Origin of the sequence: Caldanaerovirga acetigignens, from assembly GCF_900142995.1 — a bacterium.
Classification (GTDB): Bacteria; Bacillota; Thermosediminibacteria; order Thermosediminibacterales; family Thermosediminibacteraceae; genus Fervidicola; species Fervidicola acetigignens.
On record NZ_FRCR01000013.1, the window covers coordinates 1 to 45,590 of the forward strand.

A 45,590-nucleotide genomic window follows, 5' to 3' on the forward strand; every position below is an offset into this window, starting at 1 on the left:
GCCGCTAAAATGCTGGATTTTGAGAGAACCGTAAGCGTAACCATCGGCCTTCCGTTTATAAGGACTTCGGTTGACCACGGCACAGCCTTCGATATCGCCGGAAAGGGAATTGCAAGTTCAGTAAGCATGGAAGAAGCCATAAAGGTTGCGGGGGACTATGCTTTTTTGGTTAAAAAACAAAGGTAAATAGTAAACAGGAGGGTGAATTTAATGAACGGCGTTTCTGGAATTCAGATGATACTGGGTCTCATTATCGGTGTCGCCGTCTTGGTTTTCCTCATATTAAAGACAAAAATCCACGCCTTCCCCGCCCTCATCATTGCAGCATCATTAACGGGTTTGATCGGCGGTATGCCGCCAGCCGTAAGTGACGTAAATGTGGCAAAATCTATAACCACCGGCTTTGGCAATACTCTAAGCAGCATAGGTATAGTCATTGGCTTTGGCGTTATGATGGGAAGACTGCTGGAAGTATCCGGTGCAGCCGAGCGCATGGCCTACACTTTTTTAAAATACCTAGGCAAAGGGAAAGAAGAATGGGCATTAGCGGCCACCGGATATATGGTTTCTATCCCTATCTTCTGTGATTCTGGCTTTGTTATTCTTTCTCCTTTGGCAAAGGCCCTTTCCATGAAAACTCGAAAGTCCGTGCTGACCCTCGGTGTGGCTCTGGCTATTGGTCTAGTGGCTACCCACCACGCGGTTCCGCCAACTCCGGGTCCTTTAGCGGTGGCGGGAATTTTTAAGGTCGATGTAGGCAAGATGATTTTGGCTGGCCTTTTATTCGCGATTCCGGTAACTGTAGCAGGAGTGCTTTATGCCCAATGGCTCGGGAAAAGAATATATCAAGTTCCCAAAGAGGATGGCAGCGGTTGGGAACGCCCCGAGTTTCAACCTTCCAAGCAGGTGGATATACCCATAGAAGAAAGGTCCGACCTTCCCTCAACCTTCATGTCATTTGCCCCGATCGTTGTGCCTGTAATACTAATAATTTTCAACACCGTCCTGTCAGCACTCAAATTAAATCAACCCTGGGCCCAGTATCTTATATTTTTAGGCAACCCGGTAATCGCAGTGGGAATCGGACTTATAATAGCAATATACGGCTTAACGCCTAAACTTACCAGAGACGAAGTGATAAAACGGATGGAAGAAGGGGTAAGTTCCGCAGGCATAATAATTCTAGTGACCGGTGCAGGAGGAGCTCTGGGGCAGGTATTGAGAGATAGCGGGGCCGGAAACTACATTGCAAATCTCATCGCGAGCACGCCCATGCCACCGGTACTGCTGCCGTTTTTTGTAGCAACACTGGTTCGTCTTATGCAAGGAAGCGGTACAGTCGCTATGATTACTTCTGCATCGATTACAGCACCCATCCTGGCAAATCTCTCTGTAAATCCTTTAATAGCAGCCCAGGCCGCCACACTCGGTGCTATGATATTTTCTTACTTTAACGACAGCTTTTTCTGGGTAGTTAATAGGCTTTTAGGGATAGAAAACGTTAAGGAACAAACACTAACATGGTCCATACCTACTACTATCGGATGGGGTGTTTCGTTAATATTAATTTTGATAGCCGAGGCTATTTTCTAGCTAAAGACAATAAGGCCCTGGGATTGCCCGTAAGGACTACCCAGGGCTTATATTTTTAAAAGTTTTGTAAAATACCACCAGCCCTCGGCAAGCTTATCTTTATACACCTCGCTTACCATTTCACCTATATAAACATAAAGCTGCCTTATTTGTTCCTCTTTTTCTCTCCTCCCTTTTACCCTTATGCATTCCTTCCTTTCCTTAATTTTTTTGACCTCTATCTCTTCAACTTTATATTTCATCGCTACCGGTTCCGCTTCTTCGATAGCCTGCGGTCCCGCCTCTATTTGTTCGCAAGTAAGCCTTTCTCCCTTTTTCATCATGGTTCGCATATATAAACTCAATTCCAACCCGCTTTTAAATATAGGCATTGAGCAATCCTTGGTTTTCAGCCATTTGCACTTTGTCATCATAACAACTGGAATTATCGCGTCTTCGGGAATCATCTTTACATCAAGATTCAGCCCTTTTAACCATTTTGTAAATGCAATCTTATGGTATTTATTTTGTTGGGTAGGGCTTTTGCACAGCACCCACTTATCCCCTTCTTTTCTTTTCCAACGGTCGTTAAAACCTATATATACCCCTTCCCAGGCTTTTGTTTCCACCAAAAATATCCCCGGCGGTCCCATCACTATATGGTCTATCTACGCGTACTCATCCACCCAAGCTTCAATTACTATGTCGTTAACAACCCTCCAGCATTCGGAAGCATTAAGAGAAAATTTAAAAATGCACCGAATTCCCCGCTGTCCCCTTTGTCACTGTTCCTGCTTTGAGTAACGTTATAATTCAGGTTAGTCAAAGGTTTGCCATGCTCGTAAATGTCTTATTGTTCAATAATACGGGCAGTTCCGTTACTTTCCCATACCTTTCATTGAGCTTATTTATCCGCTGCTTCGCTTTATATATAACCTCTTTCGGTAATTTTACAGGCCTTAATCCTTCATAACGCTGCTTGATTATTTTTTTCCCTTAATTATAATCCACTCACCTTTACTTCCCTTAACTAGGCCATATCTTGAGCCCCATCCTTGCTCCACGATGATATAGGCCCTTTTGAAAGATGTGGTAAAGAGGGCGCTGGAGTATATAGAAAACAACTGGAAAGGGATATTAAGATGTAGATAATTATAGCTCAACTTTTTCAAAAAGTTCGGGTATATGCACGCCAGTATTCATCAATTTTCCTATTTCTTTTTTAAAATTTTCCGAGGCTTTCTCTTCTCCGTGAACTATAAATATTCTTCTTGAAACGCCATTTTTTATATTTTTTACCCAGTTTATAAGTCCTTCAATATCCGCATGACCAGAGAGACCTGGGAGATTGTAAATTTTTGCTTTAACTACCATTTCCTCGCCGAATATTTTCACCTTTTTTGCATTATCCAGAATTTTTCTCCCGAGAGTTCCTTCAGCCTGGTAACCTACGAACACTATAGATGTGGCATCCTTCCAGATGTTGTGTTTTAAGTGATGTTTTATTCTACCAGCTTCGCACATACCGCTGGATGAGATAATTACAACACCATTTTTATCGTTTAATGCGATAGATTCTTCTGCACTGGAAATTGTGTATAAATTGTTGAATCTTAATAAATCAAAGTCTTTGCCCAATAGATTAATAGCTTCTTCGTCATAGCATTCTTTATGTTTTTCATAAATTTCAAGGGCTTCCTTGGCAAGAGGGCTATCCAAATAAATTTCTATATTAGAGAGTTCTTTTCTCTTTTCTATGTCTATATAATAATTCAGCAAATATAAAATCTCTTGAGCCCTTCCTACAGAAAACGCTGGAATAATTACGTTTCCTCCCTTTTTCACTGTATTAATAATAATATCATACAATTTTTTGATTTCTTCGGTCTTATTACCATGCAACCTATCACCGTAAGTTGATTCTATTATTAAATAATCGCTATAATTGACGTATTCATAGTCCCTGATTATCGGCATATTATTATTTCCTAAATCTCCGGAAAAAGTTATAAGCACTTCGTCGTTTTTTTCTCTTATCTTTATAATTACTATCGAAGAACCCAGCAAATGTCCCGCATCTTTAAACATAATACAAATATTTTCATCAATTTCTATCCACTTGCCGTAGGAGCACTTAATTATATATTCCGGTATTCTCAAGGTATCTTCAACAGTGTACAGTGGTTTTACCGGTACCAGTCCTTTTCTTTGCCTTTTTTTATTTTGCCATTTGCTTTCTAACTCCTGGATATGAGCACTATCCTTTAACATTATCTCCATTAAATCAGCGGTTGCAGAAGTGACAAATATACTGCCATTAAAACCTTTTTTAAACAGCAGAGGCAGTCTCCCTATATGATCAATATGTGAATGAGTAATTATTACGAAGTCCAAGTCAGCGGGTTCGAAAGGGAAAGGCTCAAAATTTAATTCGCTCATCTTACCTTGAAACATTCCGCAGTCCACTAAAAATTTTCTTCTATCTGTTTCAATATAATAACAGGAACCTGTCACCATTTTTGAGGCACCGCAAAAGGTTATCTTCATTTATCTCACCCATTTTTTTTAGTTTAGACTTGCTGCTTTAAAAGTCTTTTTAGTAAAATATGTTCGACAATAACTCCCTTTTTCCTCTTCGCTCATCCATTAAGTCATGTGTGTTAGCCCCCGATTATTTGGACTTAAACGACTCCCCGACTCGCAAATGGGCTTCATACGAGTAAGCTATGGAAAAAATTTTTACCTACAAACTCTTGACACGGAAATTCTTTCCATAATGCAGATCACCCTCTAATTTGTTTATCATGAAGCTGTTTTAAAATCATTCATCTAGAAAACCTCTTGCATTTCACAATTTTTATGCCTTGGCGAAATAGCGCTGAAGCCGTAATAAGCTGCGGAAGAGTAAAAGCCTGTATCACCAGCGCAGGTGCCTTAATACCTAAACTACGATATCACAAAGCCTCTTCTCCTGTCATGGCAATTTGAATAAAAGCTCTCACTACCTCCGGGTCAAACTGTGTTCCCGCATTTCTTTTTATTTCAGCTATTGCTTCCTCCCTGCTCATTGCCTTCCGGTATGGCCTGTCATTTGTCATGGCATCAAAGGCATCAGCAACCGCCAAAATTCTTGATAACAATGGGATTTCTTTACCCTTCAACCCCTGGGGATAACCTTTGCCGTCCCAGCGCTCGTGATGAGAAAGGATGTATTCGGCAATAGGGGCCAGTTCCGGCATCGTCCGGGCTATCCTGTACCCTGTTTCAGGGTGTTTTCTCATTTCCACCCATTCTTCCTCGGTTAAAGGCCCTGACTTCGTCAATATGCTTTCCTTAATCGCCACCTTACCGATGTCATGGAGTATCGCCAGAAGTTCCAGTTCGTCCAGTTGTTGGGGTTTTAGGCCCATACTCTCCCCGATTTTTCTGCACATTTCTTTCAACCGTTCTGCGTGTTCTTCCGTTTCTATGCTCTTTTCTAAAAGGGTAGTCTTCAGGGAGGATATAACGGCATTTCTGTAGCTTTTGGCATGCAAAAGCTTATTGCGGTACATCCAGTCCTCGGCTTCTTTCATTACCTGCCAGATGTTTTCTTCGGCTCTGCTTTTTGTGGCATAGCCAAGTGCGATGCTCACCTGTATAGGCCCGCCCTTCTGGGAATTGCATTTTTCTTTGATCCGCCGGGTAATTTCCTCAGCCGTTTTTATATCGGTCTTAGGCAAAAGGATAAGGAATTCGTCCCCACCCCACCGGGCAATAAGGTCCTCCTTGCGGCAGGACTCTCTAATGATTTCTGCAGCCTTTATCAGCAGTCTGTCACCCTCCTGGTGCCCAAATACGTCATTAACCAGCTTCAGGCCATCGAGGTCGCACATGATTACGGATATAGGCAACTGCCTTGGCGTGTCAAGCCTCTTTATCTCTTCTTCCAAAAACCTGCGGTTGTAAAGGCCGGTAACCTGATCGTGAAAACTCAAGTATTTCAACTGTTCTTCATAACGTTTGTGCCGTGTGATGTCTCTTGAAACAGCAACTATACCTATGCAACTGCCTTTCGCATCATAAACAGGAACCTTAATTGTTTCAAAAGGAACCAAAGTGCCATCATGACGTTTAATCAACTCTTCAAAGCGCTGAACGCTGCCTGATTCCATAACCTTATAATCAATTTCCTTGTGTTTGCTTGCTTCAGCTTCACTATAAATATCCCAGTCAGTACGCCCATTTATTTCTTCCGGTAAAAGAGATAGGAACTTTCTCGCGGCTTCATTTGCTAATTTATAAACTCCGTTTTGGTCTTTGTAAAAAATCAAATCGGGTATGGTGTCTATAATTACTCTCAGTAAATGACGTTCCTTTTTCAATTCGGCCTCTATAGCTTGGCGTTTCATAGCAGCATCAAGATTAGCAAAACAGTTTTGTGCCAGCATATTAGTAATAGGTAGAAGCTCTTTTAGAAACATTTCTTCAATAGGAACGTTCCTCCCCAATATGAGCAGTCCAAAGTTTCTCAGTGGGAACCCATAGTAATTTAAACCCTTTTTTATTACTATAATGTTTTTCTCCTCTTCTTGTAACAATTTTCTTTCAAATTCTTCAATAAGCTCATGATAAACAGGATTTTTAAGGACTATCCGCGGCACCACATAGGAAGTTTCTAAACGATTATTTTTGTATTGTAAAACACTGACATGAGTGCAGTTCAGTTTTTTCAAAAATGCAGATGCGGCCTTTTTCACCAGCTTGTCGAGTTCCTGCTCACCGCTGACAGAAAGAGCTAATTCGAGCAAAATTTGACTCCATATCGTATAATCCATTTTTAATCCTCCAACAATCCGATGACTGAAGTCTTATTATAAAATTCAAGATAATCTTTTCCCGTATTAGCAATCTCTCCTATAGTCAACGCCCCCAGAAGCGGATATCCTGCATATACCGCTTCCAGTTCTTCATTAAAATCAGACTGGAGAAAGAAAACCCTAGAAACGCAGTCCATAAAAAAGGTAGTTAGTGATTTTTCTTTTTTTTCACTGAGTGTTTTCAAATAACAGTCTTCGGCCAATAGGCGAGCTTTGACTGCAGCAGCAATCAAGGAATCTTTATCCCCTTTTAATATATACACAAAAGAATTCAATGGAACTTCTCCGACACAAATCAACCTGTTACCATCCAACGAAATAGGATCTCGAACCACCATTTCTTCTGCCATTCTTACAATCCCGATGGGAAATCCTTTCGCCAGTTGGAAGAAACCAGTATTGTCAAAAGATTTCCCGGATATTTTTTCCACCATTTCCCGATATACTTCAAATGCCGGACGCCAGTTCAGCGAAATTATTATGTTGCGGTCTGCTTCCGTTACTTTCAGTGGACCTGCCACAGGCTTCCAGCCATGGGCAACCCCTATTCCGCTTTTTATATCTGCCAGGGCCAAAACTGCCGCATCTTCTAATAATCCTTCCCCGGTAAAAACGCAGGGCTTCCTTTCAAATGACAGTGAACCAGCACCACCACCAATATAATTTGGGATAAGTCCCCAACAATTAAACATGCTGTCTATCAGTGGGGATATATATTGGCTAAGTCCGTCCACAAACACAAATATCGTTTTATTTTCAAGAGATTGCCATTCAAAAGCATTTTCTATGATTGCGTCTAGATCAATAGATATATCACCGATATCTTTAATCACCACAGTGCTTACTGGTTGACTAATACCAGCAACAATCGTTCCCTTCTCAAGTACTTCCTTATTAAATAAAATTTGAGGGAAAATCCCCCCAAATACTGGTTTTTTATACTGTTTCAAAATCTCATCAACTTTTTCAGGGGTAAAAGCATTTGCATCACAAGCCAGGATGAGGACTCCCAATGTATTCTCATCATCATCTGCCTGTTCTAACAGGTACTGCAACCCTTCTACAGTGCCTTCCCTGTCCAAATTTATAAACATAATTATCACCTCTTTTGTTCTGAACGAGTTCATTTTAAAAAGCCTCTCAATATCACATCAACAGCTTCATTTTCAGAAAGTCCTAAAGTCATAAGCTTTAACAGTTGATCCTGGGCTATCTTACCTATTGCAGCTTCATGGGTAAGCTCGGCATCCGGATTTTCTGCTGATATTGCCGGTGAAGAACTTATCTTGCCGTTTTCCATGATTATTGAGTCACATACAATATGACCTTTAGATTTGGCCTTCGCTACAATCTCCGGCTTAAAAACTTGCTTTGAATTCTCTTTGGCAACAGACCTTGAAATCACCTCAGCACTCGCACCATCACCTTCGAGAATAATATTCATTTTTGAAATTGCTTCCTGATCGCCGTGCGTCAAAAGTCTTTCAGTAACCACAAGCTTCGCTCCCTTTTTGACGACAGCATCAGTGATTCTTACCGTGCTATCTACCCCTTTAATCTGAGTTAACTCCATTTCTACAACAGAGTCTTCTTCCATTGTTAAGACCGTTTTTGGGTTTAAAACCCTTTCCCCTTTGCCTTCACCACCGCCGTAATGCTTTTCTATATACCTTATTTTCGCTCCTTTTTTTACTGTTATTTCATGGAGACCATCGTGCTGCGATTTTTTAGAACCTGGATTGTGAATCCCACAGCCTGCGATTAGCACTACATCTGAGTTTTCTCCAACTTCTATAGTGTTGTAAACCACGTCGGTAATACCCGACAATGTTAAAAGCACAGGAAAATGCACGACTTCATTTTTGGTATTAGGTGCAATAACGATATTTATACCTGATTTATCCACTTTAGGCTCTATAATTATATTTTTTGTCGATTTTCTTTCAACGCTTTTTCCGTCTTTTCTAATGTTAAAAGCTCCCATAGATATTCCATGAAAATCTGCTATAGTTTTTAAAAGTTCACGATCTAAAGCATCTAAATCCACCTTTTTCACCTCCCTCGCAGTCTTCCCAAGACTCACAGCGGAATTTATATTTTAAAAGCTCAAGCATTCTTTCCCTTTCTCCCATTTCCTTTATCTCGCCATCAGACATCAGAATAATTTCATCTGCTACGGACAACACCCTTTCATGATGTGTGATTACAATTGTTATTATATCTTGGTTATGGTGGTTTTTTATCAACTGCAAAATACCTTCAAAACTCCATAAATCAACTCCTGCTTCGGGTTCATCATATATCACAACCTTTGAGGGTTTTAAAAGGACAGAAGCCAGTTCTATCCTTTTTATTTCTCCTCCTGAAAGGCTCGAATCGCATTGCCTTTCCAAATATTCTTCAGGACAAAGTCCAACAGCTTTTAATAACCTCTTAAAATCGCTTTCATCCCCTTCCCGTGAAGCAACTTTTAAAATATCTCTTACAGAAAGCCCCTTAAACCTTGCAGGATTCTGGAAAGCATAGCTTATCCCCCTATTCGCCCTTTCGGTTATATTGAAAGGAGTAATATCTTCTCCATCTAAAATTATAGCGCCTTTGTTACTTCTATATATACCCATTATAGTCTTTGCAAGAGAAGTCTTCCCTCCTCCATTGGGACCGGTAATTGCGTAAAATTTACCTCTTTGCAGAGTTAAATTTATATCTTTCAATATTTCAACACTTTCCGTACCGTTTTGAATCTCAAGATAAAGAGATTTTATTTGTAGCAAAATGCAAAATCCCCCTTTTCCATTTAATTTCTCGTAATTTCTTAATATATTTTACCTTACTTTGCAACCTCTGGCTAGAATTATGTCCATATAATCGTAATAATCACACAAAAAAAGTTGAGCCTTCCTATCCCTCTGTCTAGAATAAAGCTGCCAAAAAACTAACATAAGGGATTGGAAAGGCTCAATTGAACGCGGATTGGCCAGTTCCGCCATTTTCTTAGGTGAAAATTCCTTCTCCTACATCTTTTAAGGCCTCCGCAGCCGGTCCAGAAGAGTATTCAACCGGCGGAACACCCTTTGATACGGCCCTTACGATTTCTTCATCAAAGGGGATTTTCCCTATCACCTCAATGCCTTCATTGATACAGTATTGCTCTATTTCTTTGCTTTTTTCTTGAGCAAGGTCGAATTTGTTTATTACCACCTTAATAGCCACTTTAAAATTTTCCGCCAGCTTCAACACCCTTTCAAGGTCGTGCAATCCCGCAGCAGTAGGTTCCGTTACAATAAGTGCCATATCTGCTCCGGAAAGAGAAGAAATTACCGGGCATCCAATGCCTGGCGGACCATCCGTAATTATATACTCATACCTTCCTCTTTCTGCTATTTCTCGGGCTGCCTTTTTTACCACCGAAACCAATTTGCCCGAATTTTCCTCCGCTATTCCCAATCTAGCATGGACTATCGGCCCGTATTTAGTATCCGAAATATACCAGTGACCCGAAAGGGTTTCCTCCATATCGATAGCCTTTTGAGGGCATAAATTATAACATACTCTACACCCTTCACATAAAATGGCGTTTACTTTAAAATTTTCAATAGCACCAAAACGGCAAGCTTCTTCACATTTGCCGCATTCTTTGCATTTATTTTTGTTTATCTTTGCCTTCTGGCTTCCCCAGAATTCGAAGGTTTCCCTTATTTCGGGTTTTAAAAGCAGGTAGAGGTCGGGAGCATCCACATCACAGTCGGCCAAAACAGCATTTTTTGCCAATGCCGCCAGTGAGGCCGTCAATGTTGTTTTCCCTGTTCCTCCCTTGCCACTTAATACAACTATTTCCTTCATACCTCTACCCGCCTTTCTATGGCCTTCCATAAGGTCTCAAATGATGACTTAAGCTTAGGAAATTCTTCCACGAGCAGTCCACCACGGGCGTAGCAGGCTGCATACCGCCGGTCAAAGGGTATCTTCATAAGCAGGGGAATGCTCTGCTCCTGCAGATATTTTTCAACTTCACAATCTCCCATATCAGCCCTATTTATCACGACACCGAAAGGAATCCCAAGTTCCCTGACAACCTCTACGGCCAGTTTCAGGTCGCTTAATCCGAAAGGTGTGGGTTCGGTTACCAGCACGCAGTAATCTGCACCGTATACCGCACTAATCATAGGGCAGGATGTACCTGGCGGCGAATCGATAATAGTTAGTTTGTCCTTTGGAATCCGGCTTTTAACCTTTCTTATGACGGGTGGGGCCAAAGCTGTTCCAATGTTCATTGTGCCTTGAATAAATTCTATGCCCCTGGCAGTCCCCCGCTTTACAAGTCCTATTTCTTTATGAATTTCCGTGATGGCTCCGGCCGGACAGAGAAGCCCGCATCCCCCGCAGCCGTGACACAGTTCTTCAAAAACCAGGACTCTTTTGCCCACCCGGGCCAGAGCGTGATAAGCGCATGCCCTGGTGCAGATTCCGCACTGAGTACATTTCTCCTGGTCTATTGCAGGAACCGGCAGGGTAACAGGCTCTTTCTCTTTGAATTCGGGCAAAAGAAAAAGGTGGGCATTGGGCTCTTCCACATCGCAATCCAGTAGCGCCACCTGCATCTTATCTTTTAATGAGAGGGCAAGATTAACGGCTATCGTGGTCTTGCCGGTACCGCCTTTGCCGCTAGCAATTGCAACTATCATAGTTTCACCGCCAAAAGAAAAAACCATTTTTGACCCTAATGGTCACAATGCCCACCGTGCCCGTCGCCGTGGTCGCACAGATTGCCACTGTCTGTAATATTCCCATTGAGATACTCCTTTATTACATCGTCCACCTTGCCGGATACACCGGTTATTGTCGCTATGTTATTTTGAGCGAATAGTTCCTTAGCCCTTGGCCCCATGCCACCGGCTATAATGCAGTTTATTCCTAACTTTGCCAAATACCCCGGCAGGAATCCGGGCTGGTGGCCAGGGTTTTCAATTACTAATTTTGAATTTATTTTTCGCTGTTTTTCATCCACATCATATATGGTATACTGGGAACAGTGTCCAAAATGGGGCGACACCATATTACCGTCAGTAGCTATTGCTATCTTCATAATAAAATTCCTCCAATCCGAATATTATTTAATTATGTCGAGATGGCGTTGTGGGGTTAGAAATTTTAGTCAGCTTACCTTTAATGTAATTTTCAAAGGCTTCCTTAACACTCACGGAACTTGCTGCGTACACTTCTATCCCCGATTCTTTTAATACCCTCAGGGCATTGGGGCCTACATTCCCCGTTATTAGTGCGGAAACACCTTTATCTACAATAAACTGAGCTACCTGTACACCTGCGCCATGGGCATCGCCTGCATATATGTTTTCCACAGCTTCATATTCTTTACTCTCAGGGTTGATAATGATGAAAAACCTGCAGCGCCCGAATCTTTCGTCTATCATAGAATCCAAATTGCTGCCCGTCGATGTAATCGCAATCCTCACTTTTAATCCCTCACTTCATGTTTTTAATCAATATGTTTTCTTTTTAGATGGTGTGTAGTATAATTAATTTGTCGCTTTAAAAATAAAAGCCTGGCAGGGGCGGGCAGAGAGCCTACCCCTGCGGATGATACTATTTATTACTCTTCCTGACCTTTTTCATCAATGTCTTCTTTTTTTGCCTTTTTGAGCTGTTCAAGTCTTTCTTCTATTGCTTTTAGCTCTTCCTTCAATAATCTAGCCTCCTGGGAAAGAATTTCTGCTTCGTACTTTTGTGCATCTTCCGCAGCGGGACGTGCTGCAACGGGATCAAAAGGATAGAATTGCCTTGCCCAGAAAGGCAGCCCAGTCGCATAATACCAATGTCTCCAACCCCTGCCGGCCCCGAAAGCACCAGGTCCCAGGCCAAAAGCCCTGCGCCAGAACCTCCTGCCCCAGAATCCCCTTCCAACGGGATTCATGAAGCCCGGGACAGGAAAGCCTGCACAGAAACCTGCGGCTCTGCCGGTCTTTGGGCCAAGTCCCCAGGGGCCCGTTCCGTCGCCTCTTGGCATGTTTTCACCTCCTTTCGGTGATTTTAAACTCTCTAAAAATAAGTGCTTTATTTCTTATTAAGACGCTCTAGATCTTTCACCCAGTCTTCAATTCTTTTTATTTCATCACTGTCATACATTTCAATTTCGCCTCTGTCACACAATTCCGCAAGCTTGTAATCTATCGGCAGGGAACCTAAATATGGAATCTGCACCTGCTCTGCTGCTTCCTTTCCACGACTTTCGCCGAATATCCTTATCTTTTCGCCGCATTTGGGACAAACCAGGTAACTATAATTTTCCACCAGGCCCAATACGGGTACGCCCATAATTCTACTCATTTTTATGGCCTTTTTCACTACCATCATTACAAGGTCCTGAGGTGAAGAGACGATCACTAATGCATCAACCGGTAGAGATTGCATGACAGTAAGCGGCGCATCACCAGTACCGGGAGGAAGGTCGATGAGTAGAAAATCCAAATCTCCCCATATCACATCGGTCCAGAATTGCTTTACCGCGCTGGCGATGAGGGGACCTCGCCATATCACAGGGTCATCCTCATTGTCCAGCAAAAGATTTAAAGACATTATACGAATTCCCGTTGAGCTTTCGGGCGGAATCAGACCAAATTCAATATTCTCGGGGCGTTTTTTTACCCCGAACATCCTCGGTATGCTCGGGCCGGTAATATCGGCATCCAGAATGCCCACTTTATAGCCTTTTCTCTGCAAGCTTACAGCCATGAGCCCCGTTATAGTGGATTTGCCCACTCCACCCTTTCCGCTCATGATGGCTATCACGTTTTTTATACGGTTAAGTTCGCTTGCGGGAATTTTTTCTATGCCCGTACCGGTATCGGCAGCTTTCTCCCGACTTTTCTGAGTGTTTTCTATTTTGTTTTGCTCCATAATAAACACCCTTCCCAATTTAAGTTTTATTTTCCTTGCGTAATTTACAATTCCTACAATATCCAAAATGCCAGCAAGAGCTGTTCACCACTGTAAAATCCTCGAGGCTCTCATCATTTTTTGTACTTGGCAATGGCAATTCTTCTTGCAGCGGTACCTCGAAAATCTTTCCGCATCCAAGGCACAAATAATGGCAATGAGCATTTTCCTCTTTTTGCAGCAACTCATATCTTGCAGCATCTTGCAAATTCAATTTCTGCAGTATACCCATCGCGCAAAATAGCTCTAATGTACGGTACACAGTCGCCAAACCTATTGAAGGCATTGTCTTTTTCGTAAGGAGGTATATCTCTTCTGCCGAAAGGTGTTTCTTTTCACTGTTTGCAATGGCCGAGATTATAGCCTGGCGCTGAGGTGTCCAACGCAACCCTTTTTCTTCTATATTTTTTACAGCTACTTGCTTCATTTAATTCACCACCTTTTGCCAGAACTAATCCTGGCAATCAAAAAAACCTTCCTGCCGGTGGCCATGACACCACCCCCACCTATTTCTGCCAGGTGAAAACTGATATTTCCCTCCTTCTATTCTGATAGCCTTTCCTTTTACAAGAGCATCTGCTATTTTACTGCGGGCCGAATTTATTATCCGGAAGAATGTGGGTCTTGAAATACCCATCCTCTCGGAACATTCTTCCTGCTCAAGACCCTCCAGATCCTTTAATCGAATGGCCTCCAGTTCTTCCACCGTCAGGATAACTTCTTCCAGCTCTCTGAGCGGCACTCCCGCAGGTTTGAAATATGTTATTTCGGGCAAAAACTCTACTCTTCGCCACTTTGGTGGTCTCGGCACTTTTTCTCTCCTTCCTTGTTATGGTCATTTGTTCATAACCTTCTGGTTTTATTATATTATAATTATGAACCTATGTCAACAATAATATTTTTGTGTCTGTAGATTAAATCTTTTCATTTAAAGCAATTTACCTCCTAGCTCATAGTTTTTGTTATATTTAGGTTATCGTAAAACCCCAAATCTATTGAAAAATTAGGGGTTTTTACCTCTTACAAGAAGGGTCCCTCCACTCCACGAAGAATATTTCATTTTGAAAAACAATCTATGCAATGACTTCTAGATAGCAACCAGCAACAATAAATTAAAGATGCTCAGCGATTACATCGACATCGAAGAATTTATCCCTCTAGATGTAAAGCTGGCTTAATATAAATCTACTGGCCGCCCACCATACCCTTTATCATCTATGCTTGCCGCATTAATCATCCAAAAGATATTCTCCAAAAAGATATTCTCCATCCCTACAGTCGAACTACTGGTTTCCTTCCTTGAATTATCTTAGCCTCTAAGAGAATTTTGTGCGTCCTGGATACAACCGGCCTAGAAGTCCCCGTAAAGGAGAATAACCCTAAGTTTTTTTATTCCTTGAAAAACCAGGTCGAGAAGGGATCTCCTGAAAAACCTGAACACGAGATTTACATAGCAACTCTCGCTCAGATGCCTAAACACTCTAAAGCTGTACCTAAAGCTAAACTCATGTATACCAATGGCCATTTCGCTTATGCTTATACCGCTGCAGTCCTCACTAACGGACTCGGTCTCGTCCGAAACGTTATGCTCTTCGAAGGCCAAAAGGATTCTGTTACTTTAAAGCCTATTCTGGAAGATTTCCACCTTCATCATGATATCTCTCGTTATGAATATTTCACCGCCGATGCTGGCTTCGATAGCACCGAAAATTATCGATATTTGGTAGAAGAATGTAAGCTAAAACCAGTAATAAACCTTAATCCTCGCAATACCAAAGATTTGCCTAAACCTGATTCAGATTCAGAAGGTGTCCCTTTGTGTCCTAAAAATCCCGGTTTAAAGTTCAAATACGCTGGATTTTGTAAGTCTAGAAATCGGATTAAATGGGTATGTCCTTTGACTAAACGAGGAAAAAGCGGTTACATCTGCACTTGCCCTAACCCCTGCACTAATTCCAAAAGTGGCCGAATGGTATACACTTATCCCGAGGATAATTACCGTAGAAATACCCCTATTCCAAGAAATTCAAAGTTGTGGGAAAAATTTATTCGCAACGTATTGCTGTGGAACAGTCGGTCTCTAGATTAAAACTTCCATTAATGCTCGGCCGTCTTACTGTGACTGATTTTCGAAGGGTTTATTGTGAGCTTGTGTTAGCTGCAATTGCTCAGAATGTAGTGGCTTTAGTCGCATTAAGAGCGAAAAAACATGACAAGGTAAGGTCACTTCGGTGGCTTGTTGCTTAAAGTTGCAATCAAGCTTAGGGGGTGTCTTTTGCTTTTTATAAATGAGCTTTAAAACTAGAACAAAATATATTCCATAATCTGTCAAATTTGTGACCCGGACAGGTAGAGGGACTTTTTTAGTTTTTTATGGTAGCTTAGTTTTGCAAGCGCCTACATATTTTTTGTTATATTGTAAGAAAAGTGGCGAGCCTCTTCCATCCTCGGATTGTCATAGAAAGTAAAGATTAAACTCATCAGGAATGAAAAATGGCTCAAATAAATATTAGCACCGATTCTAAAAACTTGCAGCATATTTTTATAAAATCACATTAAAAAAGCCACCCAAAAGTGACTAAATTTAAAAATAGGTCTTTTTAGACAGGGATAATTTAATTTTCATAAATCTCTGCTTTCTTTCATTTATTAGGATAACTTTTAAAAGCAGTACTTTTGCTCTATCGTCAGCTTGATAGTTGTTCTATTTTTTTTGCACGATAATAGTTTCTGTATTACCATTCTCAGAAACTATAGCACCCAGTGCTTTAAAAATGCCTCCTAAAAGAACTAAAGTCTTACTATTGACAATTTTACGTCAATTTTAAGTTCAATTCCATTAATTATAACTTTTGGAGTAAGCTATTGTTGGCATATAAAAACACGAAAGAATAAAAAACATTATTCTCGATGAAACCGTATATTTTAACGCGATACTTCTTTTTTATCTATCCTTCCTCTTAAACGTTAACTGCAATGTCAAATTAAGGCCTTAAATTCATGTGCCTGCTGGCCTAAAACCATTGAAACTAAATGTTTTTCGGAAAAAAGGAGGATTCCCTCCCCTTGGTGTCATATGGTGTCATAGGTAGTAGTTGCCAAAAACAATCACCATCAACCAAAAGGAGGGAACCCATAATCAATGTTTCTACAACCACTACCCTTTTTCCTCTTTGCTTCCTTATTAAATTTCTTGCTGAAAATCTCTCTGTTCGCTGCTAAGCATTTTAAAGTCGATATCGAACCCCCAGCTGACCTCCAACCTTTAAGTTGCAAAATCTTATTTCCTTTAAAGGACCCTTTGCCTATCGTCGAGAAAAAAGATTACAGGAAAATCCTCGCTAAAGCTGAAGCACAGGGTAAGCCCATTTCTCCTGTTAGACGTATTAACCTGCTTAGTGTAGATGTCGATAAGTGCACGGTTTGTGGCGCTCCTGCCAATTACCTCTATAGCTTCGGTAAAGATCCTGAAGGCTTTCAAAAGCTTCAGTGTAAGTGTGTAAACACCAGTGGGCTTACTAGGCCTGTACCTAAAAAGTTTCACCCTACTTATCGCTGCTCCTTCTGCGAGCTATGTCCTCAGCAAGGATAAGACTAGAAAGAATTTTACTGTTTTAAAGTGCCGCAATGATAATTGTCCTAAGTGGCTTAACCTCTACCTTTGTCGAGAGACTTTGCCGTCTCGCCCGCAGTGGACTTTCACCATAGTTTTCGCCTATTCCGGGGGCATAAGAAGGCGAAAAACCCGCTTTAAAAGCAGGCTTAATTGCTCCAACATATTCTGGGATGCTCAATCTTTTAAGGCTTACTTTTGGAAGGCTATGACAATTTTAACCGATTCCTATATCCAGCCAACTTCCCGGGCCAGAGTCCTTGCCGACGCCAAGGCTTCATAAAGATAAGGCATATATCTTGGCCTTAGTTCCTGCATTAAAACTCCGTCATAGGTATCAAGCATGGCAAAAATTTCTTTAAAAGGAATCATCCCCCACCCTATTGGCATGTGGCAGTCTCCCCTGCCCGTAGCAACTAGCTCCGGCTGTTTTTTCTCGTAAGAAGCATTGGGCTTACCGAAATTGTCATGGACGTGAAGGTGCTTTATGTAAGGTTTTGCCAGCTTTATCCCTTCCAGCAGGTCAAAATTATAGGTTCTTGCAGCCAGAAACGCATGGCCCAGGTCGAGGGTAATGCCTACATTTTTCCGGTTTATGGCTCTTACTTGCTCTACCAAAAGGTCCAGTCTTTCTCCATAACAATAAAACCCGCCATCGAGATACGGGCGGGCGTTTTCCATACAAATAATCACCCCCCGCTCTCCGGCAAAATCGGCCATTTCACGAAGCAATTCTACCTCTGCTCGTTTCATTAATTCCTGCTGTTCATACTCAATAACATGCCTTCTGTGGGGCAACAAGAACTCTTCCTCGGCTATATACCTCCCGCAGTGGTAGACCAGAATTTCAGCCCCGATGGCATGAGCGAATTCTATACTTGACTTAAACAACTCCCTGTGCAGTTTTTCTTCATCAAAATTCATAAGGTTTAGTGGATTGGGGGCATGGACCGTATAGCGGAAGGGAAACCTTTTAAGAAGACTTTGTATTTTTTTCACTTGTTCTGGAACCAACCGACCGTTAAGGACAGCTCCTACCCCGTGCACCGGCATCTCCACATAATCGAACCCGACCCGTTGGAAATACTCCAAGTCATGCCCTAACACTTCTAAATTTCCGTCCAAACGGCCGGCGTCTGCATTTATTCCAAACCCCTTAACGGCCATGTATAGAATACTCCTTTCTGTAGTCGACTTTATAAACTGTATGGCCTTCCACTATAGTAGATACAACAACGGGAACATTATCGCTGAAATCCACTACGATGATATCCGCCTTTTTTCCGACCTCAATAGATCCCAGCTCTCCGTCAAGCCCAACCGCCCTGGCAGGATTGAGAGAAGCCATATTTACAGCTTCGGGAAGGGGAACTCCCTCCGACACCAGCTTGAAAATGGCATGAACGAGAGCCGCAGGGTAATAGTCGGAGCAAAGTATGTGAGCGCTTTTTTCTTTTATCGCGTCTAGGGCCCGCAGATTCCCAGTTAGAGAGCCACCCCTTAGGACGTTCGGCGCACCCACGCAGACCCTCATGCCTGCCTCACAGGCAGTTCTGGCGGCCTCCATGTTGACTGGAAATTCGCTGATGGTAGCCCCCAGCATTTTCATAACTTTCACCTTTTGTGAAGAATCATCATCGTGGGAAGCCAATACGATCCCGCAGGACAAGGCTTCAGTTGACAGATACGTCAAAGCTTGCATGATATCCCTATCCATGGCCATCCTTGTATCTATAAGCTTTTGTATTTTCTCACGGCTCAAGCCATATTTGTCCGCAAGATACCTTTCATAATCCTCTCTAAATTTGAACTGGCCTTGTCCGAGAGTGTGGTCCATGAACGAGAGCATATCCACCATTTTATTTTTTATCAGAGATACCACCGTGTCGACAGCATGGATATTGGTTATCTCAAACCGGAGATGGATCCTGTTGCGTATTAGGGAACGGTTGCCGGCGTTTTTTCGGATCTGCCCCACCACCTTTTCAGCCATGGATACGGACCTAAGGCCGAATTCATCCTCGGAAAACGATATAGAATGGAAAATGGTGGTTATACCGTTCCCCGCAAGCTTTTTCTCCAGCTCTCTAAAGGATAAGTCGACGGGAAAGAGTGCATTCGGCCTCGGCTCTATTTCTTTTTCTATCGCATCGCTGTGAAGGTCGATAAGTCCCGGCAGGACGAACCGCCCTGCAGCATCTATTACCTCTGCGTCATCATGGATGCCGGCGCAATCGGTTTTTATGTCCTTGATGATCCCCCTTTCGATATAGATGTGGCAATTGTCCAGTAATTCATCTGGCAGTACCGCCTGAGCGTTTGCAATTATAATCCGACTTCTCATAGACTGATCACTCCTGCTTTGCCATCGCTAGGTTCAGGCATTTTATAGGTCTTATCCACAACCCTGCTCATCGCCTCCAGGTCGTGGAAGATGCCTATGATGCTGATCCCTTCATTTTTTAACTCCAGCAAAAGATCCAGGACTAGTTTTTTAGTAGCGTAGTCCAGAGATGCAGTGGGCTCATCTAGAAGCAGGAGTCTAGGTTTTACTACTACCGCCCTGGCAATATTCAGGCGCTGTTGCTCTCCACCGCTGAAGGTCGAAGGAAATGCGTCCCATAGTTCTTTTGAAATACCAAGGCGGGTGAGGTACTCGCCTGCGATCCGCCGAGCTTCGTCTTCGGGCACTCCCTTTCTTAACAGCCCTTCTGCCACCACGTCTATCGCTGTAACGCGTGGAACGACCCTTAAAAACTGTGATACATACCCGATCTCATTTTTTCTGAGGACCAGGACCTGTTCATCGGAAGCCTTGGCTAGATTTATCACGCCGAGGCTCAAAGAGTTGTATATGATCTTACCCGATGTAGGAATGTAGGTGCGGTATATGCACTTTAGCACCGACGATTTTCCTGTGCCACTGGGGCCGACAAGGCCCAGGGCTTCCCCTTTTGCCAGGGAAAACGACACGTTGTTAAAACCCCTTATCACCTTTCCTTTCAATATATGCATGGTAAAATGCTTGCTTAACCCTTTTAATTCCAGGATATTCTGCATAAAAATCTCCCCCCTATAGAACGGAATTGACCAGCAATTGGGTGTAGGGATGCTGGGGGTCTTCCAGTATCTGATCGGTAAGCCCCATTTCCACAATTCTGCCGTTCTTAATTACGGCCGTACGGCTCGTCAGGAGACGTATGACCCCAATATCATGAGAAATCACCAGCATGGATATGCCCAGTTCCCGTTGGATATACTTTATAAGGTCCAGCACCCTGGCCTGCACCGAAACATCAAGACCAGTCGTAACCTCATCTAACAACAGGATGGGTGGATTGTTAGCAAGGGCCTTGGCTATCTGTACCCTCTGTTGCATGCCGCCACTGAAGTGCTTAGGAAGGTCATCCATCCTGGCTAGTGGCACTTCAGTCCTATCGAGCAGTTCTGCCGCCCTGCGGCGAACGCCGCCAATATGGTAATATCCTGCGTTAAGGAGCTTTTCGGCAATGTTTCCTCCACAGGTAAAATGCATGTTTAAGCCCTGCCTTGGATTTTGGTAGACCATCCCCATCAGGTGGTCACGGATATACCTTTTATTCTGGGAATTTTCCTCGAAGATATTTACTTTCCCCTCTTTGTAATAACGAAGGTAGGCCTCTCCCCAGGTGGGTTCCTGGTCAAAATACAGGCACTGAACGAGAGTACTCTTGCCCGATCCGCTCTCCCCCACAATGCCCAGGATCTCCCCGGCATAAAGGTCCAGGGAAACGTCTGCACACGCTACTATCGAACCGCAGCAGGGGCATATATTAGTATCGTAATCGGGGCCGGTCTTCTCGACGCAGTAAGGGCACGGGTCTCCGTAAATTTTTGTGACATTTCTCAGGCTCAGCACGACTTCCGGCTCTTTATTCATGGTGAATACCTCCTTATGCCTTCACTCTTTTGGCCGGCAACGCGCAGGTCGCAATAGTTTGTATCGGAGCACATGTAAACCTTTTGCCGGGTGACATCATCGAATACTTCAATCAAAAAGCTCTCGGTGCTGCCGCACCGGCTGCACTTTTTACCGGAAAAATCCTCGACATGAAACTTGTAGTCTTCGAACTCCAGGGGCAGCACTTTTGTATGGGGCGGTACGGCGTAGATCCTCTTTTCCCTGCCCGCGCCGAATAAAAATAGGGTTTTCGCCATGTTCAGCTTAGGCACGTCCCACCTGGGGATTGGCGACGGGTCCATGATGTATCTATCGTTTACCATAACAGGATACCTGGCGCCAATAGTCACGTCGCCCCACCGGACTATGTCCTCATAAAGATACACCCACATCCTGCCGTAATCCATCTCGGCGTGCATCCTGCGGGTGCTGGCTTCGCTGGCTTCTATCGTCCTCAGCGCTTCTGGGATTGGCACCTGAAAAACCAGTATCTGTTCTTCGGTCAGTTCTACCTCGGGAATTCGGTGCCTCGTCTGGATGATAGTAGCTTCACGCGTATTAAAGGTGGTTTTTATGCCGGTGGTCCTAACTATGAGCTTTCTCAAGTTTACTGCGTTGACGCTGCCATCACATCCCTGGTCGATTACTTTTACCACGTCATCGGGTCCCAGCAAAGAGAGCGTTATCTGCAAGCCCCCTGTTCCCCAGCCTCTTGCTATAGGCAGTTCCTGGGAACCGAATGGCACCTGGTAGCCCGGTATGGCCACGGCTTTTAAAATTTTGCGCCTTATCTCCCTCTTCGCCTGCTCGTTCAAAAAGGCGAAGTTGTACCTCTGTACTCCCCTCTGCCGTCTGTATTCATCTAACACCCCTGACCCTCCTTTCTTTTTTGGGAAGACCTCAACCTGTCCAGGTCGGACTGGAAGGTTATGTAGTGGGGAAGCTTGTAGTGGTTGGCAAATCCCGAAGATTCTATTCCATCGATGTGGTATAACACGAATTCCTGATCCTCAGCCGGAGCCTTCGGCTCCTCCGCCATCATGGTCCTGTCTAGGACTGCCATGCATATAGCTTTGAGCTCGTTATGTCCGAAGCAAAGGCCGTACCCTATCGTAAACTTCGGCATCCCCTTCTTATCCTTAAAACTTGCTATAACTTCGGCTTCGGTCACCAGTATCTCTCCTACATACAGTTCCCCATGACCACCGGGATGCGGTATTGTCAGTGGAACGTATCCCACCCTCAGTTCCCCGACGGTAGGGTGTATGTCCCCGTACCCCCGCATACTGCTGTAGGCTAGAGCCAGCAATCCGCCAGTCTCCCCCCGGGCCATAGCCTGCAGCCGCCCAGACCTCGGGCACGGAAATGTCATAGCTTCTTTCGTTATGTCGACCACTTCTGTTGAAGATTCCCGTCTTTCCTCTATGAGCCCTTCCTTTCTCAAAAGATCTACGACCTTTGGAAAGGAAGAAGGATCCCCGCCCAGGTCAAGGTCCAAATCTTTTAAAAAATCGCTCAAAAATTTATTAATAGATTCCGGGGTTTCATCTTCAAGGGTAAAGTCCAGTAATCGCTGGGTGTAATCCCGAGTAGGACCGAGAATCTGCCCTCCAGGTATATCCTTAAAGGCCGCTGAAATCCGCCTTATAATTCGCATATTTGAAGTATCTACCGGCAAGGAATAGTGGTTTCTCGGCACAGTCGACCGGTACGCCCTCAATATGAAGGACGCCTCGATGATATCCCCTTCCGCCTGTTTTATGGCGAGAGCCGCGTATTCTGGAGCATACAGGGAGCCTTCTCCCATAACCCTGTCCACTGCCAGCCGCAACTGGTCAATTATCTGCTTCACCTGAATTGGAGGCGATCCTCCCTTCAAGCGGTAATACTTTAACAGCTTTTCAGAGTTTTCAATTGCCTCAGTACCACCTCTAACCGCCACATAACCCATAACCTTAAACCCTCCTGGTAATTTTGATGCTTCTGGGCAGGCATAGTATCCTACCATCCAGGTCAAGAAGTATTGCATCAACCCCCTTGGGATATTCTTTGTTCTGCAACAAAAGCCACCCAAGGTTATATTCGTGCATACCAGAAATACATACCCATGTCTTCCCACATATACCGGGACCTTCCAGTTCAACCTCCTTTAATTCTTCGCCATCCTCTTCCAAGCGCTGCAATCCCAGCCGCCCAACGGTCATTACGACAGTAGCTCCCTTATCCGGAAACAAAAGCGTACCGGGATTTGTCCTGTACAAATCTTCCTGCCTTTTTCTGCCATCGCAAAAAACAAACTCTGCCGAACTTACATCCACCAGCCTTGCTCCTGTAGCATCTCTTATCCTTTGGCCAAGGGTTTCTTCTTTGTCCAGACATGCAAAACCTACTTCACTGTCCAAGAGGGTTCTGGCTATCAGAAAAGGAAAGTTATATTCTCCGTCTAAAAAGTGAATCTGTGGCAAACAATTTATCTTTCCCGGTCTCGCCATACTGTCCAGGATAATGCGAAATATTCTCTGGCTGTCGAAAACCGTGTTGAAGTTATCCTTGAGCGTGAGACTCACAGTTACCCCTCCATCACTTCAAATTTAACCTTTGTCCTGTTAACCAGCCTGAATTCTAAAAGCTTCTTTTTCTCCAGCTCTTCCCTTTGCTGATTAACGACCTGAACTATTTCATCCACCAGAGGATGAGCGGCATTTAATGCCGCATCGATAATAGCCACGGCCAGCGCTATTGTGGGCCGGTCTCCCAAGACATATCCCCATCCTCTGCATGAGTCTATTTCGACTTCACATTCGGTTATTAAAACCTCTCCCACATTGAAAACAATACCCTCTGCCGAATCCCTGGCTCGCATCATGACGAGGCTTGTGGAAGGGGGCTTAAGGATGTTCACATTAGAAGTGGCAAGAATTTTTTTGGCCAGCGTTTCCCATACTTCCTCATCGCCATCCGCGAGCACTCGGTATTTATCCTTTATATCCAAGAGATTCACCCCCTCTTACTGGTTAAAATCAATTGATACCTTGCAGAGGTCACCCCGATACTTTGATTCTGTATATTCTACCCTCCTATACTTTTCGTCCTTAACCACGCTGCTTATCTGCAAAAGTGGCGTCCCCGAAGAAATCTCCAGGTACAGGGCTTCTTTAGCTGTAGGGAATACGGCCTGCAGTACAGAGTTCATTCTTAGGGGCCGAACACCATAGACTCTTTCCATTATTTCATACAGGGAGAAAAATGGGGTTGTATGGTTTAAAAAATCCTCGAAGAATTTGGTCGGCAGCCAGGTAAAGCTATATGCCAGAGGTACGCCGTCGGCATAGCGGAGAATCTCCAGTTTATATACTTCTTCCCCTTCGGACAGTTCCAATGCATCTTTGACCTCCTTGGGGGGCAGGTGCCTTTCTTTTTTTAGCAATTTTGCCCCGGGAATAAGCCCCATTTCCCTTACCATATCGGAATATCGGCAGACGGGCGTCAGACAGTATCTAATGCAAAGAGGCTTTCCCGCCACAAAATAGCCCACCCCCTGCCTGGAATTGATTAGGCCCATCTGAACCAATCGGGACAAGGCTTTTCTCACCACATATCTACTGGCTTTAAAACGAGAGCAGAGCGATGCTTCTGAAGGCAGTCTTTCACCTTCACGATATTTTTCCTTAATTTCTTTTTGTAATATATCTGCGATTTTTAGGTCCAGGGGAATTTCTTTCATAAGATCCCCCTTTCCTGTTTATCCCTATCGGTTCAGGTTTACTCTGAAACTGACCCCGTGTCTGACAAATCCCAGCCGATCGTAAAATGTGTGGGCTCCTTCCCGCTTAATGTCACTTGAAAGTACCAGCTTGTAGCATCCCCGTTCTGCCGCAATCTCCATGGCTTTTAACATCATGCTCCTGCCTACGCCTTTCCGTCTATGGTCTTGATGGGTGATGACGCTTTCTACCACAGCGAAAGGGGTTCCTCTATGCCCCAAGTTGTCGAGAATATACAAAGTAAAAGTACCCACTATGGTATCGTCCCGTCCTTCTTCAACGGCCACAAATACCTTATAAAAGGAATAATTTTGCATCACTTTTAGTTTTTCTTTTATTTCTTCCGGCGAGAGAAATACTTCATCGTCTATTTCTCTAAGCAGTAAACTAAGCTGCTCCGCATCCTCTTCTCTTGCTTCCCTTATATACACCCTTAATCCCTCCTCAGGATCTGCAGTATTTTTTAAGGAAAGTCTCTACATCATGGAAATCTTCAAATCTTTCCTCCAGGATATCCCTGGGCCAGTCCCACCACTGCGTCTCCATAATTTTCTCGACCACCTCTCTTGGAAAACGCTCCTTTATTTTCCTGGCCGGTACTCCTGCTACAATCGCATAGGGTTCCACATCCTTCGTGACTACAGCGCCAGCGCCGACAACTGCTCCGGTACCTACCTTAACCCCAGGCAGCAAAATGGCGCCATGTCCTATCCACACGTCGTGCCCTATCACAACTCTGTGAGTTCGTCTCCAGTTAAAGAATTCTTCATCATCCACCTCTGCAAAACGGTATGAAATCCTTCGGTATGTTGCATGATGTTGTGTAACCCGCCACATAGGGTGGTTACCAGGATTTATGCATACATGTGAGGCGATAGAACAAAATTTTCCTATTTCTGAATAATTAATTTCCACATCTCCGGCAGTATAGCTGTAATCCCCTATGTTAGTTTCGAGCAGGCGGGTGTTGGGGCCCAGATAAAACCCACGCCCCTATATGACTGTTTACCACCTGGCACGTTTCATGGATAAAAGGTTCTTCAGACAATTTGTGCATCACAGGTACATTTTTATTAACAAAAGTCATCGCCTTTTGTCCTCCTTGACTAATCTATCTTCCACTAAAGATTCAGCACCTTTTTCTTTATATAATGATTTATCCTTTCTACGGAGGTAAGCATCGCAAATATCACCAGGATTATAAATATCGCCTCATTAAACTGGTACATGCGCATGGCCCTGGTAAGCAGCCAACCAATGCCCCCGGCTCCTACCATACCCATTACCGAAGAATACCGCAGATCTACGTCTAATCGAAGGAGTATCCATGACAATAAATAGGGCCACACGGCGGGTAATATTCCCCGTGCCACCACTTGGAACCAGCTGGCACCGGTAGCCTGCAATGCCTCGATAATGCCGCTATCCACTTCTTCTATCGAATCGCAAAAAACCTTGATCAGCATCCCGGTACCGTGCACCGCGAGAGCTAGGATACCAGGAAGTGGTCCGAGCCCTAGTGCTGCCACAAATACGAGTGCCCACACCATCGCCGGGATGGCACGCATCAGAGCAGCAAACCACCGAACAGCCAGCCTCAGCAGAGGAGAAGGGGAGATATTTGCCGCCCCTAGAAATGAGAGAAAGAAACCTATGACGCCTGCAATAAGCGTACCCATCCATGCGATATTGAAAGTTTCCACTGCCCCTACCAGCACATGGCTCCAGCCGGTGGTACTGGGCGGAAACATCGCTTTTAGAATCCGAAATAGCACGGCAGTACCGGTCAATAAGCGCCTATAGTCCAGTTTCAAATAGTTCAGGCCCCAGACAAAGGCCATACCCAGTACAGCGGCAATGAAGACTGACTGCCACCCTGTTTTGATTTTTTCACATAACTGTTTTATAACTATAAAAGGGTTCTCCGATACTTTTTCTTCTCTCAATATATGGACGGAACCCATATAAAATTTTTGCTTCTCCCTCCTGACCTCCGCGTTCATATAATACACCTCCTGATCCTGTCGGTAATGTAATCTATAACAATAAACAGCCCCACCATCTCTAGAATAGCCATAGTCACCACGTCAAAGCGGTATAATTTAAGCCCAGACTGGATGGCAAACCCCAGCCCGCCTCCACCCACCATACCGATAATAGCAGAACTTCTTATATTGGTATCAAACCCAAAAAGGGACCAACTGGTCAGACCTGGCAGAAATTGAGGCAAAACTCCCCGCCCCATTATCTGAATCCAGTTGGCCCCTGCCGCCTTCAGAGCATTCAGTTTATCCATATCAATCGCTTCCAGCACTTCCGCAAAGGAGCGGGTAAGCAGTCCTGTGCCGCTGATGAACAGGGCTATCGTCCCTGCCGTCACCCCGATGCCATAGGCGGGCACTACGAGCATTACCCATACCATATCCGGAATCGTCCTCAACCCCGTAGCAAAACCCCTGGTTACAATCTGCAACCAAGGATGTGGAGAAGTGGAAGCAGCGGCAAAAAAGGCCAGGACAAAAGAAACTGCTATAGATGCTATCACTGCTATATAGCTCATAATGATGGTGGAAAGAGTAGGTTCAACCACCTGCATTAAAATTTTTGGGTTTACGGAAAACATCTCGTATACGATAAACCTGTAAATCTCATATAATCCCGAAGCGATCGATGTAAGCGAAAAGCCGGTCGTTGTAGCCGACCAGAGGGTAATTGTCCCAGGAATGAGGATTGCCAGAATTCGCTGACTTGTTTTTTTTCTACAAAGGACCTCAAACTCCTTAAAATATTGCTCCAATCCCCTCACCTCACAATCTCATTTTTGTTGACCGTATATACTGCGTATAACCTCCCTGGTCAACTCATCGGGGGTACCGTCAAAGACCTTTTTGCCTTCCCTAATCCCTATAATGCGTGTGGCGTACCTTTTTGCGATTTCCACCTGATGAAGGTTGATCAGGCATGTGATGCCGTCTTCCCTGCAAATATTGTATATATATTCCATTATGTTTTCGGAAGTTATCGGGTCTAGGCTGGCAATTGGTTCATCGGCCAGAATTAGTTTGGGCTCTTGAGCGAGGGCGCGGGCTATACCTACCCGCTGCTGCTGTCCCCCGCTCAGCTCGTCCACGCGCTTCAAAGCCTTGTCCGCCAGACCCACCCGTGCCAGGATTTCCAGGGCAAAATCCCTATCTTTTCTGGAAAAGATGCCCAGGGCCCCCGCTAAACTGCCGGTGTATCCCAACCGCCCGTTTAATACGTTGTCTATCACCGTTACCCTTGGAATAAGGTTAAAATTTTGAAATATCATTCCTATTTCTCTTCTGTGCTGTCGCAGTTTCTGGCCGTTAGCCTTCATCATATCGTTTCCGTTGAAGTATATTTTTCCCTCTGAAGGTTCCACCAGCCGGTTAATGCATCTCATCAGAGTACTCTTTCCGGCACCGCTGGGGCCGATTACGGCTACAAACTCCCCTTCCTTTACCTGAAAATCTATCCCACGAAGGGCAAATGTCCCGTCTTTATACTTTTTTTTCAACCCTATGACTTCCAGTACGGCCTGCATAATTCCTGCCTCCGCTTATTTTTTAAGCAGTTCCTCCGGGGTAAGATTAAGAGCCTTGACAACCTTTCGGATAACATCGAACTTGCTGTCATCAGTCGGGTAATAACCGTTTATTCCCATTTCCTTAAAGAATTCTTCATTTTTAAAGTTCAGGAAAAACTCCCTTATCTTGTCCTTAAGGTCCTGGGGCAGGTCGCTGCGGTAGGCTACCGGATCCTTGGGTATGGGGTCGGATTTCTTAATAACCCTGATATCCGATTCCTTCAGGGCTCCGGACTTGATCATCTTCTCTAGTGTGGAACTAGAAATCCCTGCTCCATCCGCATCGCCTCTGGCAACTGCCAGGATTGAGGCATCATGGCCGCCGGAGAACGACACGCTGGAAAAGAGGGCGTCAACCTCTGCAGCACTCGACACGCCGAAATGTTCTGCCAGCATCGCATGGGGGATCAGATTGCCGGATGTAGATGCTGGGTCGACAAACAGAAATTTTTTCCCCTTCAGGTCATCCAAGGTATTGATATTCGACTTTGCAGGCACTATTATCAGACTGTAGTAAAAGGCTTCCTCAGGGCTTTTCGCCGGCGTGGCAAAGGCTTCTGCCCCGCTCCTCTCGTGGGCGATCACATAGGAAAAGGGACCGAATTCCGCCACATCGAGTTTTTTGGTCCGCATGGCTTCTATCATCGACGTATAGTCGGTACCCATGTACATCTCTACTTTTATCCCCAGATACTCGCTCAGGGCATCCACCACCGGCTTATACGTCCTGGCAATTGTTTCTTGACTCTCGTAAGGCACTACGCCATAGCGCAATACCTCGGGCCAGCCCTCAGGCACAGAAGCTGACTTGTTTGCATTACCTCCTCCACCGCTACACCCTGCCAGTACTGCTAAAGCCAATACCGCCAGCAATACCGGCAGAAAAATCTTCAGCTGTTCTTTTTTGACTAACATTTTAACCACCTCCGCAAATTGTTTCGTTCTTTACCTATTTAGCATAACTTGTCGACATGATGTAGAGATTAAAATTATGTTAATATTAAGTTAAATCTAGCAGTCCAATCGAGTAGGAGGGGGCGACTAACCCCCGTCCCTTTAATTCTCGGTATCTCGCGCATACTCACTTCCACTGCTTCCAAAGGATCATCCGTAACCTCCAGCATATCCAGCCTTCCAAATCCTTGAATACGTTGGGTATTTCGACCAGGACAAAGTATCCCATCCCCCTCCAAGATAAGTGTTGAGGCGTCCTATTCGTTCGGCTATGCTTACTGATTTGTTATTGGCTGTTTCTGCCATATTTTCGTCTTTACTTGTTCAATGGTTTTTGGTGCTATTTGGATGAGAACTTGCCCATTCTTCGCTTTATGCATGCTGAATCCTAGAAATTTAAACTTCCACGGTCGGTCCACAGCGCTCTTTTGTTCGTTTATCTTGAGCTTCAACCGTTCCTACAAGTATTTCTTTATGATACGATTTATATAACTCTTTCTCCGGCCCGTTTGTTCCTTACATAGATGTTGCAGTCATCGGCGTAACGGACAAATTTATGCTCCCTCTTTTCCAGTTCTTTGTCCTGCTCATTTAGTAGTGATGTTGCTAGAAGTGAACTTAGCGGTTCTCCCAGAGGTGTCCCTTCTATTGTTTCCATCACTACTCCGTTTATCATAACTCCTGCCTGTAGGTACCGGCAAAGAAGGGTCAAAACCTACTTATCTTTTACTTTCTGGGCTACTTTTGCCATGAGTATGTAGTGGTTTACTAGGCCAAAGAATTTTTCTATGTCAAGGTCGACTACCCATTCATATCTTTCTTGTACGTATCGTCTTGCTTCCCTTACTGCATCGCGGGCTTTTTTTCCGGGCTAAAATCCGTAACTGTACTCCTAAAATCCCGCGTCAAATATTGGTTTTAATGCTTGCAGGCGGGAAACCACCGTAGGTGTGTGCTATTGGATGAGGCGTTCCATTATGGTGAGGATTCCTAATAATCTCTTGCCTCCCACGGGTTTCGGAATTTCGACCCAGCACACGGGCTTAGGCTTGTAGATCCTCGCAAGGAGTCGTCCCCAGATACGCGGCCATTCGGCACTAATTTGGTCCCGAAGCCGTTCGATCGGATGTCGTCTATGCCTGGCACACAAGAAGGGGAAAAGCCCGCATATCATAAAGAATTACATAGCAAACCTCTCTCCACTTCAAAATTGGTTAGAGGAATCTACTGGGTGACAATTAACTCCAGATAAAATAACCAAAATAGAAGTCAAAAGTTACAGTGCATATCAGATGAATGTAAAGCAGTTAAAACAGTCCTCTGTAAAAAGAAAGCTCTTGGCCATAAGTAAATTCCTCGACTGGGCCGTTAAGCAGGATATAATATCCAGGAACCCGGCCAAAGAAGTAGAAGCACCGGCATCAGTTATGTTGCCTCCGAGAATTTTGTCAGAAAAGGATTTTTTTCGTTTACGTAGAACTTTTTATAAAGGAAACAACGAAATAGACATAGCGATATTTGAAGTGCTCGCAAACACGGTATAAGAGTATTGGAACTGTGTTCGCTGAAAGCTTTCGGTCGTCCTAATTTCCGAACGAAAGGGTAAACTCATCGTGAGGTGCGGCAACGGCAAAGTATCTCAAAGTGCAATTGAACAGTAATGCGAGAAAAGCCCTCAATGAATACCTCAAATCAAGAATGGATGAAAATGACGAACGTTTATCCCTCGGCGAAAGAAGACCACTGACACCCTTGGGTGTCTTCAGGATAAAAAAAGTATGGCCGGGGATGCCGGAGTAGAAGTATCTCCGCACCAGTGAGGCACATTTTTGCAAGGTGATTGCTGAATTCAGGAACCAACATCATGACAGTCCAGCAGATCCTCTTTATTTCGAAATCGGCAAAGGATGAGCATCTGGCGGAGCAGTTGGAAGACATTCTTCTGGCTAGTGTCGAGGCAAGCGGCGGCGCAAGGAATATCTCAGGATTTTATGGGATATCCGATGAACTGGCGAATCTACTTCGGAATTGGCTTGCCGAAGAGAAAATTGTATTGGATTGCTAACTTTTATTTCCACATACTCTATTTTAAGACTGATGCAACAATACTTCATTCTACCCCTGAAGGAGATAAGTCCATGGAAACAAGACTAAATACCGAAACAAAATTACCTCCCAGCTATAAAACTGTATATATCCCCGTTATTTACAAATTTTTTATCGCACAGTCAATTGCATTTACCTGGATGATATTTTCAATTAGAATATCTATACCCTGACTGAAAGATTTAAGCAGTGTTGTTGGGCTACCTTTGGCTGTATTTATAATAGCTTTTATAGCGTATATTCCTGGATATCTCGTAGCTTTTGTTGCAGTCAGCCTGCTTTTGGATAGACAGCCTCCATTCAAGGAGAAGAACCCTGATTTGCATGTGACAATTCTAATAGCAGCAAGGAATGAAGCAGCGAAAATTAGAAATACTCTGAAATATATAGCAAATCAGGATTACAATGGGAAAATCGACGTAATTATCGTAGATAATAATTCTACTGACGGAACGTTAGAGGCTGCCCAAAAAGCAGCAATTGAGTACGGATTAAACTGTACATTCCTGTTCGAGCCTAAAGCTGGGAAAAGCTATGCTCTGAATACTGGCCTAAAAGCTATAAAAACTGAATATTTTATGACTTTGGATGCTGATACACTACTACATAAAAAAGCTGTGAATAATATAGTGGCAAGAATATTAAGTTCGCCTCCAGATGTCTGCGCTGTAGCAGGACACGTACTTGCGAGAAATAGCAGAGACAACATACTGACTAGGACACAGGAATGGGACTACTTTTTGGGTATAGCTTCTCTGAAAAGAATGCAAGGGCTATATCAGGGAACTCTTGTTGCACAAGGGGCCTTTAGTCTATACAAGACAGATGTGGTAAGAGAAATAGGCGGTTGGGATGATGTGATAGGTGAGGACATTGTGTTGACATGGAAATTTTTTGAAAAAGGATATAGGGTCTTCTTTGAACCCTTAGCTATAGCTTTTACAGAAGTTCCAAATAGATTTAAACACTTTGCGAGGCAAAGGAGTCGATGGGCAAGGGGGATGTTTGAAGGTTTAAAAAAAGCGGGGCCGTGGAAACAGGAGAGGTTTTTGGCCATCTTTTTGCTGGGAATAGATATTTTGATACCATTAATAGATCTAGCGTTCACTATATTTTGGATACCAGGACTTGTATTGGCGTTCTTTGGGAAATATTACATTGTAGGTCCATATACACTGTTAGTTTTACCTTTGAATGTATTAGTGACTGTAATTATGTATTCTTTTCAAAAAAATATTTTCGATTCACTAGGACTGCGAGTTCGCCGAAATAGAATTGGGTATACATTTTATTTGCTTTTTTGTCAGATTATTCATTCACCTATATCCGTTTTGGGTTATATTCAAGAAATTTTTAAATTGGAGAGAGTATGGAAATGAATTTATAAGAAGCTTTTAAAAAGGGAACCAGTAATGGCCGATAGCCTCTAAGTAGAATTTACGTCATCAGGCTACCGAGTCTTTCCAATGTCTGCAAAAGCTTATTCATCCCTTTATGGTTATTGTCTAGATGCATCCCAAGAACTATATCACCGGAGTTGTTTACGATATCTTAATTAATATATAAAAAAGCCCCGGGTTTTTATCAGAATTTCCCGAGGCTTAATTTATGTCTAACTGTAACTCAATTTCTCTGCAATTTTTTTGTTTAATTCCTCTGCCAACATTTTTATCTTTTCTATATCTTCCTGGGCTGCGTTTTCAATGTGAACACCAGCACTCACCACAACAGTTTGATTCGTCTTTTTGCAAAGGTCCTCGGCTACAGGCACTGCTATATAATCATCTTTATGCCCCAAGAGATTAAAAACTGATGTCGTACAACTTATATTGCCATCTCCTTTCAAACTCAACCTTGGTTGGCTAATGGCAACTGTACCTATATGTGGTTTTTCGCCACCACCTATATATACATTTATTCCGCAGCCACTAACAGTAACTACAGCATATATTGTGTATTTGTCTTGTCCTACTTTTATGAAAAAGGTATTATTTGCACTCACATTTTTATCCCCCTGATTTTAATGGTGGAATCGGAGGAATGCAAAGCATTTTTTCAAAAGATTCTTCCGTCAGCTTAAATCTAGGATCAAACTTTTCGGGATCTGTTATTTCCTCGTCCTCAGTAGAACGCCATGTATAAAAACATTTTTCGCATATAAATACAGACCATTCCTCACCGACAGGAGAATCAACCACCTTATAGGCTGAATCCCGGTCACACCTAGGACAAATCAATCTTTTACCCCCTTCCTTTAATCTTGTTCTGAAGCTCCCTCAAGACCTTTTCCCACCAGTCCGTCTTTGGAGGAGCTTCAATCAATTCCACTTCTCTACTTACCACATCGGGTGGGACGGGTGTTGTGGCATCAATAATTAGCTTGGTATGCATTCCCGGAGGTTCTGATGAAGGATCTAATGGCATGCCTGGTGCTGCAGGAATAAGTACCACGTCTTTGTCAGGTCTTACTCGAGTAGTGAGAGCCCACATAACTTGTTCTAAGTTAAATGGATCGACGAAATCGTCGACAACTATAATAATTTTCGAATAAGGCATACCATGTGGGGTAGACAGCAGACGCATAGCGACAGCCTTGCCGTATCCGCCAAATCTGCAGCCTGTCGAAATTATAACCCCTATGCCATGGGTGTACATAGCGTTTACTGCCACTACTTCAGGCATGGAAGCTTTTATCTGTTTATACAAAGGAATGCTCGTATTAAACGCTTGTAAATAGTCAATTTCGGTCCACGGGAGCCCAAGATATAGATTTTCGAATATCGGATCAACCCTGTGGGTTACGGTATGTATTTTTATTTCCGCGTGCAACCTCACTCCCGAATAGCTGCCGGGAAATTCTCCAAATGGCCCTTCAGGGGTCCTCCGCCTTGGAAGAATTTCCCCTTCTAAAATATATTCCGAACCGGCCGGAACGTCCAAATTAGACGTCTCGGCCTTCACCACTTCGAAGGGTTCACCGCGCAGGGCTCCGGCTAACTCATATTCTGATTCCTCGTAGCCCAAAGGTGTACTCGCGACAAAACTCAAGACCGGGTCGTTGCCTATTGCAATGGCAACAGGTAACGGCTGATTGCGCTCTTCCGCCTTGCGCAAATGTATGCTTATATCGTGGAATGGTAATGCTTGGATGCCCAGGAGATCTTTTCCCTTAACCTGCAACCTATATATCCCCACGTTTTGTTTTTTAAAATTATCCGGATCTTCCGGGTCCCTACTTATTACGGATGCTTTTGATAGATAAAATCCGCCGTCATGTCTGTTAATACGAAATAGAGGAAGTAACTCAAAAAGATTAATATCTTTTGTTATTTTAACTTCTTTTACCGGAGCGTTACTCACATACCGAACGGGAACCGGGAAATTATCCCACCTACGGCTCAACTCCAAAAATTGTTCTTTTATAGGTGTATCCTTTGGCATATCGAACATTAATGCATGGTTTGCCCAGGAACCGTGGACGTTAAGTACAACTTTTTGGCTATATCCCCTGACTTTTTCTACCAAAACTGCGGGCCCATTTTCCATATTGGACGCTGCCCTGCCTATCGCTCCCAGATCGGGTTCAGGCATTACTGGCTCTTTAATCCTTATTAGCTGGCCTTCTTCCTCCAGCTTATTTAGAAACTCTCTTAAATCGGCATAAGGCATTAATTTTCACCTCAATTTTCCGTAATTATGCGGACATCGAGGACAGCCAGGCCACGCTCGAATACGGCCACAGGATTGAGATCCATTTCTTTAATTTCCGGATTAGATACAGCAATTTCCCCAATCTTTACAAGCAAGTCAGCTAACGCATCAATGTCTTTATCTTGGCTGCCTCTCGCGCCGCGCAAGATAGTGTAAGCCTTTGTTTCAGCAATCATCTTCAATGCTTCATCGCGATCAAATGGCGCAACTCGGAAGCTCACATCCTTGAATACCTCTACGAATACACCACCAAGGCCAAACATAACCACGGGTCCAAATTGCGGATCTCGCAGCATTCCCACTATAACTTCCGTACCGCCTTTCATGAATGGAGTAACGATTACTCCTTTTATTTCAGCATCGGGGGCTTTTCGTTTAACCGTAGAAATTATCTCAGCGTAAGCTTGCCTTACTTCTTCAGGAGAATAAAGATTAAGTTTAACTCCACCATAATCGCTTTTATGGATAATTTGGGGTGAAACGACCTTTAGAACAACGGGATAACCTATAGCATCCGCACCTGCAACGGCATCTTCCTCGGTTTTGGCAAAATAGAACGGCTGCATCCTTATTCCGAAATCTTCTAAGACTTGAACGGCTTCCGGTTCTAGTAAATTCCTTCCTTCTCTAGCAGCTTCCTTTACTATATTGTGGCTAAATATTTTATCCGGCACTAATGTCAGCACTTTGCTTCCTTTATAATTTAATCTCGAAGCAGCTTTAATTAGATTAATCATCGCTCTGGCTGCCCTATCGGGAGTATCGAAGGTTGGTATGCCGCTTTCTTCTAAATACTTTCGCGCATCTTCCATAACCTGACCGGTCATGAAACATACCATTACGGGTTTTTCATGATTCCGTGCAACTTCTACTATGGCCTTAGCTACGTTTTCGGCAGGCAAAAAAGTCGGAGGTAGGCCGATCAAAATAACCGCATCTACATTCGGATCTTTAAGCAGCAATCTAAGCGACTCCGCAAATTCCTTTTCCATAGCAGCAGCGGTCATATCAACATAACCATTGGGTTTGCAGATCATGGCCATGGGCGGCAGAACTTTAGCCAGCGCTTCTTGAGTTTCTTGAGTCACCGGGGCAAGTTGTACAGCCGGGTCACTTCCTAATTCATCCATAGCAATTATACCTAAACCCCCTGCTTCGGTAAGCACACTTATGCGATTTCCTTTTGGATAGGGAGCCAGTACCAAGGCCTTTGCGCTATCAACCAATTCTTCAATGGTATTAACCCTTATTATCCCGCTTTGAGCAAAAGCCGCACTATAAATTCTATCCGAACCGGCTAGAGTTCCCGTATGCGATAATGTAGCCGAAGATCCGACTTCCGTACGACCTACCTTAAGCACCAGCAACGGCTTTTGCCTTGTTATGCGGTCGGCCAACTTCATCAATTCCCTGCCGTCACGAACTCCTTCCATATATCCGGCTATTACTTTTACCGATGGGTCACTTGCATAATACTCTAGAACCTCCAGATTCGTTACGTCACACATATTCCCAACATGGACCCATTTACTAAAACCTAAGGGTTGTGGTTGTGATGAAGCGAAAAGCAAAAGTGAACCTCCCGTTGCGCCGCTCTGAGTAAAATATCCTATACTTCCCGGTATCATTTTGAGGCCGGGCGCAAAACTGGTACTTATGCGGTTGCCGGTATTTATGATCCCATTGCAATTAGGCCCTACTATCCGTATGCCTGCAGCCTTAGCTATTTCAACAACCTGTTTTTCTAACTCGATTCTTTCCGGGATACCCGTTTCGGCGAAGCCAGCCGATACTATAATTGCAGCCTTTACATCGCCCCTTTCGGCCGCTTGCTTCATGACATCCGGCACGCCCGGCGCTGGAATAGATATAACTACCATTTCGACCCTATCGGGTATGTCTTTTAGACTTTTATAACATTTTAAACCAAAAACTTCATTTTCGCTAGTATTTACCGCAAAAATTTTTCCTTGAAATTTTTCCTCCACCAGAGTCTTTAAAATCTGATGACCTGCCTTGCCCGGATTATTGGAGGCACCCACTATGGCCACGGATTTTGGCCAAAATAAATGTTCCAAAGAATTAACCCCCATCACGTCTTCATCCTTTCTAATAGTTCCTGATAATCTTTATTTACGTTCTGTTGTATTAAATCAATCTCTTCTTGTGTAAGGTGTGCAAAACGGCGTTGCATGGATAAATACTCGGAGACGGGGCGCGGTTTATCCACCTTTACCGTTATTTCAACACGGCCATCTACAATTTCCACTAATGGCCAGCTTCTGGTCTGAACTGCTAACCTGGCCAATTCTATTGTCCTTGACGGATCGAAGCCCCATCCCGTAGGACACGGCGTCTGCAGGTGGATATAAGCCGGACCTTTAGCTTCTTTAGCTTTAGCTATCTTTTTGCGCAAATCGTCTATATATCCAACGGATGCGCTTGCTACGTAAGGTATGCGGTGTGCAGCAGCTATCTTTAACATATCCTTGCGCCAAACCGGCTTTTTGCCGGGAGTTGTAGTAGTCCATGCCATTAAAGGCGTGGAACCACTAGCCTGAATTCCAGTATTCATATATGCTTCATTATCATAGCAAACATAAAGTATTCTATCTCCTCTTTCGAAAACTCCAGAAAGCGCCTGTAAGCCTATATCTACCGTAGCTCCATCTCCTGCAAGGGCAAGTACAGTTACGTCTTCAATCCCCTTCATTTCTAACCCGGCTCGAATTCCGGCAGCTATAGCAGCCGTATTTTCCAAATTACCTTGAATTCCCGCAATTTTTACCGCGGTTTCCTTGCCGAATCCGGAAAATAGAGCAGCACATCCTGGCGGAATAACTATTATAGTTCTCGGCCCTAAAACCGAGAGAATGTGCCGCACCGCAAGTTCCAAACCGCAACCATGGCATGTACTTATACCGTGGGAAACAAGACCCTTTGCCTGGGTCATCATTTCATACATTTACTTTCACCTCCCGAATTTTCATGGCATCTTCGCGAACGTCAATCCACTTGCTTCCTCGGTGCATTTCAATTTTGCCTTCCTTTATGTCTATTAAGTTACGGAAAGCCTTTTCTATTACGTGGGGAGCAAGGTCCCTCCCTCCAAGACCTCCTACATATCCTGCAACTTTAGGCATTACTTTAATGCCGCTCAAAGCCCTGCTCACCTCAATCCATACCGGTCCACCCTCCGCTCCCAATCCGGCAGACCTATCCATTACTCCAAAGACCGGCACATGCTTTAAGGCATTTCTTATTTGCTCGGCAGGGAACGGGCGAAATACGACAATTTTTAGCACCCCAACTTTGTAACCTTTGGCGCGCAATTCATTTACTACATATTTTGCCGTCCCGGACATGGAGCCGAGGGTTACCAAAACCACATCTGCATCGTCGCACTTATAAGTTTCTATGAAGGAATAACGCCTTCCAAAAAGTCTGAAAAACTCTTCCTGAACTTCTGTAATGACTTTGAAAGCTTCTTCGAAGGCTACTTTATGCTGGTACCTCATCTCGGTATAATCGCTCGGAGGGGTCAAATCGTTGACAAACATAGGATCATCAGGATCTAGATAAAGATTAGCCGGATTGTAAGGTGGTAAGAAAGAATCCACGGTTTCCTGTTCAGGAACAAGCACCACAGCAGGCGTATGAGAAACGAAAAAGCCATCCATGCATACCATTGCCGGTAGCAAAACTCGAGGATCTTCCGCCACCCTATACGCTATCAGAAGGTAGTCCAACACTTCCTGAGGATCTTCCGCATAAAACTGAAGCCATCCGGAATCTCTTTCTGCCATGGAGTCTTGATGGTCGCACCATAAACTCCATGGACTTGCTAAGGAACGATTAACCACCGCCATTACTATCGGCAATCTACATCCCGATGCGACTCCCAGGACTTCGTGCATCAGAGCCAGCCCCACGGAAGAAGTGGCCGTACATGCTCGGACGCCGGTTAACTGCGCTCCAATTGCTACAGACATCGCGGTATGTTCCGATTCTACCCGCACGTATTTAGCTTTTAAACTTCCTTCAGCAACAAAGTCGGCCAATTTTTCTGCAATCGGGCTCTGGGGAGTAATCGGATATGCTGAAATTACCTGAACTCGGGCCAAGCGCATTGCCTCAGCAGCCGCAGCATTTCCATCTAAAAGTTTCCTCGTAGCCATTTACTTAACACCCCTTTCCGGAACCATTTCTATGCATTTTCGCGGGCACACGTTGGCGCAAATACCGCACCCTTTGCAATATTCAAAATCTATAATTACCTCTTTTTCCCTATTCCCCCTATCCACTTCAATAACATCCAGCGGACAATGTTTGGCGCACGTCCCGCATCTTGTGCATTTTTCTTGCTGAATTACCGGACGCAATATCCTCCAAGAGCCAGTTTTGGTGCTTGCAAATATCGTAGCAACCGGACCGTATAAATACTTCACCTTAGGAAAACTTTCTGACGGCCTCATAGCATCTTTTTGCTGCTTCAACATTTCTCTCACCAGCCTTTCCTTTAAAAGTTTCTTCGAGTGCTGCACACACCGCGTCTATACTAACAACGCCGGTCGCGGCGAAAGCACCTAACATCGCAGAATTCGGTATATCTATACCCAGAACTTCAAGTGCAATTTTTGTAGCATCTACATAATACACTGAGCCAAACTTATTTATAAAAGGCAATTCCGGATTCAGTTGGTTGGCATTTACCACAAAACACGTATTGGCATGTGCACCTTCAGTAACATCCACACCCTTTTCCAATACAGCAAGGTCAAATACCATTACATAATCAGGTTTGTATACAAAGGATTTGACCAATATCGGTTCTTCCCCTAAAATTACATCGGCGTAAACGGGCGCACCCCTACGTTCATGACCGTAAGCAGGCACCGTTTGAGCGTATTTGTTCTCATAGATTGCCACTGCGGTTGCTAACAACTTTCCAGCAGTGACTACGCCCTGCCCTCCCAAACCGTAAAGTTTTAACTGTATCATCTTTTGCCCTCCTTTGTTCCGTATAGTTGAATCTAGATTTTTATTTCTTAAGAAAACTTTTTTTCTTTCACAATTAAGATTTGCAAACATTCTTATTACTGCAAAATGTTACCATAAATTTCTGATCCTCTCATCATAAGTTTGTTCCTGAATCTTCACAAGGTAATATAAAGTTTCGACGGTTGGAACCGCCATCCCTAATCTTTTTGCATCATTGACCACCGCACCGTTAAGACTATCAATTTCGGTTGGTCGTTTCGCCAGTACATCTTGAAGCATAGAACCCAAATGATGCTTATGATTCACAATAGCATTTTCTACAGAATCCATTATCTCATCTACCGTAATATCGATCCCTTTTTTATTAGCTACGGATACCACTTCTTCTATTGCTTTTCTAACTAACAACCTACCCTCGTTTGTGCTTCCAATTCCCCCATTAGTAAGATAAGTAACACATCCTATTGAATTTAAAGCTACATTAAACGCCAGTTTTTTCCATATATCTTTGTATATTGTCAGAGAGATTTCACAGGGCAATCCCGACGAATTAAATATACTGTATATTGTATCTAACATATAATTCATTTTTCCATCCGCCGACATTATCTTTGTTATACCACTTCCAAACGACCTTACATGACCCGGAGCAATGAATTCACTGGGATGAGTGGTAATACCAACGATTATCTTTGATAAATCGAAGAACTCGTTAATTTTTTCTACATTCCCCAATCCATTTTGTAAGGTTAGCACATACGTATCACCATTTATCAAATGCCTTATTGATTCTAAAGCGGACTTCGTATGATAAGTCTTCGTAAACAATATAATAAGATCGGCTTTCCGTTCGATCTCGGAGGCGAACCTTGCCGGAATATTTATCAGATAACTTCCTCCATCGGTTTCCAATAGCAGCCCCCTTTGGTTGATCGCATCAATGTGGTCTTTCGAAACATCAATTAAAGTAACGTCGCAACCGTTTAATTTTAACCTTCCTCCATAAAAACTTCCCATAGCTCCCGCGCCAACTATGTAAATCTTCATTATCGATCCTCCTAAGAAGATATTTTTTACAACATAAACATTACCGATTGAGGTATATAAGTTATTATCAGCAAAGCAACTACCATTGCTACAAAGAAAGGCAAAATCTTTGCGGAAATCCTGTGGATGCTTGTACCCGCTACGCTAGATGTTGTATACAAGACCACTCCAAATGGTGGCGTCATCAAGCCAATTGCCAAGTTCACGGTCATTACTATACCGAAATGGACGGGATTGATCCCAAATTTCGTTATAACAGGCCATAATAAAGGCACTGTAATAACCTGTATGGCACCGCTTTCCAGAAAACATCCCGCGATCAACAAAATTACGTTTATAATTAACAAAAGCACGATTGGACTGTTTGAAAGGGATAAAAAGCTCTCCATAATTTGTTGGGGAATTCGTTCGATGGTAAGCACCCAAGCAAAAAGGGAAGCATTGGAGATAATGAACAAAATCCGCGCGGACGTTTTAGCCGACGTAATGAAGACTTTTAAAATATCGTTCCAAGACATTTCTTTGTAAATATATCTGCCAACAATAATCGCATACGCTACCGCAACTGCAGCGGATTCTGTGGGTGTAAAAACTCCGCCGAAAACACCACCGATAAGGATTAACGGGGTTCCTAAAGCCCAAACTGCATCCTTAAAGGCATTCCATATATTTTTTAAATCAAAAGGAATTTCTTCTCCTTTATAATTTCTTTTACTCGACATCCAGACAGAAACTATAATTAGAAAAATCCCGGTAATAATACCTGCAGGTATTCCAGCCTTGTATAAATCAGCTATAGATGTACCAGAAAGAACCCCTATAATCACGAAGGAAATGCTCGGCGGTATAATGACTCCAATCGGTGCAGCCGATGCCACCACGGCGGAAGCAAAATCGATATCGTATCCTCTTTTTACCATAGCAGGTATCATGATGCTTCCTAAAGCAGCAGCCGTAGCAACTCCACTTCCAGATATTGCCGCAAAAAACATACACCCTAAAATCGTAACAACAGCAAGACCACCCGTCGCATTTCCTATAACGGAATTAGCCAAGCGTACCAACCTTTTTGCTAATCCCCCCATATTCATAAGGTCACCGGCCAGGACGAAAAACGGTATAGCTAAAATAGCCGTCATGTCAATACCTGCAAATAACCGTTGTATAATTATTAAAGGTTTTATTCCCGAAGCAAGAATATATATTACCGAAGACAAACCAACGGTAACTGCAATCGGAAAACCTAAAAAAAGGAATAGAACCGCGGAAACTAAAAATACTGTTATCATTTTTCTCCCCCCTTGATGATTTCATGTATTTTTACCATCAAATGAATTATCATGAAAATTGCGCTCAGGGGGATCACTGAATAGATAACACTCATCGGAAGGCCCATAGCAGGAGATTTTTGCGTCTGGGCAACTCTCATAGCGAGAATAGCTAACCACGTTACTATTAAATAGAATATAGTTGTGAAGATATACTGAATAAAATGAAGCAATCTTTTTGTTTTAGGGAAAACATCTTCAATTAGCGTCATACAAATCTGCGAACCTTCTTTAGTGAGTATTGTTGCCCCAATATACGTCATGCTTATCATTAAATACCTCACCAATTCTTCTGCCCATGGCAGCCCAGTTCGAAAGAAATACCTCAATACTACTTGACCAAAATAAACCAAAAACATAACTACAAAAAATAAAGTGGTTAAAAAGCGAAATACTTTATCAGATACAGCGCTAATCCAATATAAAATGTTCATTTGAACATCTCCCTCGTTATATACTCATAAGTTAATTCTTTTCTAAATAGGTTGGCAGAAATAAAACTTTCTGCCAACCTATTTTATGAAATCTTACTCTAGCTCTTTTATAGCTTTAATATATTTATCACCGTTTTTGGCTATCCAGTCTTCAACTACCGGTCTCGTTACTTTTGCAAAAGCTTCCCGGTCTACATCATCGTTGATTATCATTCCTTTTTCCTGTAATTTCTTCATAAACTCGGCTTCCCTTTCTCTTTGTAGTTTTGTCTCGACCTCTTGTGCTGCCAAAGCCGCTTCCCTGAACAACTTTTGGTCTTCAGGCGGTATCTTGTCCCAAGTGACCTTACTTATGGTAACAACGCCCCAAGCGGCTATATGTTCGGTTAATGAAAAATATTTTTGCACTTCATAAAACCTTTCGTAGTAATTGACAGCAGGGGTATTTTCCTGGGCATCTATAGTCTTTTGTTGCAACGCAGTATAAACCTCTCCTGCAGCCATCGGAACTACTGTGCCTCCAAAAAGTTTAAATGTATTGACAAAGACAGGGCTTTCTATTACTCTAAGCTTTATATCTTTCAAATCTTCTGGCACCCTTATCGGATGTTTTGAGTTAGTTATGCTCCTAAAGCCTCTCGGCAGTACGCCAAGACATATTAAGCCGGCTTTTTCACCTTCTTTTAACAGTTCCTGTAATGCTTCAGATTTTGCGAATCTTTCTATATGTTCCCAGTCTTTGAAAATGTAAGGCATATCCAACACACCCATTTCCGGAACAAAGTTCACCATGACCGAACTTGTAACAACACCAGCATCAACATTTCCATATTGCATAGCTTCTATGATTTCTCTATCTCCACCCAGCTGCCTGGCTGGATATATTTGTATTATGTATCGGCCATTTGTTCTTTTTTCGACTTCCTCTTTAAATCTTTCAGCCATCAAATTGTATTCGTTTTCCAACGAACCGATATGGCCTAGCTTAAGAACCATCGGCTCCTTAGTTGTGGAATTTCCAGAAGAACTCGAATTGTTATCAGCTTGCCCTGTTGATTTGGTCCCTGAGCAAGCGGTTGTTAATAAAAGTAATATTATTAACAAAACGGAAAAATAAATTTTTCGTCTAATAAACATTTACTTTCCCTCCCCATTTTTTTCCGGCCCAATCTTTTGATTCCATAACTCTTTTCCTTTTTTGATTCTCATCTCTCCCTCCTCTAACCTCCAGATTTTAATTATATCTCTAATTTTTTAGATAATTTTTTCAACCAGTTTAATTTTAACACTTCTTTTTTTAATTTTCTAATATTTATTTTTGATAATATTAATAAGTAATTCTTATAAATCTATTACGCATTTTGTTAAAATTATGATAAAATCATATTAGAAACTCCAAACAGATAAAAGCAGCATTGCGTAAACCTTAAATTAACCTTAGATCAACTTTCTTATAGAAACTTTAAATATTAACACTTATTAGAGGTGATATATAATGGAAATACACCAATTAGAATATGTAGTTGCCGTAGAAACATATCGCAATTTTACACGAGCAGCAGAAGCGAAAAACATTTCTCAATCATCACTCTCACAGCAAATAAAAAAGCTCGAAGAAGAACTCGGTATAAATTTATTTGTAAGGACAACAAGATCTGTAGAACTAACTCCTGCTGGCGCCGAATTTATAGTACATGCAAAACGTATACTTTCAGAAATAAACAAAGCACGTCAAAGTGTACAAAAATTTTCCTCTTTTGAGCGTGGTACCCTTTCAATTGGAATAATGCCAGCAATAAGCTACTACAATCTCATTCCTATATTAACTAATTTTCAAAAAAAATTTCCGGGAGTTAAATTGAATTTACTCGAAAAGGAGTGTGAAGAATTAAATTGGTTACTGCATTCCGGGAAAATAGACGCAGCTATACTCAGCCTCAACAAACATGATTCGCAAACCCACTACTATACACTAAAAGAAGAAAAATTAGTTTCGCTAATTAACAAAAAGCATCCTCTCGCTTCGAAACTGTTCGTAGAGGTAAAAGATCTAGAAAATGAAAAATTGATTACACCTCCTATAAACTCCGGAAACTACCAAGATTTCTTAAAAGCGTGCTTGGCTAACGGTTTTACTCCTAATATACTTATGCATTGTTCCCAAATTGCTACTATTACAAATTTAATAAGAGACGAATTTGGAATAGGAATTCTTGCATCTTGCGTAGCAGAAAGCGTAAAAGACCCAAATATTGCTGTGGTCCCTATTATCCCCACAATAAACAGAAAAGTATATTTAGCTGTTCGAAAAGAGGACAAGATGTTACCTTTACTTAAAGTTTTCATTAAATTTGCTCATCAATGGATATATGTATCCTCATCTAACCTAAAACAAAAGGAGTGAAGTGTCTTGCAAAAAAGACCTCTAATAGCGATTACCGCCGGAGACCCTGCCGGCATCGGTCCCGAAATTGTGGTAAAAGCTTTGTCTAATAAAGAACTTTACGAAAAAGTCAGGCCGATTGTAATATGTTCAAAAAATATCATTGAGAAATCTCTAGAAATAACTAAGGTGAAGAAAAACATTTACCCCGTAGAAATAGAAGCACTTAACCGACTGGGCGAAAAAGACTTTTCTTTCGATAAAGTTTTCCTAATAGATTTGAAAAATGCAAGTAACGATATCCCCTTCGGTAAAAT

Annotated in this window: 51 protein-coding genes and 4 pseudogenes; 11 read left to right on the forward strand and 44 right to left on the reverse strand. The window is 43.1% G+C overall.

Annotation, left to right across the window (positions count from 1 at the left end):
- On the forward strand, window positions 1-186 hold a 186-nt coding region (locus BUB66_RS09610), incomplete at its 5' end, for a 4-hydroxythreonine-4-phosphate dehydrogenase PdxA (RefSeq protein ID WP_188092895.1).
- Window positions 187-210: 24 nt separating this feature from the next.
- Window positions 211-1,593 (forward strand): GntP family permease, encoded by a 1,383-nt coding sequence (locus BUB66_RS09615; protein WP_073257975.1) that lies wholly within the window; start codon window positions 211-213, stop codon window positions 1,591-1,593.
- A 47-nt stretch (window positions 1,594-1,640) separates the two neighbouring features.
- Here the strand turns inward: BUB66_RS09615 and BUB66_RS09620 are convergent, their stop codons facing one another.
- From BUB66_RS09620 to BUB66_RS12540, 15 genes are all read right to left on the reverse strand, one after another.
- Complete coding sequence (locus BUB66_RS09620; RefSeq protein WP_143156267.1) at window positions 1,641-2,228, reverse strand: NERD domain-containing protein; 588 nt, start codon at window positions 2,226-2,228, stop codon at window positions 1,641-1,643.
- A gap of 496 nt (window positions 2,229-2,724) precedes the next feature.
- Window positions 2,725-4,119 carry an MBL fold metallo-hydrolase RNA specificity domain-containing protein gene (locus tag BUB66_RS09625; RefSeq protein ID WP_073257979.1) on the reverse strand — a complete coding sequence of 465 codons (1,395 nt, stop codon included), beginning with the start codon at window positions 4,117-4,119 and terminating at the stop codon, window positions 2,725-2,727.
- A 407-nt stretch (window positions 4,120-4,526) separates the two neighbouring features.
- Window positions 4,527-6,389, reverse strand: a complete 1,863-nt coding sequence (locus tag BUB66_RS09630; protein WP_084098976.1) for a diguanylate cyclase — start codon at window positions 6,387-6,389, stop codon at window positions 4,527-4,529.
- A 2-nt stretch (window positions 6,390-6,391) separates the two neighbouring features.
- Window positions 6,392-7,525 (reverse strand): FIST signal transduction protein, encoded by a 1,134-nt coding sequence (locus tag BUB66_RS09635; RefSeq protein WP_073258060.1) that lies wholly within the window; start codon window positions 7,523-7,525, stop codon window positions 6,392-6,394.
- A gap of 29 nt (window positions 7,526-7,554) precedes the next feature.
- Window positions 7,555-8,415 (reverse strand): SufB/SufD family protein, encoded by an 861-nt coding sequence (locus tag BUB66_RS09640; RefSeq protein ID WP_073258062.1) that lies wholly within the window; start codon window positions 8,413-8,415, stop codon window positions 7,555-7,557.
- A 37-nt stretch (window positions 8,416-8,452) separates the two neighbouring features.
- Complete coding sequence (locus tag BUB66_RS09645) at window positions 8,453-9,205, reverse strand: ABC transporter ATP-binding protein (RefSeq protein ID WP_073257981.1); 753 nt, start codon at window positions 9,203-9,205, stop codon at window positions 8,453-8,455.
- Window positions 9,206-9,425: 220 nt separating this feature from the next.
- Window positions 9,426-10,274 (reverse strand): ATP-binding protein, encoded by an 849-nt coding sequence (locus tag BUB66_RS09650; protein ID WP_073257983.1) that lies wholly within the window; start codon window positions 10,272-10,274, stop codon window positions 9,426-9,428.
- The gene (locus tag BUB66_RS09655; protein WP_244269823.1) at window positions 10,271-11,143 is read right to left on the reverse strand and encodes an ATP-binding protein; all 873 of its coding nucleotides are present in this window, start codon (window positions 11,141-11,143) and stop codon (window positions 10,271-10,273) included. The genes BUB66_RS09650 and BUB66_RS09655 overlap by 4 nt, the downstream gene beginning before the upstream one ends.
- 8 nt (window positions 11,144-11,151) lie before the next feature.
- Entirely contained in the window at window positions 11,152-11,517 is a 366-nt protein-coding gene (locus tag BUB66_RS09660; protein WP_073257985.1) for a NifB/NifX family molybdenum-iron cluster-binding protein, read from the reverse strand.
- Window positions 11,518-11,545: 28 nt separating this feature from the next.
- Entirely contained in the window at window positions 11,546-11,905 is a 360-nt protein-coding gene (locus BUB66_RS09665; protein ID WP_073257987.1) for a NifB/NifX family molybdenum-iron cluster-binding protein, read from the reverse strand.
- Window positions 11,906-12,042: 137 nt separating this feature from the next.
- Window positions 12,043-12,456, reverse strand: a complete 414-nt coding sequence (locus BUB66_RS09670) for a DUF5320 domain-containing protein (RefSeq protein ID WP_073257989.1) — start codon at window positions 12,454-12,456, stop codon at window positions 12,043-12,045.
- A 47-nt stretch (window positions 12,457-12,503) separates the two neighbouring features.
- The gene (locus tag BUB66_RS09675) at window positions 12,504-13,346 is read right to left on the reverse strand and encodes an Mrp/NBP35 family ATP-binding protein (RefSeq protein WP_073258066.1); all 843 of its coding nucleotides are present in this window, start codon (window positions 13,344-13,346) and stop codon (window positions 12,504-12,506) included.
- Between the two features lie 19 nt (window positions 13,347-13,365).
- Window positions 13,366-13,812, reverse strand: a complete 447-nt coding sequence (locus BUB66_RS09680; RefSeq protein ID WP_073257991.1) for a Fur family transcriptional regulator — start codon at window positions 13,810-13,812, stop codon at window positions 13,366-13,368.
- 24 nt (window positions 13,813-13,836) lie between these two features.
- Complete coding sequence (locus tag BUB66_RS09685; RefSeq protein ID WP_073257993.1) at window positions 13,837-14,196, reverse strand: DUF134 domain-containing protein; 360 nt, start codon at window positions 14,194-14,196, stop codon at window positions 13,837-13,839.
- A gap of 540 nt (window positions 14,197-14,736) precedes the next feature.
- Window positions 14,737-14,988, reverse strand: coding sequence for a hypothetical protein (locus BUB66_RS12540; RefSeq protein WP_244269824.1), 252 nt, complete (start codon window positions 14,986-14,988; stop codon window positions 14,737-14,739).
- Here BUB66_RS12540 and BUB66_RS12760 point away from each other — a divergent pair.
- The 3 genes and pseudogenes from BUB66_RS12760 to BUB66_RS12765 form a co-directional block, all read left to right on the forward strand.
- Window positions 14,893-15,474 carry a transposase gene (locus BUB66_RS12760; protein ID WP_425291879.1) on the forward strand — a complete coding sequence of 194 codons (582 nt, stop codon included), beginning with the start codon at window positions 14,893-14,895 and terminating at the stop codon, window positions 15,472-15,474. The genes BUB66_RS12540 and BUB66_RS12760 overlap by 96 nt on opposite strands.
- On the forward strand, window positions 15,450-15,632 hold the full coding sequence (locus tag BUB66_RS12390) for a hypothetical protein (RefSeq protein ID WP_198409432.1): 183 nt from the start codon (window positions 15,450-15,452) through the stop codon (window positions 15,630-15,632). The genes BUB66_RS12760 and BUB66_RS12390 overlap by 25 nt, the downstream gene beginning before the upstream one ends.
- A gap of 895 nt (window positions 15,633-16,527) precedes the next feature.
- Window positions 16,528-17,038: pseudogene (locus BUB66_RS12765) on the forward strand (DDE-type integrase/transposase/recombinase); the annotation flags it as partial.
- A gap of 188 nt (window positions 17,039-17,226) precedes the next feature.
- On the opposite strand, the gene BUB66_RS09700 reads toward BUB66_RS12765, so the two are convergent.
- The 17 genes from BUB66_RS09700 to BUB66_RS12400 all read right to left on the reverse strand — a co-directional run bounded on the left by BUB66_RS09700 (window position 17,227) and on the right by BUB66_RS12400 (window position 29,921).
- Window positions 17,227-18,165, reverse strand: coding sequence for a sugar phosphate isomerase/epimerase family protein (locus tag BUB66_RS09700; protein WP_073257997.1), 939 nt, complete (start codon window positions 18,163-18,165; stop codon window positions 17,227-17,229).
- Window positions 18,155-19,342 carry a phosphonate metabolism protein PhnM gene (phnM, locus tag BUB66_RS09705; RefSeq protein ID WP_073257999.1) on the reverse strand — a complete coding sequence of 396 codons (1,188 nt, stop codon included), beginning with the start codon at window positions 19,340-19,342 and terminating at the stop codon, window positions 18,155-18,157. Before phnM ends, BUB66_RS09700 begins: the two co-directional genes overlap by 11 nt.
- Entirely contained in the window at window positions 19,339-20,058 is a 720-nt protein-coding gene (gene phnL, locus BUB66_RS09710; RefSeq protein WP_073258001.1) for a phosphonate C-P lyase system protein PhnL, read from the reverse strand. The genes phnM and phnL overlap by 4 nt, the downstream gene beginning before the upstream one ends.
- 13 nt (window positions 20,059-20,071) lie before the next feature.
- Window positions 20,072-20,917, reverse strand: a complete 846-nt coding sequence (locus BUB66_RS09715; RefSeq protein WP_073258003.1) for an ATP-binding cassette domain-containing protein — start codon at window positions 20,915-20,917, stop codon at window positions 20,072-20,074.
- A complete protein-coding gene (locus BUB66_RS09720; RefSeq protein ID WP_073258005.1) occupies window positions 20,914-21,807 on the reverse strand; it encodes an alpha-D-ribose 1-methylphosphonate 5-phosphate C-P-lyase PhnJ in 894 nt (297 codons plus the stop codon). The genes BUB66_RS09715 and BUB66_RS09720 overlap by 4 nt, the downstream gene beginning before the upstream one ends.
- Window positions 21,801-22,967, reverse strand: a complete 1,167-nt coding sequence (locus BUB66_RS09725; RefSeq protein ID WP_244269825.1) for a carbon-phosphorus lyase complex subunit PhnI — start codon at window positions 22,965-22,967, stop codon at window positions 21,801-21,803. The genes BUB66_RS09720 and BUB66_RS09725 overlap by 7 nt, the downstream gene beginning before the upstream one ends.
- Entirely contained in the window at window positions 22,894-23,505 is a 612-nt protein-coding gene (gene phnH, locus BUB66_RS09730; RefSeq protein ID WP_073258009.1) for a phosphonate C-P lyase system protein PhnH, read from the reverse strand. Before phnH ends, BUB66_RS09725 begins: the two co-directional genes overlap by 74 nt.
- Window positions 23,506-23,507: 2 nt before the next feature.
- The gene (gene phnG, locus BUB66_RS09735; protein ID WP_073258011.1) at window positions 23,508-23,930 is read right to left on the reverse strand and encodes a phosphonate C-P lyase system protein PhnG; all 423 of its coding nucleotides are present in this window, start codon (window positions 23,928-23,930) and stop codon (window positions 23,508-23,510) included.
- A 15-nt stretch (window positions 23,931-23,945) separates the two neighbouring features.
- Window positions 23,946-24,662, reverse strand: coding sequence for a GntR family transcriptional regulator (locus BUB66_RS09740; RefSeq protein ID WP_073258013.1), 717 nt, complete (start codon window positions 24,660-24,662; stop codon window positions 23,946-23,948).
- A 24-nt stretch (window positions 24,663-24,686) separates the two neighbouring features.
- Complete coding sequence (locus BUB66_RS09745) at window positions 24,687-25,133, reverse strand: GNAT family N-acetyltransferase (RefSeq protein ID WP_073258015.1); 447 nt, start codon at window positions 25,131-25,133, stop codon at window positions 24,687-24,689.
- Between the two features lie 13 nt (window positions 25,134-25,146).
- Window positions 25,147-25,680 (reverse strand): DapH/DapD/GlmU-related protein, encoded by a 534-nt coding sequence (locus BUB66_RS09750; RefSeq protein ID WP_159431524.1) that lies wholly within the window; start codon window positions 25,678-25,680, stop codon window positions 25,147-25,149.
- 143 nt (window positions 25,681-25,823) lie between these two features.
- The gene (gene phnE / locus BUB66_RS09755) at window positions 25,824-26,705 is read right to left on the reverse strand and encodes a phosphonate ABC transporter, permease protein PhnE (RefSeq protein WP_084098979.1); all 882 of its coding nucleotides are present in this window, start codon (window positions 26,703-26,705) and stop codon (window positions 25,824-25,826) included.
- Window positions 26,702-27,499, reverse strand: a complete 798-nt coding sequence (locus BUB66_RS09760; protein ID WP_073258017.1) for a PhnE/PtxC family ABC transporter permease — start codon at window positions 27,497-27,499, stop codon at window positions 26,702-26,704. Before BUB66_RS09760 ends, phnE begins: the two co-directional genes overlap by 4 nt.
- A gap of 18 nt (window positions 27,500-27,517) precedes the next feature.
- Window positions 27,518-28,267, reverse strand: a complete 750-nt coding sequence (gene phnC / locus BUB66_RS09765; protein WP_073258019.1) for a phosphonate ABC transporter ATP-binding protein — start codon at window positions 28,265-28,267, stop codon at window positions 27,518-27,520.
- Between the two features lie 15 nt (window positions 28,268-28,282).
- Window positions 28,283-29,224 carry a phosphonate ABC transporter substrate-binding protein gene (gene phnD / locus BUB66_RS09770; protein WP_073258021.1) on the reverse strand — a complete coding sequence of 314 codons (942 nt, stop codon included), beginning with the start codon at window positions 29,222-29,224 and terminating at the stop codon, window positions 28,283-28,285.
- Between the two features lie 166 nt (window positions 29,225-29,390).
- On the reverse strand, window positions 29,391-29,492 hold the full coding sequence (locus BUB66_RS12660; protein ID WP_073258023.1) for a group II intron maturase-specific domain-containing protein: 102 nt from the start codon (window positions 29,490-29,492) through the stop codon (window positions 29,391-29,393).
- Between the two features lie 255 nt (window positions 29,493-29,747).
- On the reverse strand, window positions 29,748-29,921 hold the full coding sequence (locus BUB66_RS12400; protein WP_198409433.1) for a reverse transcriptase domain-containing protein: 174 nt from the start codon (window positions 29,919-29,921) through the stop codon (window positions 29,748-29,750).
- Window positions 29,922-30,513: 592 nt separating this feature from the next.
- Here BUB66_RS12400 and BUB66_RS09785 point away from each other — a divergent pair.
- From BUB66_RS09785 to BUB66_RS09795, 4 genes and pseudogenes are all read left to right on the forward strand, one after another.
- Window positions 30,514-30,807: pseudogene (locus BUB66_RS09785) on the forward strand (hypothetical protein); the annotation flags it as partial.
- 106 nt (window positions 30,808-30,913) lie between these two features.
- The gene (locus BUB66_RS12170; RefSeq protein WP_159431523.1) at window positions 30,914-31,063 is read left to right on the forward strand and encodes a hypothetical protein; all 150 of its coding nucleotides are present in this window, start codon (window positions 30,914-30,916) and stop codon (window positions 31,061-31,063) included.
- Window positions 31,064-31,103: 40 nt separating this feature from the next.
- Window positions 31,104-31,328, forward strand: a complete 225-nt coding sequence (locus BUB66_RS09790; RefSeq protein ID WP_143156268.1) for a hypothetical protein — start codon at window positions 31,104-31,106, stop codon at window positions 31,326-31,328.
- Between the two features lie 73 nt (window positions 31,329-31,401).
- A pseudogene (locus tag BUB66_RS09795) lies at window positions 31,402-32,748 on the forward strand (glycosyltransferase family 2 protein).
- Window positions 32,749-32,981: 233 nt separating this feature from the next.
- Here BUB66_RS09795 and lpdD read toward each other — a convergent pair.
- The 12 genes from lpdD to BUB66_RS09855 form a co-directional block, all read right to left on the reverse strand.
- The gene (gene lpdD, locus BUB66_RS09800; protein WP_073258031.1) at window positions 32,982-33,371 is read right to left on the reverse strand and encodes a prenylated flavin chaperone LpdD; all 390 of its coding nucleotides are present in this window, start codon (window positions 33,369-33,371) and stop codon (window positions 32,982-32,984) included.
- A gap of 4 nt (window positions 33,372-33,375) precedes the next feature.
- The gene (locus BUB66_RS09805; RefSeq protein ID WP_073258033.1) at window positions 33,376-33,606 is read right to left on the reverse strand and encodes a non-oxidative hydroxyarylic acid decarboxylases subunit D; all 231 of its coding nucleotides are present in this window, start codon (window positions 33,604-33,606) and stop codon (window positions 33,376-33,378) included.
- A gap of 4 nt (window positions 33,607-33,610) precedes the next feature.
- Window positions 33,611-35,038: a non-oxidative hydroxyarylic acid decarboxylases subunit C gene (locus BUB66_RS09810; RefSeq protein ID WP_073258035.1), complete on the reverse strand. Its 1,428-nt coding sequence runs from the start codon at window positions 35,036-35,038 to the stop codon at window positions 33,611-33,613.
- An 11-nt stretch (window positions 35,039-35,049) separates the two neighbouring features.
- Complete coding sequence (locus BUB66_RS09815) at window positions 35,050-37,158, reverse strand: acetate--CoA ligase family protein (RefSeq protein WP_188092896.1); 2,109 nt, start codon at window positions 37,156-37,158, stop codon at window positions 35,050-35,052.
- 14 nt (window positions 37,159-37,172) lie between these two features.
- The gene (locus BUB66_RS09820; protein ID WP_073258039.1) at window positions 37,173-38,045 is read right to left on the reverse strand and encodes a thiamine pyrophosphate-dependent enzyme; all 873 of its coding nucleotides are present in this window, start codon (window positions 38,043-38,045) and stop codon (window positions 37,173-37,175) included.
- A complete protein-coding gene (locus tag BUB66_RS09825) occupies window positions 38,038-39,258 on the reverse strand; it encodes a transketolase C-terminal domain-containing protein (RefSeq protein ID WP_073258041.1) in 1,221 nt (406 codons plus the stop codon). Before BUB66_RS09825 ends, BUB66_RS09820 begins: the two co-directional genes overlap by 8 nt.
- The gene (locus BUB66_RS09830; protein ID WP_073258043.1) at window positions 39,259-39,579 is read right to left on the reverse strand and encodes a 4Fe-4S binding protein; all 321 of its coding nucleotides are present in this window, start codon (window positions 39,577-39,579) and stop codon (window positions 39,259-39,261) included. It abuts the gene before it with no gap.
- Window positions 39,530-40,081 carry a 2-oxoacid:acceptor oxidoreductase family protein gene (locus BUB66_RS09835; RefSeq protein ID WP_073258045.1) on the reverse strand — a complete coding sequence of 184 codons (552 nt, stop codon included), beginning with the start codon at window positions 40,079-40,081 and terminating at the stop codon, window positions 39,530-39,532. The genes BUB66_RS09830 and BUB66_RS09835 overlap by 50 nt, the downstream gene beginning before the upstream one ends.
- 108 nt (window positions 40,082-40,189) lie before the next feature.
- Window positions 40,190-41,128: a ketopantoate reductase family protein gene (locus BUB66_RS09840; protein ID WP_073258047.1), complete on the reverse strand. Its 939-nt coding sequence runs from the start codon at window positions 41,126-41,128 to the stop codon at window positions 40,190-40,192.
- 26 nt (window positions 41,129-41,154) lie between these two features.
- Window positions 41,155-42,417: a TRAP transporter large permease gene (locus BUB66_RS09845; protein ID WP_073258049.1), complete on the reverse strand. Its 1,263-nt coding sequence runs from the start codon at window positions 42,415-42,417 to the stop codon at window positions 41,155-41,157.
- Complete coding sequence (locus BUB66_RS09850; RefSeq protein WP_073258051.1) at window positions 42,414-42,890, reverse strand: TRAP transporter small permease; 477 nt, start codon at window positions 42,888-42,890, stop codon at window positions 42,414-42,416. The genes BUB66_RS09845 and BUB66_RS09850 overlap by 4 nt, the downstream gene beginning before the upstream one ends.
- A gap of 93 nt (window positions 42,891-42,983) precedes the next feature.
- Complete coding sequence (locus BUB66_RS09855) at window positions 42,984-44,027, reverse strand: TRAP transporter substrate-binding protein (RefSeq protein ID WP_073258053.1); 1,044 nt, start codon at window positions 44,025-44,027, stop codon at window positions 42,984-42,986.
- 358 nt (window positions 44,028-44,385) lie between these two features.
- Here BUB66_RS09855 and BUB66_RS09860 point away from each other — a divergent pair, with 358 nt between their 5' ends.
- Window positions 44,386-45,294: a LysR family transcriptional regulator gene (locus BUB66_RS09860; RefSeq protein ID WP_073258056.1), complete on the forward strand. Its 909-nt coding sequence runs from the start codon at window positions 44,386-44,388 to the stop codon at window positions 45,292-45,294.
- 6 nt (window positions 45,295-45,300) lie between these two features.
- A pseudogene (locus tag BUB66_RS09865) lies at window positions 45,301-45,590 on the forward strand (4-hydroxythreonine-4-phosphate dehydrogenase PdxA); the annotation flags it as partial.

What these genes read in the sequence shown, in the direction of transcription:
- BUB66_RS09740 (WP_073258013.1), bottom strand. Translation starts at nt 24,662, where the DNA reads ATGAAAGAAATTCCCCTGGACCTAAAAATCGCAGATATATTACAAAAA.
- BUB66_RS09835 (WP_073258045.1), bottom strand. Translation starts at nt 40,081, where the DNA reads ATGATACAGTTAAAACTTTACGGTTTGGGAGGGCAGGGCGTAGTCACT.
- BUB66_RS09840 (WP_073258047.1), bottom strand. Translation starts at nt 41,128, where the DNA reads ATGAAGATTTACATAGTTGGCGCGGGAGCTATGGGAAGTTTTTATGGA.
- BUB66_RS12760 (WP_425291879.1), top strand. Translation starts at nt 14,893, where the DNA reads ATGTATACCAATGGCCATTTCGCTTATGCTTATACCGCTGCAGTCCTC.
- BUB66_RS09825 (WP_073258041.1), bottom strand. Translation starts at nt 39,258, where the DNA reads ATGGCTACGAGGAAACTTTTAGATGGAAATGCTGCGGCTGCTGAGGCA.
- BUB66_RS09725 (WP_244269825.1), bottom strand. Translation starts at nt 22,967, where the DNA reads ATGCAATACTTCTTGACCTGGATGGTAGGATACTATGCCTGCCCAGAA.
- BUB66_RS09655 (WP_244269823.1), bottom strand. Translation starts at nt 11,143, where the DNA reads ATGGTTTTTTCTTTTGGCGGTGAAACTATGATAGTTGCAATTGCTAGC.
- phnD (WP_073258021.1), bottom strand. Translation starts at nt 29,224, where the DNA reads ATGTTAGTCAAAAAAGAACAGCTGAAGATTTTTCTGCCGGTATTGCTG.
- BUB66_RS09660 (WP_073257985.1), bottom strand. Translation starts at nt 11,517, where the DNA reads ATGAAGATAGCAATAGCTACTGACGGTAATATGGTGTCGCCCCATTTT.
- BUB66_RS09670 (WP_073257989.1), bottom strand. Translation starts at nt 12,456, where the DNA reads ATGCCAAGAGGCGACGGAACGGGCCCCTGGGGACTTGGCCCAAAGACC.
- BUB66_RS09615 (WP_073257975.1), top strand. Translation starts at nt 211, where the DNA reads ATGAACGGCGTTTCTGGAATTCAGATGATACTGGGTCTCATTATCGGT.
- BUB66_RS09820 (WP_073258039.1), bottom strand. Translation starts at nt 38,045, where the DNA reads ATGTATGAAATGATGACCCAGGCAAAGGGTCTTGTTTCCCACGGTATA.
- BUB66_RS09680 (WP_073257991.1), bottom strand. Translation starts at nt 13,812, where the DNA reads ATGAAGCAAGTAGCTGTAAAAAATATAGAAGAAAAAGGGTTGCGTTGG.
- phnM (WP_073257999.1), bottom strand. Translation starts at nt 19,342, where the DNA reads ATGAGAAGTCGGATTATAATTGCAAACGCTCAGGCGGTACTGCCAGAT.
- BUB66_RS09855 (WP_073258053.1), bottom strand. Translation starts at nt 44,027, where the DNA reads ATGTTTATTAGACGAAAAATTTATTTTTCCGTTTTGTTAATAATATTA.
- BUB66_RS09860 (WP_073258056.1), top strand. Translation starts at nt 44,386, where the DNA reads ATGGAAATACACCAATTAGAATATGTAGTTGCCGTAGAAACATATCGC.
- BUB66_RS09700 (WP_073257997.1), bottom strand. Translation starts at nt 18,165, where the DNA reads ATGGCCGTTAAGGGGTTTGGAATAAATGCAGACGCCGGCCGTTTGGAC.
- BUB66_RS12400 (WP_198409433.1), bottom strand. Translation starts at nt 29,921, where the DNA reads ATGGAAACAATAGAAGGGACACCTCTGGGAGAACCGCTAAGTTCACTT.
- BUB66_RS09650 (WP_073257983.1), bottom strand. Translation starts at nt 10,274, where the DNA reads ATGAAGGAAATAGTTGTATTAAGTGGCAAGGGAGGAACAGGGAAAACA.
- phnE (WP_084098979.1), bottom strand. Translation starts at nt 26,705, where the DNA reads ATGAACGCGGAGGTCAGGAGGGAGAAGCAAAAATTTTATATGGGTTCC.
- BUB66_RS09630 (WP_084098976.1), bottom strand. Translation starts at nt 6,389, where the DNA reads ATGGATTATACGATATGGAGTCAAATTTTGCTCGAATTAGCTCTTTCT.
- BUB66_RS09850 (WP_073258051.1), bottom strand. Translation starts at nt 42,890, where the DNA reads ATGAACATTTTATATTGGATTAGCGCTGTATCTGATAAAGTATTTCGC.
- phnL (WP_073258001.1), bottom strand. Translation starts at nt 20,058, where the DNA reads ATGCAGAATATCCTGGAATTAAAAGGGTTAAGCAAGCATTTTACCATG.
- BUB66_RS09810 (WP_073258035.1), bottom strand. Translation starts at nt 35,038, where the DNA reads ATGCCTTATGCCGATTTAAGAGAGTTTCTAAATAAGCTGGAGGAAGAA.
- BUB66_RS09675 (WP_073258066.1), bottom strand. Translation starts at nt 13,346, where the DNA reads ATGGAGCAAAACAAAATAGAAAACACTCAGAAAAGTCGGGAGAAAGCT.
- BUB66_RS09845 (WP_073258049.1), bottom strand. Translation starts at nt 42,417, where the DNA reads ATGATAACAGTATTTTTAGTTTCCGCGGTTCTATTCCTTTTTTTAGGT.
- BUB66_RS09830 (WP_073258043.1), bottom strand. Translation starts at nt 39,579, where the DNA reads ATGTTGAAGCAGCAAAAAGATGCTATGAGGCCGTCAGAAAGTTTTCCT.
- BUB66_RS09640 (WP_073258062.1), bottom strand. Translation starts at nt 8,415, where the DNA reads ATGGGAGCTTTTAACATTAGAAAAGACGGAAAAAGCGTTGAAAGAAAA.
- phnC (WP_073258019.1), bottom strand. Translation starts at nt 28,267, where the DNA reads ATGCAGGCCGTACTGGAAGTCATAGGGTTGAAAAAAAAGTATAAAGAC.
- BUB66_RS12660 (WP_073258023.1), bottom strand. Translation starts at nt 29,492, where the DNA reads ATGGGATACTTTGTCCTGGTCGAAATACCCAACGTATTCAAGGATTTG.
- BUB66_RS09625 (WP_073257979.1), bottom strand. Translation starts at nt 4,119, where the DNA reads ATGAAGATAACCTTTTGCGGTGCCTCAAAAATGGTGACAGGTTCCTGT.
- BUB66_RS09715 (WP_073258003.1), bottom strand. Translation starts at nt 20,917, where the DNA reads ATGAATAAAGAGCCGGAAGTCGTGCTGAGCCTGAGAAATGTCACAAAA.
- BUB66_RS09635 (WP_073258060.1), bottom strand. Translation starts at nt 7,525, where the DNA reads ATGTTTATAAATTTGGACAGGGAAGGCACTGTAGAAGGGTTGCAGTAC.